The 57,314-nt window shown below is 64.8% G+C and carries 51 protein-coding genes (2 of these 51 cut by a window edge); 29 read left to right on the top strand and 22 right to left on the bottom strand.

What is annotated here, in order from left to right:
- Window positions 1-1,281 carry the 5' portion of an aldehyde dehydrogenase family protein gene (locus ACZ1JY_RS16650; RefSeq protein WP_465131382.1) on the bottom strand. The gene continues 225 nt to the left of window position 1, outside the view, so 1,281 of the gene's 1,506 nt are visible here — the first part of the coding sequence; it begins with the start codon at window positions 1,279-1,281; the stop codon falls past the left edge of the window.
- Between the two features lie 198 nt (window positions 1,282-1,479).
- On the opposite strand from ACZ1JY_RS16650, the gene ACZ1JY_RS16645 reads away from it, so the two are divergent.
- The 4 genes from ACZ1JY_RS16645 to ACZ1JY_RS16630 all read left to right on the top strand — a co-directional run bounded on the left by ACZ1JY_RS16645 (window position 1,480) and on the right by ACZ1JY_RS16630 (window position 5,274).
- Window positions 1,480-2,526, top strand: coding sequence for an alpha/beta fold hydrolase (locus tag ACZ1JY_RS16645; RefSeq protein ID WP_465131381.1), 1,047 nt, complete (start codon window positions 1,480-1,482; stop codon window positions 2,524-2,526).
- Window positions 2,527-2,600: 74 nt separating this feature from the next.
- A complete protein-coding gene (gene leuC, locus ACZ1JY_RS16640; protein WP_465131380.1) occupies window positions 2,601-4,007 on the top strand; it encodes a 3-isopropylmalate dehydratase large subunit in 1,407 nt (468 codons plus the stop codon).
- Window positions 4,007-4,636: a 3-isopropylmalate dehydratase small subunit gene (leuD, locus tag ACZ1JY_RS16635; protein WP_168904880.1), complete on the top strand. Its 630-nt coding sequence runs from the start codon at window positions 4,007-4,009 to the stop codon at window positions 4,634-4,636. The genes leuC and leuD overlap by 1 nt, the downstream gene beginning before the upstream one ends.
- A complete protein-coding gene (locus tag ACZ1JY_RS16630) occupies window positions 4,633-5,274 on the top strand; it encodes an isochorismatase family protein (RefSeq protein WP_465131379.1) in 642 nt (213 codons plus the stop codon). Before leuD ends, ACZ1JY_RS16630 begins: the two co-directional genes overlap by 4 nt.
- Here ACZ1JY_RS16630 and ACZ1JY_RS16625 read toward each other — a convergent pair.
- A complete protein-coding gene (locus ACZ1JY_RS16625) occupies window positions 5,266-6,222 on the bottom strand; it encodes a hypothetical protein (protein WP_465131378.1) in 957 nt (318 codons plus the stop codon). The genes ACZ1JY_RS16630 and ACZ1JY_RS16625 overlap by 9 nt on opposite strands.
- Before the next feature lie 420 nt (window positions 6,223-6,642).
- Between ACZ1JY_RS16625 and ACZ1JY_RS16620 the strand changes: the two genes are divergently transcribed.
- The gene (locus tag ACZ1JY_RS16620; RefSeq protein ID WP_465131377.1) at window positions 6,643-9,204 is read left to right on the top strand and encodes a TonB-dependent receptor; all 2,562 of its coding nucleotides are present in this window, start codon (window positions 6,643-6,645) and stop codon (window positions 9,202-9,204) included.
- Window positions 9,205-9,286: 82 nt separating this feature from the next.
- Here the strand turns inward: ACZ1JY_RS16620 and ACZ1JY_RS16615 are convergent, their stop codons facing one another.
- The 3 genes from ACZ1JY_RS16615 to ACZ1JY_RS16605 all read right to left on the bottom strand — a co-directional run bounded on the left by ACZ1JY_RS16615 (window position 9,287) and on the right by ACZ1JY_RS16605 (window position 12,454).
- A complete protein-coding gene (locus ACZ1JY_RS16615; RefSeq protein WP_465131376.1) occupies window positions 9,287-10,321 on the bottom strand; it encodes a Gfo/Idh/MocA family protein in 1,035 nt (344 codons plus the stop codon).
- Between the two features lie 20 nt (window positions 10,322-10,341).
- Entirely contained in the window at window positions 10,342-11,700 is a 1,359-nt protein-coding gene (locus ACZ1JY_RS16610; RefSeq protein WP_465131375.1) for an MFS transporter, read from the bottom strand.
- A 109-nt stretch (window positions 11,701-11,809) separates the two neighbouring features.
- Window positions 11,810-12,454, bottom strand: coding sequence for a cytochrome b (locus ACZ1JY_RS16605; protein ID WP_465131374.1), 645 nt, complete (start codon window positions 12,452-12,454; stop codon window positions 11,810-11,812).
- Window positions 12,455-12,602: 148 nt separating this feature from the next.
- On the opposite strand from ACZ1JY_RS16605, the gene ACZ1JY_RS16600 reads away from it, so the two are divergent.
- A complete protein-coding gene (locus ACZ1JY_RS16600; RefSeq protein ID WP_465131373.1) occupies window positions 12,603-14,162 on the top strand; it encodes an FAD-binding oxidoreductase in 1,560 nt (519 codons plus the stop codon).
- 24 nt (window positions 14,163-14,186) lie between these two features.
- Here the strand turns inward: ACZ1JY_RS16600 and ACZ1JY_RS16595 are convergent, their stop codons facing one another.
- The 6 genes from ACZ1JY_RS16595 to ACZ1JY_RS16570 all read right to left on the bottom strand — a co-directional run bounded on the left by ACZ1JY_RS16595 (window position 14,187) and on the right by ACZ1JY_RS16570 (window position 21,169).
- The gene (locus tag ACZ1JY_RS16595) at window positions 14,187-15,257 is read right to left on the bottom strand and encodes an LLM class flavin-dependent oxidoreductase (protein ID WP_465131372.1); all 1,071 of its coding nucleotides are present in this window, start codon (window positions 15,255-15,257) and stop codon (window positions 14,187-14,189) included.
- Between the two features lie 5 nt (window positions 15,258-15,262).
- Window positions 15,263-16,684, bottom strand: a complete 1,422-nt coding sequence (locus tag ACZ1JY_RS16590; protein WP_465131371.1) for an MFS transporter — start codon at window positions 16,682-16,684, stop codon at window positions 15,263-15,265.
- A 126-nt stretch (window positions 16,685-16,810) separates the two neighbouring features.
- Window positions 16,811-17,794, bottom strand: a complete 984-nt coding sequence (locus ACZ1JY_RS16585; RefSeq protein ID WP_465131370.1) for an alpha/beta fold hydrolase — start codon at window positions 17,792-17,794, stop codon at window positions 16,811-16,813.
- Window positions 17,791-19,017: an LLM class flavin-dependent oxidoreductase gene (locus tag ACZ1JY_RS16580; RefSeq protein ID WP_465131369.1), complete on the bottom strand. Its 1,227-nt coding sequence runs from the start codon at window positions 19,015-19,017 to the stop codon at window positions 17,791-17,793. The genes ACZ1JY_RS16585 and ACZ1JY_RS16580 overlap by 4 nt, the downstream gene beginning before the upstream one ends.
- Window positions 19,014-19,883 carry an LLM class oxidoreductase gene (locus tag ACZ1JY_RS16575; protein ID WP_465131368.1) on the bottom strand — a complete coding sequence of 290 codons (870 nt, stop codon included), beginning with the start codon at window positions 19,881-19,883 and terminating at the stop codon, window positions 19,014-19,016. Before ACZ1JY_RS16575 ends, ACZ1JY_RS16580 begins: the two co-directional genes overlap by 4 nt.
- Window positions 19,880-21,169: a M24 family metallopeptidase gene (locus tag ACZ1JY_RS16570; protein ID WP_465131367.1), complete on the bottom strand. Its 1,290-nt coding sequence runs from the start codon at window positions 21,167-21,169 to the stop codon at window positions 19,880-19,882. The genes ACZ1JY_RS16575 and ACZ1JY_RS16570 overlap by 4 nt, the downstream gene beginning before the upstream one ends.
- A 131-nt stretch (window positions 21,170-21,300) precedes the next feature.
- Here ACZ1JY_RS16570 and ACZ1JY_RS16565 point away from each other — a divergent pair, with 131 nt between their 5' ends.
- From ACZ1JY_RS16565 to ACZ1JY_RS16530, 8 genes are all read left to right on the top strand, one after another.
- On the top strand, window positions 21,301-22,164 hold the full coding sequence (locus ACZ1JY_RS16565; RefSeq protein ID WP_465131366.1) for an alpha/beta fold hydrolase: 864 nt from the start codon (window positions 21,301-21,303) through the stop codon (window positions 22,162-22,164).
- Window positions 22,161-23,534, top strand: coding sequence for an MFS transporter (locus ACZ1JY_RS16560; RefSeq protein ID WP_465131365.1), 1,374 nt, complete (start codon window positions 22,161-22,163; stop codon window positions 23,532-23,534). The genes ACZ1JY_RS16565 and ACZ1JY_RS16560 overlap by 4 nt, the downstream gene beginning before the upstream one ends.
- Window positions 23,535-23,604: 70 nt before the next feature.
- Window positions 23,605-24,438, top strand: coding sequence for an alpha/beta fold hydrolase (locus ACZ1JY_RS16555; protein ID WP_465131364.1), 834 nt, complete (start codon window positions 23,605-23,607; stop codon window positions 24,436-24,438).
- On the top strand, window positions 24,407-25,423 hold the full coding sequence (locus ACZ1JY_RS16550; protein ID WP_465131363.1) for a phosphotransferase enzyme family protein: 1,017 nt from the start codon (window positions 24,407-24,409) through the stop codon (window positions 25,421-25,423). The genes ACZ1JY_RS16555 and ACZ1JY_RS16550 overlap by 32 nt, the downstream gene beginning before the upstream one ends.
- Window positions 25,424-25,425: 2 nt before the next feature.
- Window positions 25,426-26,796: an MFS transporter gene (locus tag ACZ1JY_RS16545; RefSeq protein ID WP_465131362.1), complete on the top strand. Its 1,371-nt coding sequence runs from the start codon at window positions 25,426-25,428 to the stop codon at window positions 26,794-26,796.
- Between the two features lie 25 nt (window positions 26,797-26,821).
- Window positions 26,822-27,814 carry an alpha/beta fold hydrolase gene (locus tag ACZ1JY_RS16540; RefSeq protein ID WP_465131361.1) on the top strand — a complete coding sequence of 331 codons (993 nt, stop codon included), beginning with the start codon at window positions 26,822-26,824 and terminating at the stop codon, window positions 27,812-27,814.
- Complete coding sequence (locus ACZ1JY_RS16535; protein ID WP_465131360.1) at window positions 27,811-28,194, top strand: Cap15 family cyclic dinucleotide receptor domain-containing protein; 384 nt, start codon at window positions 27,811-27,813, stop codon at window positions 28,192-28,194. The genes ACZ1JY_RS16540 and ACZ1JY_RS16535 overlap by 4 nt, the downstream gene beginning before the upstream one ends.
- The gene (locus ACZ1JY_RS16530) at window positions 28,134-29,138 is read left to right on the top strand and encodes an alpha/beta fold hydrolase (RefSeq protein ID WP_465131359.1); all 1,005 of its coding nucleotides are present in this window, start codon (window positions 28,134-28,136) and stop codon (window positions 29,136-29,138) included. Before ACZ1JY_RS16535 ends, ACZ1JY_RS16530 begins: the two co-directional genes overlap by 61 nt.
- A gap of 19 nt (window positions 29,139-29,157) precedes the next feature.
- Here ACZ1JY_RS16530 and ACZ1JY_RS16525 read toward each other — a convergent pair whose 3' ends face one another.
- Window positions 29,158-30,228, bottom strand: a complete 1,071-nt coding sequence (locus ACZ1JY_RS16525) for an LLM class flavin-dependent oxidoreductase (protein WP_465131358.1) — start codon at window positions 30,226-30,228, stop codon at window positions 29,158-29,160.
- A gap of 171 nt (window positions 30,229-30,399) precedes the next feature.
- Complete coding sequence (locus tag ACZ1JY_RS16520) at window positions 30,400-31,443, bottom strand: DUF1838 family protein (RefSeq protein WP_168904858.1); 1,044 nt, start codon at window positions 31,441-31,443, stop codon at window positions 30,400-30,402.
- 315 nt (window positions 31,444-31,758) lie between these two features.
- Between ACZ1JY_RS16520 and ACZ1JY_RS16515 the strand changes: the two genes are divergently transcribed.
- The 6 genes from ACZ1JY_RS16515 to ACZ1JY_RS16490 all read left to right on the top strand — a co-directional run bounded on the left by ACZ1JY_RS16515 (window position 31,759) and on the right by ACZ1JY_RS16490 (window position 38,985).
- Window positions 31,759-33,045 (top strand): MFS transporter, encoded by a 1,287-nt coding sequence (locus ACZ1JY_RS16515; RefSeq protein ID WP_465131357.1) that lies wholly within the window; start codon window positions 31,759-31,761, stop codon window positions 33,043-33,045.
- A gap of 75 nt (window positions 33,046-33,120) precedes the next feature.
- Window positions 33,121-35,352 carry a TonB-dependent receptor gene (locus ACZ1JY_RS16510; RefSeq protein ID WP_465131356.1) on the top strand — a complete coding sequence of 744 codons (2,232 nt, stop codon included), beginning with the start codon at window positions 33,121-33,123 and terminating at the stop codon, window positions 35,350-35,352.
- 132 nt (window positions 35,353-35,484) lie between these two features.
- Window positions 35,485-36,165, top strand: a complete 681-nt coding sequence (locus ACZ1JY_RS16505) for an isochorismatase family protein (RefSeq protein ID WP_465131355.1) — start codon at window positions 35,485-35,487, stop codon at window positions 36,163-36,165.
- Entirely contained in the window at window positions 36,165-37,052 is an 888-nt protein-coding gene (locus tag ACZ1JY_RS16500) for a polysaccharide deacetylase family protein (protein ID WP_465131354.1), read from the top strand. The genes ACZ1JY_RS16505 and ACZ1JY_RS16500 overlap by 1 nt, the downstream gene beginning before the upstream one ends.
- On the top strand, window positions 37,049-37,975 hold the full coding sequence (locus ACZ1JY_RS16495; RefSeq protein ID WP_465131353.1) for a polysaccharide deacetylase family protein: 927 nt from the start codon (window positions 37,049-37,051) through the stop codon (window positions 37,973-37,975). The genes ACZ1JY_RS16500 and ACZ1JY_RS16495 overlap by 4 nt, the downstream gene beginning before the upstream one ends.
- A complete protein-coding gene (locus ACZ1JY_RS16490) occupies window positions 37,972-38,985 on the top strand; it encodes a zinc-dependent alcohol dehydrogenase family protein (protein WP_465131352.1) in 1,014 nt (337 codons plus the stop codon). The genes ACZ1JY_RS16495 and ACZ1JY_RS16490 overlap by 4 nt, the downstream gene beginning before the upstream one ends.
- Before the next feature lie 70 nt (window positions 38,986-39,055).
- Here the strand turns inward: ACZ1JY_RS16490 and ACZ1JY_RS16485 are convergent, their stop codons facing one another.
- Window positions 39,056-39,697: a GntR family transcriptional regulator gene (locus ACZ1JY_RS16485; protein ID WP_465131558.1), complete on the bottom strand. Its 642-nt coding sequence runs from the start codon at window positions 39,695-39,697 to the stop codon at window positions 39,056-39,058.
- Window positions 39,698-39,964: 267 nt separating this feature from the next.
- Window positions 39,965-41,242 (bottom strand): MFS transporter, encoded by a 1,278-nt coding sequence (locus ACZ1JY_RS16480; protein ID WP_465131351.1) that lies wholly within the window; start codon window positions 41,240-41,242, stop codon window positions 39,965-39,967.
- Window positions 41,243-41,417: 175 nt separating this feature from the next.
- On the opposite strand from ACZ1JY_RS16480, the gene ACZ1JY_RS16475 reads away from it, so the two are divergent.
- From ACZ1JY_RS16475 to ACZ1JY_RS16465, 3 genes are read left to right on the top strand one after another with little or no spacing between them, the layout of a single operon-like run.
- Window positions 41,418-43,052, top strand: a complete 1,635-nt coding sequence (locus ACZ1JY_RS16475; protein ID WP_465131350.1) for an alpha/beta fold hydrolase — start codon at window positions 41,418-41,420, stop codon at window positions 43,050-43,052.
- On the top strand, window positions 43,052-44,395 hold the full coding sequence (locus ACZ1JY_RS16470) for an MFS transporter (protein WP_465131349.1): 1,344 nt from the start codon (window positions 43,052-43,054) through the stop codon (window positions 44,393-44,395). Before ACZ1JY_RS16475 ends, ACZ1JY_RS16470 begins: the two co-directional genes overlap by 1 nt.
- 4 nt (window positions 44,396-44,399) lie before the next feature.
- Window positions 44,400-45,224: a cupin domain-containing protein gene (locus ACZ1JY_RS16465; RefSeq protein ID WP_465131348.1), complete on the top strand. Its 825-nt coding sequence runs from the start codon at window positions 44,400-44,402 to the stop codon at window positions 45,222-45,224.
- A gap of 100 nt (window positions 45,225-45,324) precedes the next feature.
- Here the strand turns inward: ACZ1JY_RS16465 and ACZ1JY_RS16460 are convergent, their stop codons facing one another.
- From ACZ1JY_RS16460 to ACZ1JY_RS16430, 7 genes are read right to left on the bottom strand one after another with little or no spacing between them, the layout of a single operon-like run.
- Window positions 45,325-46,053 (bottom strand): hypothetical protein, encoded by a 729-nt coding sequence (locus tag ACZ1JY_RS16460; protein ID WP_465131347.1) that lies wholly within the window; start codon window positions 46,051-46,053, stop codon window positions 45,325-45,327.
- Window positions 46,054-46,084: 31 nt separating this feature from the next.
- Window positions 46,085-46,747, bottom strand: coding sequence for a hypothetical protein (locus ACZ1JY_RS16455; protein ID WP_118075154.1), 663 nt, complete (start codon window positions 46,745-46,747; stop codon window positions 46,085-46,087).
- Window positions 46,748-46,751: 4 nt separating this feature from the next.
- Window positions 46,752-47,594, bottom strand: a complete 843-nt coding sequence (locus ACZ1JY_RS16450; protein ID WP_465131346.1) for an alpha/beta fold hydrolase — start codon at window positions 47,592-47,594, stop codon at window positions 46,752-46,754.
- Window positions 47,594-48,484, bottom strand: a complete 891-nt coding sequence (locus ACZ1JY_RS16445; RefSeq protein ID WP_465131345.1) for a VOC family protein — start codon at window positions 48,482-48,484, stop codon at window positions 47,594-47,596. Before ACZ1JY_RS16445 ends, ACZ1JY_RS16450 begins: the two co-directional genes overlap by 1 nt.
- 57 nt (window positions 48,485-48,541) lie before the next feature.
- Complete coding sequence (locus ACZ1JY_RS16440) at window positions 48,542-49,924, bottom strand: MmgE/PrpD family protein (RefSeq protein WP_465131344.1); 1,383 nt, start codon at window positions 49,922-49,924, stop codon at window positions 48,542-48,544.
- 1 nt (window position 49,925) lies between these two features.
- Window positions 49,926-50,747 (bottom strand): SDR family NAD(P)-dependent oxidoreductase, encoded by an 822-nt coding sequence (locus ACZ1JY_RS16435; protein WP_465131343.1) that lies wholly within the window; start codon window positions 50,745-50,747, stop codon window positions 49,926-49,928.
- Complete coding sequence (locus ACZ1JY_RS16430) at window positions 50,744-51,094, bottom strand: REDY-like protein HapK (RefSeq protein ID WP_465131342.1); 351 nt, start codon at window positions 51,092-51,094, stop codon at window positions 50,744-50,746. Before ACZ1JY_RS16430 ends, ACZ1JY_RS16435 begins: the two co-directional genes overlap by 4 nt.
- Window positions 51,095-51,153: 59 nt before the next feature.
- On the opposite strand from ACZ1JY_RS16430, the gene ACZ1JY_RS16425 reads away from it, so the two are divergent.
- From ACZ1JY_RS16425 to ACZ1JY_RS16400, 6 genes are all read left to right on the top strand, one after another.
- Complete coding sequence (locus ACZ1JY_RS16425; RefSeq protein WP_465131341.1) at window positions 51,154-52,392, top strand: class I SAM-dependent methyltransferase; 1,239 nt, start codon at window positions 51,154-51,156, stop codon at window positions 52,390-52,392.
- On the top strand, window positions 52,389-52,748 hold the full coding sequence (locus ACZ1JY_RS16420) for a hypothetical protein (protein ID WP_465131340.1): 360 nt from the start codon (window positions 52,389-52,391) through the stop codon (window positions 52,746-52,748). The genes ACZ1JY_RS16425 and ACZ1JY_RS16420 overlap by 4 nt, the downstream gene beginning before the upstream one ends.
- Window positions 52,745-54,136, top strand: coding sequence for an FAD-dependent oxidoreductase (locus ACZ1JY_RS16415; RefSeq protein WP_465131339.1), 1,392 nt, complete (start codon window positions 52,745-52,747; stop codon window positions 54,134-54,136). The genes ACZ1JY_RS16420 and ACZ1JY_RS16415 overlap by 4 nt, the downstream gene beginning before the upstream one ends.
- Before the next feature lie 129 nt (window positions 54,137-54,265).
- Complete coding sequence (locus tag ACZ1JY_RS16410) at window positions 54,266-55,894, top strand: FAD-binding oxidoreductase (protein ID WP_465131338.1); 1,629 nt, start codon at window positions 54,266-54,268, stop codon at window positions 55,892-55,894.
- A gap of 4 nt (window positions 55,895-55,898) precedes the next feature.
- On the top strand, window positions 55,899-56,915 hold the full coding sequence (locus ACZ1JY_RS16405) for a zinc-binding dehydrogenase (RefSeq protein ID WP_465131337.1): 1,017 nt from the start codon (window positions 55,899-55,901) through the stop codon (window positions 56,913-56,915).
- Window positions 56,912-57,314, top strand: the start of a protein-coding gene (locus ACZ1JY_RS16400; RefSeq protein ID WP_465131336.1) for a 3-isopropylmalate dehydratase large subunit. The gene runs 971 nt beyond the window's last position; the window shows 403 of its 1,374 coding nt (coding positions 1-403); its start codon is at window positions 56,912-56,914; the stop codon falls past the right edge of the window. Before ACZ1JY_RS16405 ends, ACZ1JY_RS16400 begins: the two co-directional genes overlap by 4 nt.

Genomic DNA, 57,314 nt, shown 5'->3' with positions numbered 1-57,314 from the left:
ATTGGCGGCGGCGATGACTTCTTCCTCGTCATCGAACGACTGGACGACAAGAACCGGTCCGAACACTTCCTCGCGCACGATTTCCATGTCGGGCTTCACGTCGACAACAACGGTCGGGGTGATGAACGTGCCGGCAACGCCAGTGCGCTCGCCGCCGGTCAGCATGGTCGCGCCTTCGCCCTTCGCCCGCTGCAGGAAGCCCTCGACGCGCTCGGCATGGCGGGCCGAGACGACCGGCCCCATCTGCGTGTCCTGCAGCAGGCCATGGCCGATCTTCAGCCCCTTGGCATATGCCGCGACGCCCTCGACAACCTGATCGTGGACCGAGCGGTGAACGTATAGCCGCGACCCGGCGATGCACACCTGCCCACCGTTGAAGAAGATCGCATTGGCCACGCCCGGCACGGTGATGGCCATGTCGGCATCGGGAAACACGATCGAAGGCGACTTGCCACCAAGCTCCAGCGTGACGCGCTTGAAGTTCGTCTTGGCCGCATCGAGCACGGCGCGTCCCGTCGCGGTCGATCCGGTGAAGGCGATCTTGTCGACATGGGGATGCGCAGCAAGCGTCGCCCCGGTCTGTCCGCCGAGGCCGGTGACGACGTTGAGCACACCGGCGGGCACGCCAGCCTCGACCATCAGTTCGCCAAGGCGGATTGCGGTGAGCGAGGTATCTTCGGCCGGCTTGAGCACGACGGTGCAGCCCGCTGCCAGGGCGGGCGCGAGTTTCATCGCGGTCAGCACCAGCGGGGAATTCCACGGCACGATCGCCGCTACCACGCCGACGGGTTCACGTACTGTCCAGGTACGCATCTGGCGACCGGCGGGCTGATAATTGATCGAGCTTTCAAGGCTGTGGCCTTCGATGGCCATGGCCTGTCCGGCGAAGAAGCGGAACTGGTTGACCGCCCCCGGTATCTCTGCCCACCGTCCCACGAACAGCGGCTTGCCCTGATCGAGTGTCTCAAGCTCTGCAAGGTCGTCGATATGAGCCTCGATCAGGTCTGCGACCTTCCACAGGATGCGGGCCCTTTCCACTGGAACCGTTGCCTTCCACACGGCCAAGGCGGCGCGAGCCGCTTCCACGGCGGCATCGACATCAGCCGGGCTGGCCGCAGCGATGCGCCCGGTCTCGGCACCGGTCGCCGGATCGAGCGTGGCAAAATCGGCGCCGCCTTCAGCCTTGCGCCACTCGCCACCAATCAGCAGTCCTTCACCACGCGCACGGCGCGCAAGAAATTCGACGTTGCCGGGGCGAAGATTCGCGAGATCGAAAGCCATGACTCTGGGATGCTCCTTTGGATGCGATCTGACTGCCTCGTGGACCCCGCATCAGCCATAGCGCCATACGCCAAAAGCCGCTTGGCGGATAAGATTGTCCGAAAACCCCGGGAGTTGAAAGGAGGAGAATAGCATGGAGCATGATGGGAATGCTTATGCCAATGGCCTAAGCGTTATCGCCGGAAGGACAGCCGAAGCATGATTTTGCAGCATTCTTTGCTTAAGTCGATAACCGGAGCGAGCCGGCGTTCGGCCTTCGCGCTCGCCATGCTGGCCGGGCTGGTCGCGCCGCAAGTGGCGGTCGCGCAGCCTTCCCCAGCCCCGACGCAACCTGCTGCTGCCAAGCCCTACCTGACCGTTGACCAGCTCCGCCGGATCTATGCCGACAAGAACAGCCGCTTCTTCACGGTGGGCGGGCTGAAGATCCACTACAAGGACGAAGGTCCGCGCAAAGGCCCCGCCTTGCTCATGGTGCATGGCTCGGAAAGTTCTTTGCGCACTTGGGACGTCATCGCCAACAAGCTGAAGACGCGCTACCGCATCATTCGCCTCGACCTGCCGGGCTATGGCCTGTCCGATGGCCCGACTGACGAATCTCTCAAGACTCTCGTGCCCACCGATGTTCCGATTGCCCTGCTCGACCATCTGCAGGTCCGCAAGGTGACGTTTGCCGGCGTTTCCAGCGGCGGCACGATGGGCATGTACATGGCCGCGCGCCGGCCAGACATGATCGAACGCCTGATCCTTTCGAATACCCCTTCGGACCCGGTGGACACGAGCCATCTCAAGCTCAGCACGGGGCTCAAGGCAGCGATGGATCGCGCCCAGCAAACGGGCTTTCGCGATCAGGACTTCTGGAGCAACTTCCTGACCTTCTTCGCAGGCGATCCCGCGCGCATTTCGGCGCAAACGCAGAGGGAATATTACGATTTCTACCGCCGCGTACCGGAAAAGAACCTGATCGGCCTGATCGCGCGCATCGGCGATGGCAAGCAGGCAACCATCGAGATGGCAAAGGTGCGCAAGCCGGTCCTGCTGCTCTGGGGAACGGCCGATCCCTTGCTGCCGGAATCCGCGTTGAACGCGATCGGCCGGTATCTCTCCAACGCCCAGATTTCCCGGGTGTCGATGCCGGATGTCGGTCACTATCCTCCGCTGGAGGTTCCCGAACGCATTGCCCAGTTGATTGCTGCCTATATCGAGGCAGCGACGCCGAACGTGCCTGCTGATACCACCGCGCCCTGATTACGCCTGTTCGCGCTTCGGTTAAATCAGCCCGCAGCAGCCAAAGCTGCGGTGCCCTCACATAGTGCATGGACATGACCAAGCCCCGCACCCTTTACGACAAGCTTTGGGACAGTCACGTCGTCGCCGAATTGCCCGGTGGCGCGTCGCTGCTCTACATCGATCGCCAGATCCTGCACGAGGTCAGCAGTCCGCAGGCCTTCGTCGCCATGCGAGAGGCCGGGCGAAAGCTCCGGCGCCCGGAGACTCACCTGGCCGTGGCTGACCACGCAGTGCCGACCCGCGCGCGACAGGGCGAGATTGCCGATCCGCTGGCACGCAGCCAGGTTGCCGAACTTGAAGCCAACGTCCATGAGTTCGGCATTCCCTATGCGCCACTCGACGGGGCTGAGCAGGGGATCGTCCACGTGATCGGGCCAGAGACGGGCTTCACCCTGCCGGGGACGACGATCGTCTGCGGTGACAGCCACACCACCACCCACGGTGCGTTCGGCGCACTGGCATTCGGCATCGGCGCGAGCGAGCAAGGCACCGTCATGGCTGCCCAGGTTCTCCCGCAAACCCGGGCGCGGACGATGAAAGTCGAACTCGTCGGACGGCTTGGCGCGGGGGTCGATGCCAAGGACGTGGCGCTGGCCCTGATCGCGAAGATCGGCGCGCACGGCGCAGTCGGCTATGCCGTGGAATATACCGGCGCTGCCGTATCGGCGATGTCGATGGCGCAGCGCATGACGCTGTGCAACATGACTATCGAAGCCGGCAGCCGTATCGGCCTCGTCGCTCCGGACGAGACGACATTTGCCTTCATCAAGGGGCGCCGTCTGGCCCCTGTTGGCCCGATGTGGGAGCTCGCGCTTGAATCGTGGCGCACGCTGCCGGCGGACGATGGCGCAATCTATGACAAGGTCGTCACTCTCGATCTTGATGACATTGCCCCGCAGGTCAGCTGGGGCACCAGCCCAAACCAGACCCTGCCGATCGGCTCGGCCGTGCCGGATCCTGCGAGTATTGCCGACCCCATAGAGCGCCGCGAAACCGAGAAGGCGCTCGCCTACATGGGCCTCGTTCCGGGACAGAGCCTCGCCGATATCGCCATCGATCACGTGTTCATCGGATCGTGCACCAACGGCAGGATCGAAGACCTGCGCGCAGCGGCGGCCATTGCTGGCGGACGCAAGGTCGCGCCGGGCGTCAAGGCCATCGTGGTCCCAGGCAGCGCCGCCACTCGGGCGCAGGCCGAGGCCGAAGGGCTTGACCGCATTTTCCTCGAGGCCGGGTTCGAATGGCGCTTTGCCGGGTGCTCGATGTGCGTGGCGATGAACGACGATCGCCTTTCTGCCGGCCAACGCTGTGCCAGCACGTCAAACCGCAACTTCGAAGGACGGCAAGGTCCGGGTGGTCGCACCCACCTGGTCAGCCCGGCCATGGCTGCTGCCGCTGCCGTGACCGGTCATCTCGTCGATGCAAGGAGCCTTGCCTGATGCCTGCCCAGCCCTTCACCACCGTATCGGGCCGCGCCGCAGCGATGCGCGAGGACAATATCGATACCGATATCATCTTCCCCGCACGTTTCCTGCTGATCACGGCGAAGGCGGGCCTCGGTGAATATGCCTTCCATGACCGCCGCTTTGCCAGCGACGGCCATAAGGTCGAAGGCTACGTTCTCAACGATCCGCGCTTTGCCGATGCCCCGGTGATCATTGCCGGCGCAAACTTCGGCTCCGGCTCAAGCCGCGAACAGGCGGTCTGGGCTCTCCTCGGGCTCGGCGTACGGGCCGTGATCTCTTCCAGCTTCGGCGAGATTTTCCAGTCCAACTGCATGCGCAACGGCATCGTGCCGATCGTCCTGCCAGAAGCTCAGGTTGCTGCGCTGATGGATCTGGCAGAATCAGGCGCCATGTTCTCGGTTGACCTTGAGCGACAGGAACTTGGCGCAGAAGGCCTTGCACCCATCTCGTTCTCGATTCCGCCCGAACGCCGTCTTGCCCTTTTGAATGGCTGGGACGAAACCGATCAGATCGTTAATCAGTACAGTGGCGAGATCGAGGCCTTCGAGGTCCGGCAGCGCCAGAGCCAGCCTTGGCTCTACACCAGGGAGTTTGCCGCGTGAGCACCGAAGAAGACCTGCTGGCCAACTACAAGAAGGCCTATGACAACCGGGTTGGTTTCGGCACAAGGCCGGCATTGCTGCTGATCGATTTCTGCCAGGCCTATTTCGAAAAGGGCAACGCCCTCTATGCCGAGGTCGATGAAGCACTGGCATCCGCACTGCGCATCCGCTCTGTCGCGCATGCGGCCGGGGTGCCGGTTATCCTGACCAATGTTGTCTACCACCCCAGCGGGTTCAACGGCGGTCGCTTCTTCGAAAAGGCCATGCCGCTGCGCAATTTCACGCAAGGCAATCCGATGGCCGCCTGGGGACCGGGCCTTGAACCGCTGGAAACGGAATTGGTCATTTCCAAGCAGTATCCGAGCGCATTCTTCGGCACCTCGCTCGCCTCGACGCTCACGGCCGCCGGCATTGACAGCGTGATCCTGACCGGCCTGACGACATCGGGCTGTGTCCGCGCGAGCTGTGTCGACGCGATGAGCCATGGCTTCAAGACCGCCGTCGTTGCCGAGGCCTGCGGCGATCGTCACGCAGGGCCGCATGAAGCGAACCTGTTCGACATGAACGCAAAGTATGCCGACGTGGTCAGCGAAGCGGAGACGATCGCGTTTCTGGAAACCCTGCGGCCTTCAGCCTAACCGAAGACCTTCGAGCCGGGCTCCCCAGGGCGTAACCGCCGCGAGGAGCTCGGCGCTGCCATAGGGCGCCCACTCGACGCGGCCAGCTTCAACGATCTCGCACCCACCGGCGACCATTGCTCTGGCAAAGCCGTCGATATCGGTAACCGGAAAGCGCAGGGCGGCCCATCCCCGCATCGGCGGGCGGCTTTGCGAGAAGTCGTGGCCACTGCAGCCAAAGCTGATGATCTCGACCGAACCTTCCATGCGGCCCTGCGCCTGGTAGATCCCGATCTGCATCGGGATCTGTTCTGCAAGGGAAAGCGGAAGGCCCATGCAATTGATCCCGCCTTCGTTGCCAGCGAAGCCTTCGGTTTCCTGCACCGGCACCCAGCCCAGATGGTCAACGAAAAGCGCGCGCGCCTGCGCGAAATCAGTGACCACCTGCGTGGAGTTGAACACCCACGAGGCATTGCCACCAACGCCCTCGTACCCTTGCAGGGGCGGACTCACGCGTTTCATCAGGGCAATGCAAAGACCATCGGCGTCATTCTCAACGACTTCGCGGACAGCCAATGCGCCAAATTGCCAGTTGGTTATCGGCGCAAATGCGCGATGTCCGGCACGGCCCAAGGCATGATGCAAAGTCTCGATATTATCCAAGGCGCGGATATTGATGTCGAATATGCCGCCCGTATCCCATGGCTGCGCGCCGTCGCGCATCAGGGCGCGCGGCTCTTCGCCAAAGGACAACAAGCGGATGGCGCCCCGCGCCTTGTCGGGATGGACGAGCAGAACCTCGCGAGCACGAGCGGCCGGACCAGCACCCCACGTAGCGCCGAGCGGGGCGGCAAGGTCGCCAGCGTACAAGGCTTTGTAGCCCAACGCCGGAGCCAGGCGCCGGCCTGCTTCGTCGGCGTCTGCGACGATGCCGACGACTTCCTGAAAACCATTATCCAGTGCGATCATGCAGGCAGGGATAACAAGCATCTCCCACGGCGGGGATCACGAGTGGCAAAAAACCACAGAGCGGACAGGCGCTTGCTTTGCCTCCGGTGTGCAGTACTGCTCCTGCAGCATCCCGCACTCGCATCTGCGAAACCGCACTTCCATCCGACAGACGGACACGCGACAGATTCGCGACGTCGCGGCAACGCAACTTTGCCATTGTTCGATGGGGTCAGGGCATAGAGCAAGCGCTCGGTCCATGATCTCGATCAATATTGGCCTGCCGGATATCGGCTTTCGGACAGGTAAATCAAAACAAGCCGTATCGCAGGATCCGGGATAGCTGAACGCCTTGCGCAATTGCTGGTGCGTCATGAAGCCATTTTCCCAGGGAACGTAGTAATCCCGCCATTCGGCTGACTAAAGTGAGGGGTTTATAAGATGAAGACGACCCGAGTTCTTAAACTGTTTCCGATCTCTACGATCGCCATCGCCTGCTCTCTCGTGCAGGCAGCCCCGGCGTTTGCGCAGGAAGCAGCGCAGGCCGAAGAGGCCGCTCCCACTGGCGACATCGTCGTGACCGCGCGCAAGCGCGAGGAAACCCTTCTCACCACCCCGATCGCGATTGCTGCGATGCCGTCGGAGGAAATCGGCCAGCGCGGCATCATTTCGCTGACCGACCTGATCGACGCAACGCCCGGTATCAACGTCACTGGCAACAACTCGGGCCGCAACGACCGTTCGTTCCAGCAGATCTCGCTGCGCGGCTTCACGCCGTCGACCACGGACTCGACCCTGACCGCAACCTTTATCGACGGCGTGCCGGTTTCGTCGGCCTCTGCGCTGAACTCGATCACCGATCCGGCCCGTGTCGAAGTGCTCAAGGGTCCGCAGAACGCCTATTTCGGCCGCAATGCCTTCGCCGGCGCGGTAAACGTGGTCAACAAGACCCCGAAGAGCGATTTTGGCGGCAGCATGAACGCCTCGGTCTTCAGCCGCGACGGTTATGATGTGCAGGGCTCGCTCGAAGGCCCGATCGCACGCGACATCCTGAGCTTCCGCATTTCGGGCCGTGCGCTCGAGCGTGGCGGCTCCTACCGCAACCGCGCCAACCCCAACGAGCGTCTCGGCGACCAGCGCACCCGCACCGTCACCGGCATGCTGCTGTTCACGCCCTCCAGCCAGCTGACCATGAAGGTCTTCGGCCTTTACAGTGAAGACCATGACGGTCCAGCCGCACAGGGCATGCTTTCGGCCTACGAAGTCCGCTCGAACAATGGCGTTGTCAACATCCCGGCGTTGAGCGGCAACACCAACGGCAAGATCATCGTCCCTGGCCTGTCCAACTGCACGCTGAACGGCGTCAACCCGTTCATCTGCGGTCAGGCTCCGGCGCTGCCTGCAGGCTTCTCGCCCGCGCAGAACACCTACATCGACGCCAAGACCTCGGCCGTGCTGGCCGATGGCCGCTTCCGCCCGGTCTCGCCGGAAGATGGCGTTCAGGGCTATGGCCTCAAGCGCAAGTACCTCCATGCCCACGCCAACATCGATTACGAACTGGGCGACACCGGCATCACGCTCTCGTCGCTCACCGGCGTCAACGACGAAAAGTGGTCGCAGATGTCCGAGCTTGACAACTATGACAGCTCGTCGCTGATCAACACGGCCGCCACGCCGACCAACGGCCTGCTTCCCTATTACAACTTCCCGTTCGCGATCGAACGCCACAACAAGGACTTCTCGCAGGAACTGCGCGCTTCCTTTGACAATGGCAGCATGATCTCGGGCATGATCGGCCTCAACTACATGGACACCAAGGTCAAGCGTGACCTGTTCAACGTCTATGGGGAAGCTGTACTGGGCCTGGCTCGCGGTGCTGGCACGGCTTCTGCCCCGCAGCGGGTGGAAACCAAGGGGATCTTCGGCAGCGTCAACATCAAGCCCACCGACGCGCTCGAGATCAGCCTTGAAGGCCGTTACCAGCGCGACAAGGTGTTCGGTTTCACCGGTGGTCTGGGCGCAACGATCTCGGCGGCCGCTGCTGCTGAAAACGGAGTTCCGGCTGGCACTTATGCGCCGCTGACGCAGTTCTTCTCGAAGAACTACGACAACTTCATGCCGCGCGTGATCGTCAACTACAAGATCACGCCCGAAATCATGGCTTACGCGTCATGGTCGAAGGCCGCGAACGTCAGTATCTCGTCCTTCAACGCCCGCCTTTTCTCGGGCACGGCCGGCGAAATCGCAGCATCTCAGTCACTTGGACTGCGTGGCATTACTGTTCCTGAAAAGCTGACGAACTACGAAATCGGCCTGAAGGGTCGGGCCTTCGACAACAAGTTGATCTTTGCTCTTTCGGCTTACTACGGTGACTGGAAGAACCAGTACAACACGCGCAGCGTCTTCTTCGTGGACAATTCGCTGAACCCGCCGCTGAGCTCAACCGTGACCGGCATCGCAAACTCAGGCCGGACCAAGGTCAAGGGTATCGAACTCGATACGACAATCCTTCCCATGGAAGGCGTGTCGCTCACGTTCTCGGGCGCTTACAACGACACCAACATCCGTTCGTTCAATGACCCGGCGATCACTCGTGTCACGGGCGTTACGGGCGATGGCTTCAAGGGTAACAAGCTGCCCCTTACCTCGCAGTACTCGTTTGCGATCACGCCCGAATTCTCGGGCGATATCCCGGGCCGCGACAATGCTACCTGGTTCATTCGCAGCGACGTGAACTACAAGTCGCGCCAGTTCCTCGATGCCGCCAACCTTACCTGGATCGGTTCGCGCACCGTGGTCAACGGCCGCGTCGGCGTGAAGCTGGACAACATCGGCATCGAAGTGTTCGCAAACAACCTGCTGAACAACAAGCAGTACACCTCGATCCAGCAGAACAACCTGCAGACGCCTGGCGGCGCGCTGGCTGCCCGTCCGTTCAGCTATCTGGTCGTCGGTCTGCCCGAACTGCGGACCTTCGGGATCAAGGGTTCGGTCTCCTTCTGAAGGTGACCCAAGTCTGAAATGGCAAAGGCCGGGCAATCGCCCGGCCTTTCGCTTTTGTGCAGTATTATCGCGGGCGGACCGGTCAGAGGGGCGGGTCGATGGAATCTGCGGCCGAATTGGCCCGCGCCGAGGCGCGCACCCGATCGATCAGCGCAATAAGCCTTGCCGCATCATAACCGGTCGGCATGCGGTGCGGCCGCCCACGCACCGCCTTGGCAAATTCTTCGGTCTGGCCTTCGAAGTAATGCGTGAGGCTTCGTCCCCCCAGCTTGCGCGGGTCACCCAGCACGCCCGTCGGCGGCATCACGATCACCTCGTCGTTCCAGCGCAGGATTTCGCCGTGCTCGATCTCGAGGATGCCGGTCTCGAAATACAGCGTCTTGCGGTCCTGCACGGTGGGCTGGTTGTAGGATATGTGGACGCTCGCCATGCGGCGGCCGGGATAGGCCATGACGATCATTGCCTCATCCTCTCCCTGCCAGCCCGATTGCAGGCGAGCGGCTTCGGCATGGACCCGCACCGGATCGTCCGCCCCCATGACAAGCTGCACGAAATCGAGCGCATGCGGCGCAAACAGCGACAGGATCAGACCGTCCTGTGCCTTGCGCTCGGCCCACCACGGCGCCTGCGGTCCATCCCACCGCACGCACATCGAAACTTCCAGAGACAGCAGGCGGCCGAGCGAGGGCATCCGGGCCTCGACCTGGCGGACGGCTTCATTATGCCGGAAGGTGTGCCCCACTGCCAGGACCAGCCCGCGCGCCTCGGCTTCGCGGGCCAACGCCAGGGCATCCTCGCCAGTCTCGGCAGCCGGCTTTTCGACCAGCACGTGCTTGCCCGCCTTCAGTGCAGCCATGGCCTGAACGGCATGCAGGTGGTTCGGCGTGGCGAGCAGCACTGCATCGACCTCGGCCAGATCGAGCATGTCCTCAAGCGTCGCGTAAGCCGGCGCGCCAAAGCGTTCGCCCACTTGCCGCGCAAGCTCCAGATCCCGGTCGGCTACGGCCACCAATCGCGCATCCTGCGGCCGCGCCGCGATGGCATCGAGGTGGGACAGCGAGATGCGGCCACAGCCGACCATCGCGATATTGAGGGGGCGCGATGCAATATCATTCATGTTGGTAGTCAGCCTCGAAGTTATGGCAGGCGCGGTTCGCGCACGAATTTCCAGATCATCCCCGCAGCGACAACCTTGGCGACGCCCGGCAGGAACGAATAGCAGAACAGGATTCCGAACATCGCGGAATCGGATTGCGGCAGCCCTGCCTTTGCAGCGCCGGAATCAAAGCCGAACCACGAAAGCAGCACGCCGACGATCAAGGTGCCGCCAAGGGCGATCCCGGCCTTCTCGATGGCAGACCAGATCGCTGAATAGGACCCAGCCCGGTTCTCGCCGAATTCATCGCGCGCCTGCGCTATGCAGTCCGAAAGCAGTGACAAGACGATCGTACCCCAGCCGGCGTTGCAGACTGCCAGCAAGGCCGAAAGCAGATAGGCGACTTCGACTGGCGCGCGCGGCACCAGCCCCCAGACGAACACGACCACGCCATGTCCCGCAGCGGCCAGGACATAGGCCGGAACCTTGCCGATGCGGCCTGCCACCATCACCCACAAAGGCGATCCGAAAATGACCGCGACGCCCATGATCGCGGCCATGATGCCAAGGTCGTGCAACGGTTCGGCCCGTGCCATCGAGTATTTGACGAAGAACGGAAAGCTGGCGTAGCCGATGCCTGCCGAAATGGTCATGACCACCGCCGAAAGGCTGAGGATGACGAAACGCCTGTCGCCAAACGCGCGGGCCAGACCGCCGAGCGCCGAACGGCCCGCTGCGCCATCGCCTGCAACTTTCGCCACCGGCACGATCCGCCCCGCCACCTTCCATGCGATCAGCATGAAGACCAGGCACGAGATGCCGACAGTGCCCATCACGATCAGGTGCGCGCGCTGGTCGGTCCCCAGCGCGCTTACCGCCATAGGCGCCACCGACGAGCTGAGCAGCAATCCGATCCCGCCGAAGCTGTGCTTCCATCCCATCAACTCGGTCCGCTCGCGCGGGTTGGATGTCATCTCCGCCAGCATGGCGAGGTACGGCACCGAAAAGCTCGAATAGACGGCCATGTAGAAGCTGAAAGTCATCATGACCCAGGCGATCTGGAATCCGACCGATGCATGCGGCACGGCAAAGATGCCAAGCATCGCGACAGGCGAAGCAAGGGCAGCTACGACAAACCAGTTACGACGGGGAAAGCGGCCGGCGATCTTGTCGGACATGGCGCCAATGCCCAGGTCGAACAGTGCTCCGAGCACCACCTTGGGAATGAAGATCGCCGTCCCGGCAAGCGCGGGCGAAATGCCCATCACGTTGGTCAGGAAGAACAACAGCAGCAGCGAAGGCGTATCGCGGAACAGCTGTCCCGCGATCTGGCCTATGCCGTATCCGGCCTTGATCGAAGTGGCGATCCTTGCAGGCGGAGCCGCCTCGGCTGTGGTCATGCGATTTCCCCGTCGGCATCCCGCTGTCCGGGGATTGCCTGTCATTTACAGCAAGGTGGCGCAACCATCGCGGGGAAGGAATCCCTGAACAAACCTATCCGCCAGCCGGTCAGCGCTTCGGGTCTTTGCCGAGCATGTGCAGGAGCACGCCATCCCTATCGATGAAATGGTGCTTCAGCGCGCCGCCGATGTGCAGCAACAGCAGCGCTCCACCGGCCCAGACCATATAGACGTGCGATTTGGCAAAGAGACTGTAGCCGATCAGCCCCGGCGCGTTCCACGGGCGTGGGGTCACGATATGCGGGATCAGTCCGCCGGGGCCGAACCCGTCGTGCGTGAAGAACCACATCTGCGGCGCGGGGTATCCAGCCCCTGCCCCGAGCGCTGACAGCGCCGCCCAGCCGGTCAAGGGCAGCAGCAACAGCAGCGCGTAAAGCAGGGCCTGAACCGATCTTGCAGCGAAGCGCCCACCGGCGCCAGTGCCCGCAGGCAGTTCCGGGGCGCGATGGCGCAAGCGCCAGAACAGCCGTAGGATTACCGCCAGAAGGAGGATCATGCCCAGCGTGTGGTGAACCTGGCTGGCGCGCAGATGCAGCCACGCCAGCGCCCCCCCGCGTGATCCCTCCAGATATGTCCACGCCATCGCAAAGCCCGCAGGAACCTCGACGAGGATCGCGAGGGCCGTACCCCAGTGCAACCAGCGGGCCGGGCGCGTCCAACCTTGGGGAGCGGTAGCGAAGTTCTGCTGCGTCATGCGAGGCAATCTGCCGCAACGCGCATCGCCTCATAGCGTCGGGGCGCCAATGGTCACTGGCCGGATAACGGGCGCTGCGCTATCGAAACCGGGCGGCCCGATGCCCACACATCAGCCTTTCGCCAGACCTTCAGGAACGAGTTCAAGCATGGCCACGATGGCAAAGGAAGATACGGTTCTTGCACGCTTGCGCAGCGCGCTTGGCGAAGCCGGGGTGCAGACTTCGGCCGAAGCACTCGATTACTTCTCGAACGACGTCTATCGCGGCGGCGCCTTGCCGCTGGCCGTGATCCGCCCGGCTTCGGTCGAGCAATTGCAGGCGGCGGTTCGCCTCTGTGCCGAGGCCAACGTCGCCATGGTCCCGCGCGGTGGCGGCGCGTCCTATACCGACGCCTATCTTTCCGAAAAGGCGGGCCATGTCCTGTTCGACACCGGTGCGCTCGATACGATCGAAATCGATGAATTCGGCGCTGTCGTTACCTGCGGCGCGGGCGTCACCTGGGCCGCGCTGAAGGCGGCGCTCGACGCCAAGGGCCTGCGCACGCCTTTCTGGGGCCCGTTCTCGGGCATCGCCGCCACTGTCGGCGGCAGCATGAGCCAGAACAGCGTCAGCCACGGCGGCACTGCCCACGGCATTTCCGCACAGTCTGCCCTGTCGATGGACGTGGTGCTGGCCAATGGCGAAGTGCTGAACACCTCATCGTCTCGCGCGATGCGCTTCTACGGCCCGGACCTGACCGGCCTGTTCACCGGCGACTGCGGCATTTTCGGCATCAAGGCGCGCATCCGCCTGCCGCTGCTGCCGATCCTGCCGCGCTTCGAATGCGTCAGCTTCGCGTTTGACAGCTTTGCCGACTACCACGCCGCCTCGCGCAAGGCGGCCATGGCCAAGCTGGAGGAGAGCCACTTCGGCCTCGACCTCGCCCTGTCGCAAGGGCAGATCGGCCGGCAGGACGGCATGGGTGCCCGCCTCAAGATCGCTGCCGACGTGCTGAAGCGCGCACCGAACAAGCTCAAGGGCGTGGCGCAACTGGTGCAGATGGCCATCGCCGGCGAAAGCGCGATGCGCGCTGGCGCCTACATGTGCCACTTCATCATCGAAGGCTTCGATCAGGAAGAAGCCGCCCACAAGGCCCGCCTGCTGCGCAAGCTGCTCGACGGACTTGGCCGCGAGATCGCCAACTCGATCCCGACTTTCGTGCAGTCGATGCCGTTCGCGCCGCTCTACAACGTGCTCGGCCCTGGCGGCGAACGCTGGGTGCCGATCCATGGCGTCTTCCCGCACGATCAGGTCGTCCCGTTCGACACGGCGTTCAAGGCCCTGATCGCATCGCGCCAGGCCGAAATGGACCGCCACGGCGTCTGGCTCGGCACGATGTTCTCGCCGGTCGGCTCTGCCGGGTTCCTCTATGAAATCGCCGCCTACTGGCCCGATGCGCGCACCTCGTACCACGTGACCACGCTGGGCGAGGAATACCTCGCAGGCCAGCCGAGCTTTGCGGCAAACCCCGAGGCACGCACGTTCGTCGACAAGCTGAAGGGCGAAATGATCGACCTCATGCAAAGCCACGAGGCCGCTCATTTCCAGCTGGGTCGCGCCTACCCTTATCAGCCGCGGCTGTCGGAACAGCAGAAGGCCCTGCTGGGAGCGATCAAGGCGCAGCTCGATCCCAAGGGTCTGATGAATCCGGGCGCTCTCGGCTTCTGAGGAGCGCGCCCTGCGGCCCGGCGGCTAGGCTGGGCCGTTTCCTAGGCGGCGCAGTTCCGGGCCGATCTCTGTGCCGATGCGATGCGTATCGGCCAGCCAGTCGAAGCCGGTGACGAGGAAATTGTCGATCCCCGCCGCGCGATAGCGCAGCAGCGCCTGCACCAGCGTGTCGGGCGATCCGACCAGGCACATCACCTGAAGGCGGCCCTGCGTCGCCCTGGTAAGGCCCGTCCACAGGCACGGGTCGGCAGCGGCATCATCGGCTTGCGCGGCATTCGCGGCAACGGTCTCGGCGGCCTTGCCCAGATCGCGCCCCAGCGCACCGTGCTTTGCCTGCCGCGCGATGACGCCTTGCAGCAGGGCGTCGGCCCGCGCCCACGCCGCCTCGTCGCTATCGGCCACGACCAACCGCATCGACATCGAGAAGCGGGGGTTGCGTCCGTGCTTGCCAGCCTCGGCTCTTACCGTCGCGACCTGTGCCGCAATCTGCTCCACGCTACCGGGCCCGAAGGCATAGACGTCGGCCAATTCAGCCCCGAACTGCAGAGCCAGCTCGGACGTCCCCGCCCAGAACACCGGTACGCTGCCTGCCACCGGACGCACTTCCGACCCTGCGTTCTCGAACCGATACCAGTCGCCCTGATGATCGCACGGACTTTCCCCGGCCCAGACCCGGCGCATGATCCGGACGTATTCGTTGCTGCGCCGGTAACGCTCGTCCTTGGTCAGGTAATCGCCATCGCAGCGCGTTTCGATGTCCGAGAACGCCGTGATGACATGTACCCCCGCCCGGCCGCCCGAGAACTGGTCGAGCGTGGCAAACGCCCGCGCGGCCATGGTCGGCGCAATGAAGCCAGGCCGATGCGCCACCATCAGCTTCAGGCGCGTCGTTGCCGCCGCAACCCAGGTCGCGGTGACCAGGCTGTCGGCCGACTTGGCGTTCTGCCCCACCAGCACGCGGTCATACCCGGCAGCCTCATAAGCGCGGGCGATTTCGGCGACGAAGGCCGGATCGTATGGTCCCGGCGTCTCGCTTGTCTCGCTGGTGCGATAGGGCGAGATCAGGCCCACCAGTTCGATTGGATGTCGTTCCAACAGCATTACTCCGAAAGGGCCTGCTGCTTTTCCGCCGCCTCGACGGTCGCCGCGTCGAGCCGGTAGAACAGCATGGTCACGATGGCAGCGATCATCGCCGCCGCAGGAATGACCGACACGCACAGCAGCACCGCAAGTTTCGCATCGGCACCTTGCTCGGCCGCCTGCCCGCTGGCCGAAGGCACGTAACCCATCGCGGAAAGGAACGCGCCCATCACGGCCAGCGCAGCAGCCGAGGAAAGCTTGTCGAACAGCGTGGTGAAGCCGGCGAATGCGCCTTCGCGCCGCTCCCCGCTGGTCACGTAGTCATAGCGCACCGCATCGGACAGCAGCGAATAGGCGCAAAGGATCATGCCGGCCCCCGCCAGCCCGCTCAACGCACCGCGTGCCGAGATGAGCAGCATCGCCTCACCGGGGCCCGCAAGCAGCCAGCTCGCCTGCACAATGGCATAGAGCGCCAGCGCACCAATGTAGCAGGCCTTCTTGCCGACCCGGTTCGAAAGCCACACCCACCCGGTCATGCTCACCAGCATCGCAACCGTTGCCAGCATGAAATAGGTACCAAGGACATTGTCCTTCTGCTCCAGACCGATCCGCGTGAAAAAGGCCAGCGCCGCAGAGCCGATTGCCGTACCGAACAACAGGAAGACGTGGGCAATCGCCAGGATGCGGAACGGCACGTTCTTCCACGCCAGCAGGACCTGCCGCCATAGCGCCACCAACGGGTTCACGCGCACCACACCGGTGCGTTCCGGCGGTGCCGTGCGCGGCGCCTTGGCCAGAAGCCGCACCGCCAAGGCAGTCGCGAAAAAGACCACGGCACTCACGATCAGCGCGATCAAGAGGTGGCCGCTGCGCGTAGGGCCAGTCTGGCTCAGAATCCAGGTCGGCAAGGTTGAGCCGAGCATGGTGCCGACAGCATTGCCATAGGTCCGCCAGCCCATCAGCCGGGTGCGTTCACGCGGATCGGCCGAACTTTCGACCAGCATGGCAAAACCCGGGATGGTCAGCAGCGTGTACCCCGTGGCGTGGATGACCAGGGCAATCGTCACGAACAGTTGCGCCAGCAGGATCGAACCGAACGACGGCGCACCGAACAGCAGGGCCAGCCCCAGCGGCATGGCGATGCCACCTGCAAAAAGGAACGGCAGGCGCCTCCCCCAGGGTGTCTTCGCGCGGTCGCTCCACGCACCCACTGCCGGATCGGCAAAGCCGTCGTAGATCTTCACGAAGGCGAAGATGGCACCTGCCGCGCCGGCCGAGATGGCAAGGCTGTCGGTCATGAAGCGCAAGCCGAGAACAGTGACGAGGTTCTGGCCCGCCGCATGCGCCAGCGGGATCAGCGCCGATCCCAGGCGGATCGCCCAGCGCGAGGCGTTGCCTGTTTGGCTTGCGGCTTGACTGATACCGACGGCTGGTCCCGACACGGCGTTCTCCCGGCTGCGAGGCCCCACGCCCCTTGCATTCTTGAAGCGAAGGTGCCGCAGCAAACGCTTGGCGCTGCACCGTTATCTTCACTGTCCGCCCTTCGGAGAGACGCGCGTCCCGAAGGTTCAGCCCGCAGGTGCAGGCAGTTGGCGATCAAGCCAGTTGCGCAAGTCGCGGGTGAACTTCTCGGGCTTCTCCCACATCGGAAAGTGGCCAAGATCGGAGTAATTGATCACGTCCACCTTGGTGTTGGTAAAACGCTTCACCGAAGCATCCGCGCTTTGCGAGATCACGTCATCGAACGAGCACCACTGCAGCAGCACCGGCACCCGCACCGCTTCTGCCACCGCGCCGACATCGCTGGACTGGAAAGCCTTGACGTTGGCCTGGATGTACTGCGCCTGCCGTTCAAGCGCGCCGGGCAGGTTGTTCATCTCGGTGATCTGATCGACCATGCGATCGGTCGGCGTGAACTCGGGCGGTGTCGTATCCTCCAGCATCAGCCGCCAGAATTCACGATGGCGCCAGTTGGGAAGGACGGCCTTGTGCGCCTCCAGCATCCATTTCAGGCGCCAGTCGACCTTGCGGGTCTGGCTTGGCCGTTCCAGCGGCAGCATCGAAAACGCCATCGCCGTGACATGGCCCGGATAGGCGCGGTTGAATTCGAGCCCGACATTCGCACCGTTGGACGTGGCGACCATCGCAAACTTGTCATGCCCCAGCGCCTTCATAAGCCCGTCCATGAGCTGCGCCGAACGCGGCGTCGAATAGACGCCGCTCGGGTCAGGGCCGGTCAGCCCATAAGGGGACCAGTCAAACCGGACGACGCGGTACTTGTCGGCCAGCAGCGGCACGACGTCATCCCACTCGTGCAGGTTCACGATCGAACCGTGCAGCAGCACGACGACCGGACCGTTCGCCGGACCTTCCTCGCGCACGTGCATGCGCACGCCATCCACGGTCACAAAGCGCGATGGCGCATCGGCCCAACGCTTCTCCAACTCGGCGCGGTCAGTCTCCCCTGCCCCGGCGCGCAGCGCAACTACGCTGCCACCAAGGCCAAGCGCGAGCGCGCCGATAATGCCGAGCGCGAGCCGACCGCGCTTCATGCCGCTTCGCGCATGCGGGCCGAAAGGCCCAGCGTCTCGCGCAGGGTGCTGCCCGGATACTCCCTGCGCAGCCGTCCGCGCTGCTGCAGCACCGGCACGACCTGTTCGACAAAGTCCTCAAGCCCGCCAGGCATATAGCTCGGCTGCAGAGTAAAGCCGTCGCAGGCCCCGCTGTCGCGCCACTCGATCATCATGTCAGCCATCTGCTCACCCGTGCCGATGAACACGTTGTGGCCACGCGGATGGCGCATGAAGTTGGCCGCGAAATCACCCAGCTTCGTTCCCTTTTCCGCAGCCGGTTGGACCGATTTGGCCACGTCGGCCTTCGGCAGCAGCGTATTGGCAAGGATCGCATCGACCGGGATCGCCGCGTCGGGATCGAACGGCGTCAGATCACAGCACAGCGATTCCGAGAGATATTCGATGGCCAGCGGCTTATCGCCCATGTCCAGGATGGCTGCGTGGTTGGCGCGGGCCTCTTCCTCGGTGCCACCCAGCACGCAGGACAGCCCCGGCATCACGCGTACGCCATCGGGATTGCGTCCGACGGCGGCGATGCGGTTGCGCATGTCGTTGCGGAAATCGATGCCTGCATCGATATTGGCGGCGGGGCAGAAGATCGCCTCGGCCGTGCGCGCGGCAAAGTCGCGGCCTTCGGGAGATTGCCCGGCCTGCACCAGCACCGGCCGTCCCTGCGGCAGCGCCGGCCCTGCCTTGTCCATCGCCGCCCACAATTCGCAGGCCTTGGCCACGACATCGACGGCATGGCGATAGCGCTGATCCTTGGGCGGTAGCTCCGCTTCGCCAAAATTCGGCGCTGTTTCAGGGTGGGCGGTCGTCACGATGTTCCAGCCCGCGCGCCCGCCGCTGATGCGGTCCATCGCGGCAAAGCGTTCGGCCAGCATCTCTGGCGTGTTGTAGGTGGTAGAGACGGTGGCAACGAGCCCGACGTGCTCCGTTACCGCGGCCATGGCCATCAGCAGGCTGACGGGATCGAGCGTCGGCATCGCCAGCCGCGCCGGGGTCCGCCCGCCCGCACCGCGCGATTGCAACTGATCCCCAAACACGATGGCATCGAAGCGCGCGTCATCGACCATCTTCGCGACGCGCGCGTAATAGTCCATCGAGAACACGCCTTCCGGCGTGGCGCGGGGGTGGCGCCAGCCGGTCGGGAAGAAGCCGATGCCTTGCAGGAAGGCCCAGAGGTGGATCTGCTTGCTCATGCGACATACTCCGGCACGTGCGTAGGCTTGGATTGGGTGGAGGCGCTGGACGGAATCTTCAAGCCAAGCCGCTCGCGCAGCGTTCCGCTGGCTGCCGGGCTGGCACCGGGACGATTGCCCAGCAGACCGCCAATGGCCGAGATTGCGGCCGGCAGGGCCGCCGCCTGTTCCAGCAGGATGAAATGCACCCCGTCGATCTCGCCCGCCTCGAACGCCGCCGTCATCGCCGCCATATCAAGATCGGACCCAGCGCCCACTTTCAACAAGCGGCGGCTGCCACCTGCAGCTGTTCCCGGCGCATCGACCAGCACGATGTCGGCGTCCGCGATGCCGACGTTCTCGGCTTCATCCAGCACCAGCACCGGCTGCCCCTGCAACGGCCGCATGGCGTTGACCGGCCCGGCGGTGTCGAAGAACGGACCGCGATAGTCTGGCCGGATGACCTGATCGGGATTCAGGTAAAGCCCGCTGTCCTTGTCGATCACCAGCGTATCGGCGCCCCAGCCATCCCATAGCGCGCGCGCGGCGCGCACCATGTCGGCGGCCATGCCCGGCTCTCCGCCTTCCGAAACCACGGACCACCCGCTCAGGCCACCGGCAAGATAGTCGACGGCAGACAGGGCACGGGCAACATGGAAGGGGTGTGCATTGGTCGCAGGGACGGTGGCAACGATGCCGGTCCGCGAAGTGAGCGGCGCGGCCCATGCCGCGATCACCTGCGCATCGAACGGATGATTGATCGCCCGGCCCAGCACGAGCAGGTCCAGTCCCGCCTGTTCCGCCGCAGCGATGACTGGGCGCGCCAGTTCAGGCACGGCAAGATCGGCATCCATCACGGATGCCGAAACAATGAAGCTTCGGGTCATACCACTATCACCGGTTCATGAAGGGGGTGGATGGGCTCGGCGCCCGTCTCGGTTATGAGGACAAGGTCCTCGCAATGGGCCGATCCGCCGATGCCCGTATCGAGCGTCGGGCAATCGACCGAAATGATCATGCCAGGTTCGAGCACGAAATCCGGCTTGCGCCAGAACCCGCCGTGCACTTCGCCCGGCTCGTCGGTATGGGCAAGGCCGACACTGTGCGGGCCGAAGCCGATCAACGCCTCGTAACCCGCCTTGCGCACCGCTTCGCTGCCCAGCGCGACGATCTCGGAAAAGCGCAAACCGGGGCGCAATTGCTCGCGCACCGCCCCCCACGCAAAGGCGCTGGCCTCTGCCGCCCGCCGCGCGGCGCGTGTCGGTTCCCCGACGAAGACGGTGCGGGCAAAATCCCCATGATAGCCAAGGAACGAGCTGACGCCGTCGAGCATCAGGGTCTGCCCGTCGGCCACCTTCACGCGCGACAGGTCGGACGAAACCCGATCCACGTTCAGGAACACCGAAGTGTTCCCCCGCGCCGCGCATTCCTGGCGATAGAGGCCTTGCAGTTCGTGATGCGTGGCACCAGCCCGGATGGCATGACCCACAGCGTTCAGGGCATCCACGTTGGCGCGGGCAGCCCTTGCCATCAGCGCCTGTTCAAGCGGAGATTTGATCAGGCGAATCTCGCGCAGGATGTTGTCGGCCGGGACCATGGCGCCGGGATGCTGGTGCCGCGTTGCCACTTCGGCGACCACCGGATTGTCGAACCCGATCCGGCCTTGCCACAAACCAAGGTCGCGCATGGCTGCAACGATCGCACCACCGGCATCGCGCGCCATGCGCTCTGCCCCAGCCAATCCCGCAGAGGCCTGCGCCCGGTGATGTTCCGCAGCCGTCAGCGGCATTGAGGAGCCGGTCGGCAGCACCGGACCGTCAGGAACCGGCCCGACGGCCTCGTCCCCACTGTCGCCCAGATCGTTGTAGAGCCACACGCCCACATCGGCCCGATCCCGGCCATCGGCCCAGCTGTAGTGATGCAGGAAGCGGCTCGTCACCAGCGCCGGCATTTCGGGCCTTGCCCGTGCAATCAGCGCGAAAGTTCCCGGCGGCTGCCCCGGACGGGTCCGCGCAATCTGGGGCCAATGGCCAAGCAGATGATAGACATTGAGCGGATCGCCCAGCACCAGCCCTTCAAGCCCGTGCCGCTCCATGACCGCGACCGCGCGCGCCATGTTCATCGGCCCGCCGCGCTCCAGCGCGGCCAGCAGATCGTCATCGGAAGGGAGCATTCGCCAGTCCATGCCCCTCAACATGATCCTGCTTCGGGGTTCCCGAATACCAGTGTGACCACCTCTCCGCCTGACGGTCATTGCCCAAGGGGGATTAGGGCAGGCGTAACAGCGATATACGCTCCGCCACCATGACCCAGACCCCCTCCCACGCCATCGAGCGTGCTTTCGTGACGCTCGCGGAAGGCCAGCTTCATTTGCGAAGGCTCCCCGCTGCCGATGCCAGCGCAACGCCGATGCTGCTGCTGCACGCTTCGCCCGCCTCGTCGTGGTTCATGCAAGACTTCATGCTGGCCCTGCGCGCGGCAGGGTGCATGGGGGAAATCATCGCGCCGGACACCCTGGGCAATGGCGATTCGGTCGCGCCTGCTGAAGCAGATCCGGAGATCGGCTACTTTGCCGGATCGATGGACAGGCTGTGCGTCGCACTGGGCCTTTCCCGTGTCGACGTCTATGGCACGCACACCGGCGCGCGCATTGCCTGCGAATTGGCCGCTGCCCACCCGGAGCGCGTGCGCGCCGTGATCCTCGACGGCATTACCGAATACGACGACGAACTGCGCGAAGCCGTGATTGCCAACTATGCGCCCTCGGTCGAACCGGACGAATATGGCCGCCACCTGATCTGGGCCTTCAATTTCTGCCGCGATCAGGCGCTGTTCTTCCCGCACTTCATGAAAGTGCCGGACCGCCGCCTGACCGTGCCGATGCCGCCGCCGCAAGTCCTCCATCGCATCACGCTCGATGTGCTGAAGGCGCTCGACACCTACCACAAGCCCTACATCGCAGCCTTCCGCTATCGCAGCTTCGAGCGCATGGAGCAGGTCAAGGCCCCCACGCTGCTGCTCAAGCCCGAGACCGAACTGGCCCTGCTCAACGCCTCGGTCGCCACCGCGCTCGACCGGCTTGCCAACGGCCACTCCGCCGCGACCCCGGGCGACGCTGCAACCAAGGCCGCCGTCATTGCCGCCTTCCTTGCGGAGAACGCGGCATGAGCGCAACCGCAAAGGACGCCCGCCTCTCGATCGGCGTATGCCTTGGCTTCAGCGTCGGCACGGTTGGCGTGTCGATCATGCTCAATACGGTGACGAGCTTCTATCCCGCCTTCATGTCGACAGTCCTCGGCCAGTCGCCAGAGATTGCGGGCTACCTGCTGATGATCTCCAAACTGGCTGACGCGGTGATCGACGTCGTGGTCGGCTCGATGTCCGACAACGCCCGCACCCGCTGGGGCCGGCGCAAGCCGTTCCTGCTGGCAGGCGCCCTGCTTTCGGCCGTGTCGTTCCTGATGCTGTTCGCCCCGCCGGTCCTGGGCCAGGGCGCACTGATGGCGTGGATGATCGCGGCCTTGCTGATCTATTCCACCGCCTATTCGCTGTTCAACGTGCCCTACATGGCGCTGCCTTCGGAACTGACCGACGGGTTTCACGAACGCACGCGGCTGATCTCCTTCCGCACCGTGTTCGTCTCGATCGGGCAGGTGCTGGCACTCGCCGGGACGGCTGCCCTGGTGCAAAGCGGCGGCGCAGGACGCGGCGGCTACGCCACGATGGGCCTCGTCATGGCCCTGATCATCGGCGGCGCGATGACCGCGACGGCGCTGTCCATCCCTGTCCGTCATGCCCCCGAGGGCATGCAGCGCGCCACCTCTCACATGCCGACCCTGGCCCAACTGCGCGCGATCGGACGCAATCGTCCGTTCATGATGCTGCTTGGCGCCAAGGTCTTCCAGTTCCTGTCCTTCGCCTCGGTCGCCTCGACCATGCTGCTGTTCATGCTGAACGTGGTGGGCATCGGCTATGACGGGCAGATCGTGCTGGCGATGACGCAGAACCTCGTCACGGCGCTCGCCATGCCGCTGTGGGTGTGGACCGGCAAGCGCATCGGCAAGCGCCGCACCTACCTGATCGGCGTGGTCCTGTTCTGCGCTGCTGCGCTCAGCTGGCTGCTGGCCGACTCGTCCATCGGCACTATCGGTATCGTCTCGCGCGGCTTTGTCAGCGGCCTTGGTTCGGGCGCGCTCATCCTGATGTCGATCTCGATGCTCGGCGATACCCAGGCCTATGACCGCCTGCTGACCGGAGAGGCGCGCGAAGGCCTGCTGTCGAGCGCCATTGCCGTGGTCGAAAAGGTCAGCTTCGCGCTGGGCGTTGCCGTGCTGGGCGTGTTTCTGCGCTGGCTGAACTATGTGCCGACCACCGGCGGCGCCATCATCCAACAGCCGCCAAGCGCGATCCTTGCCCTGAAACTGGGCTTTGCCGTGATCCCTGCGGCGATGTTCGCGATCAACGGCCTGTTCCTGTGGTTCTACGATCTTGACGAAGACAAGATGGAAGCCACTCGCGCCGCCGTATTGCCTGCCTGACGTATCACCGAAGGGCGGACAATCGGGCAATTTCAAGCGGAACCCCCAAGAGCCGGAACATAGTACAGCCATGCCGACATATCCTTCCATCACGCGCGCCTACACGCGCTGCCGTCACGGGCAGATGCACTACCGCGTGGCAGGCCCGGCCGATGCTGCAAAAGTGCCGGTGCTTCTGCTCCACCAGAACCCGTCGTCGGGATACGAATACGAAGCCCTGATCGACGCTTTGGCGTCCGATCGCCGCGTCTTCGCCTTCGACACGCCGGGTTACGGCATGTCCGATGCACCGCCCTCGCCTCCCGGCATGGCAGGGTACGCCGCCGCCTTTTCCGATGCACTCGATGCGCTGGAGGCAGATGGCCTGCTTGCTGGCCCGATCGATCTTTACGGCTTTCACACCGGCACGCTCCTGTGCAGCGAACTGGCCATCGCACGGCCCGACCGCGTACGCCGCCTGGCCCTCACGGGCATCCCCATGTTTCCGGCCGACGTGTCGGCAAAGAAACTGGACGAGGCGCTGCACTACCCCGCGCCCGAAGAAAGCGGCGAATCCACGCTGACCCTGCTGCGCAATCTCTGGAACTACGTCGTGACCTCACGCGATCCGGCGGTGCCGCTGCAAAAGGCCGTGTTCAATTTCGCCGACAAGGCGCGCGTGCTCGATCGCTTCACCTGGGCCTATCAGGGCGTGTGGAGCTGGGACTATTCACGGCTCGGCCTTGTTGCCCAACCGGCACTTCTGCTCCAACCTGCTGAAGACCTTCTCGAAATGTCCAAGGCAGCCGCCGCGCTGATGCCGCACTGTTCCATTGTCGAAATGCTCGATCTCGATCGCGACATCTTTGACGTAGCTCCTGAACGGATTGCCAATGACCTCCGCAGTTTCTTCGATCACGCCTGACCTGCCCATCGCGCAGGTCTCGCACTCGGTCCTTCACCCCGCCTTCATCGCGCGCGAGGTTGCCCGCCGCTATCCGATGAAGGGTGAGATCACCTGCTTCCTGCTCTATCGCGGCATGAACGACGTCTATCTGGTCGAGGACGAGACCACCAAGTACGCCCTGCGCGTCTGGCGCAAGACCTATCGCGATGTCGATGACGTTGCCTACGAACTCGATTTCCTCGCCTACCTACAGGACAACGCCTTCCCGGCCTCCGTTGCCGTGCCGCAGCACGATGGCCGCCTGTACTTCAAGGTCTCCTCGCCCGAGGGCGAGCGGGCGCTGGCCATGTATGATTGGGCGCCAGGCGTGAAGTTCGGTGAACGCCTTTCGAACGAAACCGCGTTTCGCATTGGTGCGGCCATGGCCGAAATGCACCTCCACGGCTTCAAGTGGGCTGGCGAGGCGCACAGGTTCTCGACCAAGACGGCCAAGGACTACAACATCTGCATGCCGGCGCTCGTCGCCTTCGTGAACGACCGGCCCGAAGACCTGCGCGACTATCCGCAGATCGCCGCCGCGCTCGACCGGCGGCTCGACGAACTGGCCGCCAGCGGTGAGGTTCCGCTCGGCGTATGCCACCGCGATTTCCACCCCAGCAATGTCCACGTGGCCGAGGATGGCGCGATCACCTTCCTCGATTTCGACGCGGCGGGTGAGGATTTCCTCATGCAGGACGTCCAGAACTTCGTGTGGGGCAACCTGTTCTACGGCTTCGATCCCGCCAGCGGCGAGGCCTTCGAAGCAGGCTACGAAAGCGTCCGCCCCTTCACCCAGGCCGAAAAGGACAACCGCGAGCTGTTCCTGATGGCCAAGGCCTTCCGCCTTGTCGCCGGCATGGCGGAAAGCTCGACCGCGGTGGGCCGTGGCACGCTGCGCTTCCGCAACCTCGATTGGCTGGGCGACTACATCAAGACGCGCGCCCGCGCCTGCGGCCTGATCTGATCGTGGCAACAGTAGCCGACGGCATGGCGCGCCCCGCGCCTCTGGCGCAGCGGGCATGGCTGACCGTCGGCATCCTGTTCCTGGCCGGTATCCTGTCGATCATCGACAGGTCGGCGATCAACCTGCTGGTCGATCCGCTCAAGGCCGATCTTGGCATCACCGATGAACAGATCGGCCTGCTGCAGGGCCTCGCCTTCGGCCTGTTCTATGCCTGCATGGGCATTCCCATGGGCATGGCGGCAGACCGCTTTTCCCGCCGCAACCTCATTGCCTTCGGCATCACGGTGTGGAGCCTGGCAACGATCGGCAGCGGCCTTGCCCAATCCTTCGGTGAGCTGTTTGCCGCACGCCTGCTGGTCGGTTTTGGCGAAGCGGCGCTCAGCCCTGCCGCCATTTCCCTGATCGCAGACCTGTTCCTGCCCGAACGACGCGGACGTCCGATTGCCGTGTTCATGACCGGCCAGGGCCTTGCCAACGGCATTGCCATCTCGGTCACCGGCGTGATCCTTACCGCTGCGGCAGCCGGTGCCTTCGCAGGCCTGCCGGTGATCGGCGGGCTTGCCGCGTGGCGTCTGGCGTTCCTTCTGTTCGGATCGGCAGGCCTGATCGTGGCGGCCCTGCTGCTGATACTGGCGCGCGAACCGGCACGCGGCACGGTGCAAACCGGCCCCCGCCGCGCGCCGGGCGCAGAGGAGATACGCTACTTCTGGCGCAATCGCACCGTCCTCCTGCCGCTCTACTTCGGCTTCGCGATCTGCTTCACCGTGGCCTATGGCGCCTCGGCCTGGGCACCGACGATGCTGATGCGCGGCTATGGCGTCTCGCCCGCATTCCTCGCCGCGTGGCTGGGGCCAATGGCCATCGCCTTTTCGGCCATCGGCCCGCTGATCGGCGGCACGATGCTCGACAGGTCGATGAAGGGCGGCAGGCCGATGGCCCGCTTTGCCATTCTCACCTTCACGCCGCTCTTTGCGATTCCTTCCGTGCTGGCGGTCATGGCGGGCGAGGTTCATGTGGCCGCGTTCCTCGTCGCCTCGTCTGCGGCCGTGTTCTCGGTCGTCGGCACGGTCATGCTCGCCACGCTGCAATCGGTGGTGCCGCCACACATGCGCGGCAGCGCCGTATCCTTGACGCTGGTGATGAACACCCTGCTTGGCGCGGCCCTTGGCCCGCTGCTGGTCGCCAGCCTGACCCAGCGCGTGCTGGGTGACGATGCCCAGGTCGGCTGGGCCATCGCCATGGTCTGCCTGCCCTGCCTTGCCGTGGCGAGCCTGCTCTACGCCCTTGCCCGAAGCCGCATGCGCGCCGCCCTCGCCTCGGGCGAGACCGAATGCGCCCGCCTTCTCGCCGCCGAGGCACAAGCGCGCGCCTGACCACCTCAAACGGGAGTTCCTCAACATGAAGATCTTGCGAATGTTCGGCTTCATGGTGGCTGTGGGGCTGGGCCTTCTTGCCCTGATCCTGCTGACCATGCGTGCGGGCTGGTGGAACCCCTCGTATGAAAGCGTCCTGAAGGCACAGGCCAGCGCACCGTCCACCTTCGAGACTTACGGCACGGCCCGCATCCACATTCGCGATGAAGGCCCGCGCGATGGTCCGGTCATCGTCATGCTTCACTCCTCGATGACCAACCTGCGCGAATGGGACGTCTGGACCGACGCGCTGAAGGACCGTTACCGCGTGATCCGCTTCGATTGGCCGCCCTATGGCCTGTCGACCGACAGCGCGCCCTCCACCGGTATGCCCGGCGTCGTGAAACTGCTCGAGGCCATCGTCGAGGCCAAGAAGGTTGAGCGTTTCGCCATCGTCGGCACCTCCAGCGGCGCGACTGTCGCCACGCTCTATGCCTCGGCCCATCCGGAGAAGGTCACGGCGCTCGCACTTTCCACCCTGCCACTCAAGGCGCCGCCGCCCAGCGACTTCAGCCGCGTGATGATGGCGATGGTATGGACGCACGAAAACCTCGTGCCCAACTACTACCCCCGCTTTTATTACCGCCGCGCGCTGGCCGAACTCTATGGCCGCCCGGAACGCCTGACCGACGAGACGGTCGAATGGTACTACCTGACCAACAACATTCCCGGCGGCTTCGAAAAGGTGCGCCAATACTATGAGGCCAACCTCAAGGCGGTCTGGTCCAAGGGCGCAGGCGACGACGCGGCGCGGGTCAAGGTGCCGGTCCTGCTGCAATGGGGCGATGCCGATCCGGTTCTCCCGGCCTATCTCGCCGACGATGCGGTCAAGCAGTTCTCCGGCACCAAGGTCGATCTGATCCGCTACCCCGATCTCGGCCACTACCCCATGCTCGAACTCCCGCAGGAAACCGCGAGGGACCTGCGCGCATGGTTCGACAAGACGCTTGCCCCGGCCGCAACAGAGCCCGCGAAGTGACCGCGCCCGATCTCGCCGGAGCCTGGGCCCTGCACGGCATCACGATGGGACCGGACGGCGGCGTCCTCTATGAATGGGACGCCGACCTTGCCATCCAGCAGTCCGCCGATGGCATTGCGGTGGCGATCGAGACGAGCGGCTTCAAATCCTCGCGCTCGGTCAGCTTTGCCGAAAAGCTCACGCCGCTGCCCGAAGGCGGCTGGCACCTGCGCTATGGCTATGAAGCCGATGGCGCGCACGAGGGCACCGCGCCCGGCCAGTTCTTCGGCCTGTCGCAGCTGACCTTCGCCCCCGACCTCCAGACCGCTGAGGGCTCATCATGCAATTACAACGGCCGCTACGTCGTCATGCAACTTTCCGCCAGACGGCTCGCCTGCTGACAGCAGCGCTGGCACTGGGCTGGGCAACCCTTGCCCAGTGCCAGACCGCCGAACCGGCGCCAGAGGTGCCATCCGACACCGTCCTGCGCCATCGCTACGCCTTGCCCGGCTCGCACTTCGCGAAGATTGCGGGCGAGGACATCCACTACGTCGACGAGGGCCAGGGCCCCGCAATCCTGCTGCTGCACGGCTCCTTCGCCAATGTGCGCCAGCTGGATGGCTGGGCCAAGGTCCTGTCGCGCAAGTACCGCGTGATCCGCTTCGACCAGTCCCCCGGCGGCCTGTCCGGCGGCAACCCGCGCGGTGACTATTCGACCACGCAGCGCATCGCCGTGATCGACGGGCTGATGGACAAGCTCGGCGTGCAGAAATTCGTGCTGCTCGGCACGTCCAGCTCCGGCGTTCTGGCCACCGCCTACGCCGCAGCGCGCGAGAGCCGGCTCAACGGGCTCATTCTCGCCAATATCGCCGTTGCCGATTTTGCTCTCGATTTCAGCACCATGCCCAAGGCGCTGCTGGATGCGGTGGCAGAAGACCGCACGCACCCCACCTTCCACCGGCCGGAGTTCTGGCGCCAGATCCTGCTCGCCAACATCACCGACGACAGCCAGGTTACCCCCGAACTGGTCGAACAATGGACCGTGCTCAACAACCGCGCCTTGCGCGATGCCGAATCCATGCGCGCCATCCGCGAGACGAAGTTCTCCTTCGCCAGCTCGGGCGAGGATCTCAAGCACATCGCCACGCCCACGCTGTTCGTCTGGGGCCGCGACGAGCATGAAACGCCGATGGAAACGCACGGCATTCCGGGCTTTGCGATGTCGGTCGCCAAGGACAAGACGCTGGAGCTGATCCCCGGCTGCAGCCACATGATGCCGCTCGACTGCCCGGTGCAGAGCGCCGCGCGCATGCTGCCTTTCCTTGATCGGGTGACGGGGCGGTAACACCGCCCCGCCCGCAGCGTCAGGCCACAGCGTCCCGCGCCGCGACCCCTGCCCGCACCAGCGGGATCAGGTCGCGGCCAATGCCGATCACGTCCTCCACCGGGTCGAAGCCGCGCAGGATGAACTTGTTCACCCCGGCATCGTAATAATCCATCAGGGCATCAGCCACCTGCGCGGGCGTGCCCACCAGCGCGCCCGAATTGCTCTGCCCGCCGCGCAACTGGTTGATGCCGTTCCAGAAGCACTTTTCCAGACGGTCACCCCGCGCCGCAAGCTCGGCCGTGCGCTTGAAGCCATCGGCCTTCACTGCCGCAGTGTTCTTGTCGAGCTTGCCGAGATTTGCGGCGACGGTCTCACGGATAGCGTCGGCCCGCGCCCACGCGGCCTCCTCGGTCTCGCCCAGCACCACGCGGATGGAGCACAGGAAATCGGGCTTGCGGCCGAAGGGTGCCGCCGCTTCACGTACCTTGCCGACCACTTCGGTCATGCCGGCGACCGTGTCGGAAAGCGTGGCGAAAGTATCGCAGTACTGGCCTGCCACCTCGAGCGCAGCGGGGCTCATGCCGCCGAAATAGACCGGCACGTCGCGGTTGGTCGGCTTGATCGCAGCAAAGCCGCCAGTGAACTTGAACCACTTGCCTTCGTGCGTGATCGGCGCCTCGCTGGTCCACATCGCGCGCAGGATCTCGATGTATTCCTTGGCCCGGTCATAGCGTTCGACCTTGGTCAGGTAGTCGCCATCGGCCTGCGTTTCCTCGTCGCTCGCCGCCGTGATGATGTGCACGCCAAGACGGCCCGGCATCAGCCGGTCCAGCGTCGCCAGCATGCGCGCGGCCATCGTCGGCGGAATGAAGCCGGGGCGGTGCGCCAGCATGACGCCAAGCCGCGTCGTATTGGCGGCAATCGTCGCGGCAATGGTGAAGTTGTCCGGCATCACCGCCGCATTGGCGACGAGCACCTTGTCATAGCCCCACGCGTCATGCAGCCGCGCCATCTTGACGATGCCTTCGGGATCGAACGTCTCGAACGGCAGCGGCGCGATCTCGCTCGATATGTTGTGGTTTATCAGGCCATTGATCTCGACAGGCATCGCATGCTCCCAGTTTCCGGAATGGTGCGAAGTCTATGCCCGGTCAGCACGAGACGAAGCCGCCCCACGGCCTTGACCGCCTGTCGGAGCCAAGCCGATGCCCACGCGCCGCACACGAAGAAGCCCGCCGGAAACCTGTTCCAGCGGGCCATTCCATTGTGCGAGCAGCGCTTACTCGCCGCCGCGCTGCAGCGCCTTGGCCACTGCCGGCGGCTTGGGCGGCGACCAACCGGCAGGAACCGGGGCCGGCGTCTGTTCGCGGGCATAGTTTTCAAGGCTCGACAGCGAAGGACCATAATCCTCGGTCGGCGCATGAAGCCACTTCTCGTCCATCGCGCGAGCAGCGGCGACCAGGTCTGCCGGCAGGCCCTTCTCGCCTTCGGGGATGGTCTGGAAGTGGGTGAAGTAGTTCACGTGGCCTTCGGCCTGCCCCATCAGCATCCATGGCAGCCACGGCGTCGTGCGCGTCCATGCGCCAATGTGCGGGATATGCGTCAGCCTCGGGTTCTCCACGTCCTTGCGCAGAACGGTGAAGATGAAGTGTTCCGACACGCGGTTCATCGGACCCGACGATTCGCGAACCCACTTTTCGGGATTCAGCGCGTTCGGGTACTGCATGTCGATGTCGGTGCGCAGGATCATCGTACCCTCGGGGCCGAATTCCCAATCCTGCAGGAACGGCTGCCGCGGTGGCTTGTCCTTGTTCATGCCGCCGTAGGACGGCGGTTCCGGCATCCACTGGCTGATGGTGAAGTTGAACGGATCATTGGCGATCGGCACGACCTTCACGGTCTCGTCGGTGTAGGGATTGTGCCAGGTCTTGAGGATCTCTCCCGACTGCAGATCGCGGTAGAACACGACCTCGCGCAGCATGCGGCGATAGGAGCCGTCTTCCAGACGCTTGGTCCGGGTGAAGCTGAAACCTTCGACCCCGAACAGCGCGCGGATCGGCTCGTTCGGGCGCACGCCATAAGCCTTGCCCTTGAGCCAGCCGCACTTCTCCTTCGTCGGATCGATGTCGGCATCGATGCGGACGTAAGTGTCGCGGTTCCACTCGGGGTCCTTGAAATCGATCTTGGTCTTGAAGGCAGGCGTGAGCTTGCTCGGCCCCTGCGAGCCCTTGGCAGCAGCGGCAACAGCGGGCGACATGGCCATGCCAGCTGCAAGGCCGGCAAGGCCAAGGCTGCCGCGGCGGGTGATCTTCACATCATCCATCTAGTCTTCATCCAATACGGGTGTTGAAGGTTCTCTGTCGTCCAGACACGCCCCACGCTGCATCTGTCCGCAGGCAGCTTGACCTGTTCCGCGAGTCTTTCGCACGGCAGTGCAGAGCGCTGTTCGCTGTGCGGATAGCACGATGCCACCCCTGCACCATTGCCATATCGCCGAAACATCCCGGTTCTATCATCTGGGAGCAGCTGTTGCCATCTCGCGCTATCCGAAGGGCGGATGGCATGGCAGGCCAACTGTCAAACCCGGCTGCAACCTGTTCCTCTCCAGCTTTCATGGGCGGGAGGTTGATTGCAGGATATGGACAGCACACGATCCGGACACAGCCTGGGCGAAGGCAAGGGTGAGTTCCGGCGCGGCTGGCCGATCCTGCTGGCATCGCTCCTGGGCATCGGCTGCGGCCTTGCCGCCATGCCATTCTACACGGCTGGCGTCTTTGCCCCGCACCTTGCGCGCGAGTTTGGCTGGTCGCTGGGCGAAATCATGGCCGGTCTCACCATCACCACCGTGACCGTGATCGTCGCCGCGCCCGTGGCGGGCATCCTGTGCGACCGCTATGGCACGCGGCCGGTTGCCGTTGCCTCGCTCGCCTTTTTCGGCCTCGCTTACCTGTCGCTGGCAACGCTCGGCAATTCGCTGATCCGGTTCTACGCCACATGGATGATCGCCGCAGCGCTCGGCGCGGGCACCTTGCCGATCACCTTCACGCGGACCGTCAACCAGTGGTTCGACCACCATCGCGGGCTGGCGCTGGGCCTCGCCATGACCGGCACCGGCCTGTTCGGCGTGGTGTGCAAGCCGCTCCTGGCGTGGGTCATCGGGCTTTACGGCTGGCGTGGGGGCTATGTGGCGCTCGGGATGCTGCCCCTGCTTGTTGCCATCCCGATGGTCCTTCTGCTTTTCCGCGAACAGGCCGGCAAGCCGGCAAATGCCGTGGCGGCTGTCGCCCGGGTCGATCAATCTGCCGAACTGCCCGGCTTCACGCGCGGAGAGGCGCTGCGACACTGGCGCTTCTGGCTCATTGCCGTGATCCTTGTGCCGATTTCCTTCGCCCTGGCAGGGGCAGTCCCCAACCTCGAGCCGATCCTGCTCGATCGCGGCATCGATGCGGCCACAATCCTGACGCTTACTCCGCTTGTCGGCCTCTCCTCCATCGGAGGACGGCTGATCGGCGGCTGGCTGCTCGATCGATTCTGGGCGCCGGGCGTGGCGTTCGTCCTGCTGGGAATGCCGGCGGTTTCATGCCTGATCCTGGCAAACGGCCAGCTCGATCCCGGCATGGCGCGCTTTGCCATCATTCTGATCGGCTTCGCCCTCGGCATAGAATACGATGTCGTCGCCTACCTCACTTCGCGCTTCTTCGGCCTGCGCGCCTACGCCGCGATCTACAGCATGTTCTATGTCTGCTTCTCCACCGGCGCAGGGTTTGCTCCGCTGGTGTTCGGCATGATTCGCGATCGCACGCAGGACTTCGCACCGGCCTTGATGGCGTCGGCGATTATTCTTCCACTTTGCGCGGCAGGCTTCCTGTTTCTCGGGCGATATCCGCAACTTACGCCCAGCAACAAAGGCGAGTCTGCTATTTGACATATGAATATATCAATATAACAATATGGGCTGGTTTGACGCGCTCCACGCGTCGCCGATCGTGAGGGATCCGACATGACCAGCCACCGTTTCCTGCTTACCTCAATGCTTGCGCCGATTGCCCTTGCAGCCGGCACCGCCCACGCCCAGAGCGCGCCCGCGTCCACGCCCCAGGCAGACGCCGAAGCCATCCCTGAATCGAAGGGCCTGGAAGAAATCGTCGTCACCTCGCAGCGTCGTGCCGAAAAGCTGCAGTCGGTTCCCGTCACCGTGTCGGCCTTCAACGAAAAGATGCTCGAGCGTCTGGCAGTGTCGGACACCATCAGCACCTCGAAGTTCGTGCCCGGCCTCATCTCCAACCACAACGCGGGCCTTGCCTCGGCAAATACCTACTTCCTGCGCGGCCTTGGCAACACGCAGTCGGCGCCGACCTTTGATGCGCCGGTCACCACTTACGTGGACGATGTCTACATCGCCCGCCAGAACGCCAACAACTACGCCTTCTTCGATACCGAGCGTGTCGAAATCCTGCGCGGGCCCCAGGGCACCCTGTTCGGTCGCAACACCACCGGTGGCGCGATCAACGTGATCATGCGCAAGCCTTCCGACACCGCGGGCATGAAGTTCGAGGCAACGGCCGGTTCGTTCGAGCGCTATACCGTCCGAGCAATTGCCGACCTCCCGGTTGCCGAAGGCGTGCTTACCAAGGTGTCCGGCTTCGTCGTGCGCGATCGCGGTTATCTCAAGAACATCACCACCGGCGACTGGTTGAACGGTGAGGAAAGCTATGGCGTGCGCGGCGACGTGCGCCTGTTGCCCACCGAAGCGCTGACCATCGATCTCTCGGTCGAATTCACCAGCAATTCCAGCACGTACACCGGCCTGCGCTACGTTCCGGGCGCCAGCCCTTATGTGAAGACTGCTGTTAACCGGCCTGTGTTCTATGAAAGCGCGGCTGGCCTGGCGACGGGCAACTGCGGTGACGACAACGTCACCCGCCTGCTCACCACCGAGCGCGGCAACTGCAACCTTTCGCAGACCTTCGCGATGGGCGGGAACATCAACTACGATTTCGGCGACGGCTCGCTGACCTACATCGGCGGCTACCGTCACCTCGATCAGGGCTATATCAACGAATACAATGCCTCGCAGCCCAACCGCTATGCCGGATACATCATTGCCGACAACGCCATTCACGAGCAGCACAGCCACGAGCTGAAGCTGAACTATTCGTTCGGCGATCTCATCGATCTGGTCACCGGCGTGTTCTACCTGAAGGAAACGTCCAACGACCGTCAGACCAGCTTCACCGGCGGCACCACCGCGTTCCGGCCGATTCAGGACGCCATCTACAAGCACCAGGTGGAAACCGCTGCCTACTACGCGCAGGCTGATTTCCATGCCACCGACAAGCTGACCGTCACCCTTGGCGGACGCTACACGTGGGAGGAAAAGAAGCTCGCCTACACCAAGTCGACCCAGTTCCCGGCGCTCTCCTATGACAACGCGGCCGTTCTCGCGGCAGGCAATCCCCTGCAGCAGTCGGTCAAGCGCTTCACGCCGCGCATTGCCGTTGACTACAAGCTGAACCCGGACGTCATGCTGTTTGCTTCGGCCACCAACGGCTTCAAGTCCGGCGGCTGGAACGGCACGGCATCCCTGCCGCAGAACGCAGTCACCTTCCGGCCCGAGAAGACCTGGTCGTACGAAGCGGGCCTGAAGTCGGAACTGTTCGACCGCAAGCTGCGCTTCAACCTGACCGGCTACTACGCCAAGACAACCGATCTTCAGGTTACCGCCGGCGTCGCCAACTCGCTTGGCGTGATCGCCAGCCTGCCGTTCAACGCCGGCACGCTCGAAGTCTACGGCCTCGAACTGGAAACCACCGCCCAGTTCGGCAACCTCAACCTCTTCGCCAACCCTTCGTACATGCACGGGTCATACACCTACATCTCGCCACTGGCGACGACGCTGAGCACGAGGCTGACGCCGGTGCGCGTGCCGACCTTCCAGTTCAACGGCGGCGCCTCGTATGACATTCCGGCAAGCTCCCTGGGCGGTTACTTCACCCCCAGCGTGACCTGGCGCCACAACTCGCCGTACTGGGTGGCCGTGCTCAACACCACGACTGCTCCGACTGAAAACTTTGTCGATGCCGCGATCAGCTTTGCGGCCGATGACGGAAGCTACCGGATTTCGTTCGAGGTCTCGAACCTGACCGACCAGCGCACCGTGACGGCGAACTTCCTGTCGCTGTTCCCGGGCGATCCGCGCCGCTTCACCGGGCGGATCAAGTTCAAGATCTGACCGGCATGCGAATACTTGCGGCGGCAGGGCCCGTTGTCCTGCCGCCGCATGGCACCAATGCACCACAAGCCCGCAGGCGAAGCTTCGCCTGCGGGCTTTGGCGGCCAAACAAGAAGGTATGGTGGGCAAGGAATGAGCATCATCGGCACGAAGATGGTCTGCGATGGCAAGACCGCACGGCAGATCTTCGAAGAGGTCATGGCCAACCCGGCTCGAACCAAGTTCGGCTTCGGCGAAAAGCTCGCCATCGTGAATGTCGATTTCCAGAACGCCTACACTAGGATTGACCGCTACAAGACCGCCTACGAAACCGATCCGCGCCAGATCGAACACACCAACACGATCTCGCGCCTTGCCCGCGCCAAGGGCATGCCGGTGATCTGGACGCACGTTGCCTATGCCGAGGATGCCAGCGACGCAGGCGTCTGGGGCACGCGCACCAATACGCCCGACAGCCTGCAGAACATCAAGTACGACTCCGATCGCCACGCCTTTGACGAGCGTTGCGAGATCGACCCTGCCGACATGATCTACACCAAGCGCATGCCGTCCGCCTTCTTCGAAACGCCGCTGCAGAGCCTGCTGGTGTGGCACAAGGTCGATACCGTGGTCGTCACCGGCGGCTCCACCTCGGGCTGCGTCCGCGCCACGGCGGTCGACAGCCTCAGCCGCGGCTATCGCACGATCGTGCCGATCGAGACTTGCGCCGACAAGCACGAATCCTACCACTTCGCCAACCTCACCGACCTGCAGCTGAAGTATGCCGATGTCGAACCGGTGCAGACCGTGATCGACTGGCTGGAGGCGCGCTGATGCAGGAAGGCGCTGCCGACCCCGGCCTCTATGATTTCTCGCCCTATCGCGGGCGGAAGCCATTTGCCTGGCCGGGCGACAAGAAGGTTGCCGTCTGGGTCTCGCCCAACCTCGAATACTACGAGATCGATCCGCCCGCGAACCCGCACCGGAAGTCGTGGGCCAAGCCTCACCCTGACGTGGTCGGCTATGCCCACCGCGATCATGCCAACCGCGTCGGTCACTGGCGCATGGCCGAAGTGATGAGCAAGCACGGCTTCCCCGGCTCGGTCAGCCTTTCGGTCGCGCTGTGCCAGCACCATCCCGATGTCGTCGCCGATGCCAACGCGCGCGGCTGGGAATTCTTCAGCCACGGCATCTACAACACCCGCTATTCCTACGGCATGGACGAGGCACAGGAACGCGCGATCATAGAGGATTCGATCCGCACCGTGCGCGAGGCCACCGGCCAGACGATCCGCGGCTGGCTTGCCCCCGCCCTCACCCACACGCCCCGCACGCTCGACCTGATCGCCGAGTACGGGCTGGATTACACCTGCGACCTCTATCACGACGATCAGCCGCAGCGTGTGAAGACCGCCAGCGGTGACTTGATCTCGATGCCCTACAGCCTCGAGGTCAACGACCACTACGGCTTCTTCATCTACAACATGAGCCCGCGCGAATACGCCCGCACGCTGATCCGCCAGTTCGAACGGCTGGCCGACGAGCCTTCGGGCACCGTCATGTGCATCCCGCTCCATTCCTACCTGATCGGCCAGCCGCACCGCATCGGCGCCTTCGAGGACGTGCTGCGCCACATCGCCGCCGATGGCCGCGCCTGGATCACCCGCTCGGGCGATATCGCCGATGCCTGGCGCGCCGTGCAAACGGGAGAAGCCGCATGAGCCTCGATCCCGCCTACCTCGAATACCCGCGCCGCCGCGCCGGCTACGATCACGATCTCTATCCCTATTCGGCCATGCCGACGCGCCAGCCGCTGCAGTGGCCTGATGGCAAGGGCGTGGCAACGTGGATCGTCGTCAGCCTCGAATGGTTCCCGATCACGCCCTCGGACACGCCATTCCGCGCGCCGGGACACATGCAGACGGCCTACCCGGACTACCGCCACTACACCGCCCGCGAATACGGCACGCGCATCGGCTTTTATCGCCTGCTCGATGCCTTTGCGAAAGCGGGCGTGCAGGTCTCGGTCGCTGCCAACGGCGCGATTGCGCAGCGCTACCCTTCGGTAATCCGCGACATCATCGCCGCTGGCCACGAAGTGATCGCCCACTCGACCGACATGAACGGCACGATTGCCTCGACCCTTCCCGTCGAAGCCGAACGCGCCCTGATCCGTGACAGCATCGCCGCCTTGGCTGACGTTGCCGGGGTGGCCCCGCGCGGCTGGCATTCCATCGCCCGCTCGCAGAGCTTTGCCACCACCGACCTGCTGGTCGAGGCCGGAATCGAATACTGCGTTGATTGGGCGAATGACGAAGTGCCGTGGGCCTTCGCCAATGGCCTCGTCAACCTACCGCTCAACCACGAACTGTCCGACCGGCAGATCATCAACGTGCAGCAGCAGTCGGTGGACAGCTACGCCGAACAGATCCTCGACGCGCATGACTGGCTTGCCGGTGAAGCTGCAGTCAGTGGCCCCGGCGGCGGCGGACGCCTGCTGCCGCTGCACCTCACGCCCTACATCATCGGCCTGCCCTATCGCATGGACGCCTTCGAGCGCCTGCTGGCCGATCTCAAAGCCCGCCCCGCCACATGGTTTGCACGGGGCGCAGACATTCTCGATTCCTGGAGGAACCAGTCTTGAAAGCCTATCAACTCGGAGGCCAGACCGGCCTTGAATCGCTGACCCTTGCCGAGCGCGACATGCCCGTCGCCGGCCCCGGCGAAGCCGTGCTCAAGGTCAAGTACGTCTGCCTCAACAACCGCGATCTGCAGATCCTCGAAGGCCGTTATGGCCCGAAAAAGGCCGAAGACCGCATTCCCTTCTCCGAAGGCGTCGGCGAAGTCGTCTCGCTCGGCGAAGGCGCTGCCGGCATCGCCGTGGGTGACCGCGCGATCCTTGCCCACTTCGTCTCGTGGATCGATGGCCCGTTCGAAATGCGCTATTTCGGCGCAGATCTTGGCACCAATCTCGATGGCTGGATGGCCGAATATGTGAAGGTCCCCGCCGCCGCGCTGGTCAAGGTGCCTGACAGCCTGAGCGACGAAGCCGCCGCTCCCCTCGCCGCAGCCTCGCTCACCGCTTGGCATGCCGTCGTCGAAGTCGGCCAGGTTCGCGCTGGCGATCTCGTCGTCGCGCTCGGCACCGGTGGCGTCGCCATGGCCGCGCTGCAGATTGCCAAGGCCAACGGCGCGTTCGTCGCGATCACCTCGTCCAGCGACGAGAAGCTGGAGCAGGCGCGCAAGCTCGGCGCGGACTACACCGTAAACTACGCCACTCACCCCGATTGGGCCGCCGAACTGCAGCGCCAGACCGGCGGGCGCGGCGCGGACATCGTCGTGGAAACCGGCGGCCAGAACACCTTGCCCCAGTCGATCAACGCCTGCGCGGTCAACGCTCGCATCGTCATCATCGGCGTGGGGTCTGCCGATGGCCCGCTGCCCAACTACGGCGGCATCATCGGCAAGAACATCACGCTCAAGGGCATTGCCGAAGGCAGCCGCGCCATGCTCGCCCGCATGGTCCGCGCGATGGAAGCCACCGGCTTTGCGCCCGTGGTCGACCGCGTGTTCAGCTTCGATGAAGCGGTTGCCGCCTGCCAGTACCTCAAGTCCGGCGCACACCTTGGCAAGGTGCTGATCAAGGTCCGCTGATCGGTAAAAGGGGCCGCCTCAGCGCGGCCCCGAATTTCACCCCGCAGCAGGCCTCACGCCGCAGTAGGCCTCACGCCGCCGTAGGATTGTGCAAGTCCATCCGGATGTGGAACCGGTCCGAGCGGTAATGCGCGTAAGTGCGCAGGAACGGCACGTTGTTGCGATCATAGACCGTGCGGGTAATCCGCAGGATCGCCGACATCGGCTCGACGTGGAGCGTTTCCACCAGCGACGGATCGGCCAGCATCGCGCCGATGGTCTGCTCGGCACGCTCGGCATGGAATCCCGCCTCGTCCAGCAGCTTGAGCAGCGGCGCGCGCGGCAGGGTCTTTTCCGAAATCACATCGGCCAGTTCGCCCCGCACGTAGCTGACGATATAGCCGATGGGGATACCTTCGAGGCAGCGCACGCGCACGGCGCGGATCACTTCGGCGCCTTCCTCGATCTTCAGCGCATTGGCGATGATGTCAGTGGCGGCGCGGCGCTCGACCGAGACGACGTTGACCGTCGTTCCCTCGCCCAGCGCCATCAGGCTGTCGACCGCCTGATCGATGTTGGCTTCAAGCGGCTTGGCCGGTGACTTGAAGATTACCCGCGTGCCCAGCCGCCGCCGCCGCTCGACATAGTGCTGGTCGGCCAGATCGTTCAGCACGCGCCGCGCGGTGATGCGCGATACGTCGTAATGGGCTGACAATTCCTGCTCGGTGGGCAGGACGCTGCCAAAGGGCCGCTGACCGGAAAGGATCTCGTCGCGCAGGCTCAGGTAGATCTGGCAGGCTCAGGTAGATCTGGTGGTAGAGCGGCACTGCGCCTTGGCGATCGAGCACTATCCCTCCCCCGCTGGCGGCACGCGTCGCGAAGGCGACTGTCCGTTGGTCGGATAAACCGCTCTTCGGAGGTCGCCCCCGCTTAGTCAAGTCGCTGGCAATGTCCGCCTCGCCCAGAACATAGCCGATCCCTGCGGACTCGATCAGCTTGCTCACGCTGCCTCCCGCGCCCAATCGGGGTATCGGCCCAGCGCCAGCAGAGCGAGGCTGCCCACGATCAGGCAGCCGACGCCCGAAAGCAGCGCCATGTCGTACCGCCCGGTCGCATCGAACACGCGGCCATAGACGATCGGCCCCATCCCCCCGCCGAACGCGATGACCGTGAAGAACGTGCCGTAGATCAGGCCATAGGCGCGCCGTCCGAAATAGCGGGCGATGAGATAGGCCAGCAGGTCGAACTCGAAGCCTGCACCCAGCCCCAGCGTAATCACGGCTATCGCCGCATGGCCGGAATCCAGTTCGGGCCGTGACAGCATGAAGCTGCCGATCATCGGCATGACCAGGATCGCCAGCGCGCAGGCCGGTGCCCAGAACCGATCGAGCAGGAAGCCGCCAACGATGCGCCCGGCAATCACCGAAAGGCCGAAGCCCGCGGTGATGGTGCCGATCTGCGACAGGGTAAACTTCTGCGTCCTCAGGATATTTTCAAGGTTCGGCGTCGGTGCCGTCAGCGCAAAGGCGATCAGCAGGAACGCGAAGGTCATGATCCAGAACCGCCGGTCGCGCAGCGCCTCTCGCAAGGTCAGCCCCGCTTCGACGACGGGTTCGGCGGCGAGCCCCGTGTCCTTGCGGGCGGCGTCCAGCCGCTCCCGGAAGAACATGGCCACTATCGGCAGACCGATCACGATCGGCAGCGCGCCGATCACGAAAAACGCCGTGCGCCAGCCGTAATTGCCGATCAACCACGCCGAGAACGGCTTGATCAGGAAGCCGGTGATGCCCGTGCCGGTGCTGGCAATGCCGATGGCAAGGCCGCGCTGCTTTTCGAACCAGCCGTTGACGGTGTGCATCCAGGTGGCGGTGAGCGTCCCCGCCCCCAGCGTCGACATCAGCACCCACTGGCCATAATAGACCCAGATGTTCCCGCCGCTCAGCCCCAGGCTCATGTAGGTCAGCCCGAACAGCAGCAGCGAGATCAGCGCCACCGGCTTTGCCCCGTAGCGATCGACCGCAAATCCCGCGACTGGCCCCGTGCCCATGACCACCACCGATTGCACGGTGATCGAGCCCATCAGCGCCGCAAAGCTCCAGCCGAATTCGCGCTGCAGTTCGGGCGCGAACATGCCGATGGTGTAGAACGGCAAGGGGCTGAGGCCCATCGCCAGGCCGACCATCGATGCGGCGACGACAACCCAGCCCGCCGAACTGTCCCTTGGCGGCAGCGGCGCCGTGGCTTGGGCAATCATCTGGCGGTCAGTTGCGGCGGCCATCGCGGTTCCTGTGTGGCGGTTGTTCAGAAGGCTGGACAAGAATCGGATGATGGCACATCAATAGTCATATTCATATATCAATTAGGTGGGATCGGTGAGCACTTTGGCTGCAGGCGAAAACGTGACCATCCGGCGGGGCTATGTCAGCGTTGCTGTTTCCCCGGGGAAACATCTGATGGTCCACTATCGGGCCGCCGGGGCTGGTCCCGCAGTGGTCCTGCTGCATGATTCCCCACGCTCGTCGCGGCTGCATGCGCCCTTGATGAAGATCCTCGCCAGCCGGTTTTCCGTCTTCGCGCTGGATACGCCGGGCTATGGCAACTCCGATCCGCTGCCTTTCGCCAACCCAACCATACCCAACTTTGCCGAAGCTCTCGGGGCGACGCTCGACGCCATGGGCCTTGCGCAAGCGCCGATCTACGCCACCCACACCAGCGCCAAGATCGCGCTGGCGCTGGCGGTTCGGGGCGGCAGGATGCCGCAACTGGTGCTTGATGGGTTGTCGATCCCCGATCGCCCCGCCGATGACGCCTTCATCACCGCCTACATGCGCCCCTTCGCGCCCGAGGCCACCGGCGCCTGGCTGGCGGCGGAATGGAGCCGCACGCGCGACATGCTGCGCTGGTTTCCGTGGTTCGCGGTCGATGCCGGACACCGCATCCCGATGGAGCCGCCTTCGCCCGAATGGCTGGAAGACTATGGCATAGACCTGTTCAGCGCCGGGCCGCACTATGCCGACGCCTATACCGCGGCAATGCGCTGGAGCCCGCTGGAGGACTTGCTTGCGGTGCAGGTGCCGACGCTGGTGGGCGCGCGCAGCGATGACGTGCTCTACCCCCATCTCGACAAGGTGCCGACAGACCGCAATCCCGCGCTCTCGATCCAGCGCCTTGGCGCAGACCGGACGGCTTGGGCCGAATGGATCGCCTCGACGCTGGAGGGATGCGCCAAGGCCGAGCGGCAGCCGGGTGCCGGTGCGGCTGAGGGTTCGCGGGGATACCTCGATCTGGACCACCGCCAGTTGCACTGGACCCGGCATTCCGGCCCCGGACAGCAAAAGCCGCTGGTGATACTCTCGGCACCTTCGACGCTCGAGGCGCACCACTGGGCCCGCGTCATGGCGCCTTCACGGACCGTGCTGGTCCCGGACCTGCCCGGCTTCGGTGACTCCGATCCCCTGCCCGATAACGCAGCCGATGCCGATGCCATCGCCGATGCCCTCGCCGCGCTCATCGCTGACGGTGCGAGCGCTGGTTGCGACGTGATGGCGCTCGGCCTTGCCTCGCCCATCGCGGCACGCCTTTCAGTGCGGCGCCCTGATCTGGTGGCGTCCCTCGTCATCTGGGGGGCGCCCGCGCTTTCGTCGCAAGACCCGGCGCTCGCTCCCGCTATCGCATTCGACCCGCTGGCCGGATCGCACCTCCACCAGTTCTGGCACATGCTGCGCGATGGCGCCGTGCAATGGCCATGGCACGATGCCCGACCCTCCGCCGCACGCGACGCGGCAATTCCGGATGCCGACGATCTCCACCGTGCGCTTACCGGTTTGCTCAAGCAGCGGACAAACTACGGACAGGCGATTGCCGCTGCCATGGCGGCCAACCAGCCTGACGATTGGCAGCGCGTGAAGGTGCCGGTGGTTGTGGCCGTAGGAAATGATCCAGCGATGGCAACCTCTGCTTCCCTGATCGCGCTGCTGGCCCAAGCGACGGCCTTCATGGTCCCGCAAGACCCTGTCCGGGTTCCCGAAGCGCTCAACCGCGCTCTCGAAGAGGCGGGCAGAAACGCGAAGCTAAAGGCGAAGACTTGATGTCCGATGCGACCACGGCCCCGTTTCCCGCACCTGCCCCGTGGCCGAAGCGGTCCTACGCCTGGTATGTTCTTTCGCTGCTGACGCTGGCCTATGCGCTGGCTATCCTTGACCGGGTTTCGATCGCCCTGCTGATCGAGCCTCTCAAGGCCGCGCTGGCGATCAACGATACGCAATTCGGCCTGCTGCAGGGCATGGCGTTCAGCGTGGTCTATTCGGTGCTGGGCCTGCCACTGGGCATGCTGTCGGACCGGCGGCGGCGCGTGACGCTGCTGTTCGGCGGGTTGATGCTGTGGAGCGCGGCCACGATCGGCTGCTCGCTCGCCAGCAACTTCCACGAACTGTTCATCGCGCGAATGCTGGTGGGCGTGGGCGAAGCGGCGCTGGTCCCGGTCGCCACCTCGCTGATCGCCGACTATTTCGAGCCCGACATTCGCCCCAAGGCCTATGGCGTGTTCGTCACCGGCAGCTCGCTCGGCACGGCAGCGGCAATGGCGCTGGGCGGGTTGTTCCTCGATTGGGCCGACGGGCTGATCGGCGGATTTCCGGGCCTGTTCGGGGCGATGCAGCCGTGGCAGGTGGTGTTCGTGCTGTGCGGCACGCCGGGCCTGCTGCTGGCGCTCGTCCTCCTGCTGACGGCGCGTGAACCGGCGCGCCAGGGCGGCACGACGGCAATCCCCTCGCTAAGCCTCAAGCCGCTGTTCCGCCTGTTCATCGACCGGCCCGGCGCGTTCGGCCTGTTCATGCTCGGATCGGTGCTGAACCTCGTCTGCGTCTATGCCATCGTCGGCTGGTTCCCTGCCCTGTTCATCCGCGCCCACGGCTGGACCGCGGCAGAGACGGGCAAGATTCTCGGGGCTGTCGGGCTGCCGCTCTCGATCTTCGCGGCCGTCAACAGTGGCTGGGTCATCGCCTGGCTCAAGCGGCGCGGCCATGCTGATGCGCCGATCCTGTGCGCGATGGGCTGTTCGGCTTCGCTGGTGGTGTTCGGGACGCTGGCCTGCGTCGCCCCCACCGGCAATCTTGCCCTGCTCGGCTACGCACTCAACGCGCTGTTCCTCAACTGGAACACTTCTGCAGTCTACAGCGGCTTTGCGCAGATCACGCCCAACGCCTTGCGCGCGCAGATGATGGCGCTGCAGACGATCGCTTCGGGGCTGGTCGCGCTGACGGCGGGCAACTTCATCGTCGGTTTCCTGTCCGACACGGTGTTCACCTCGCCCGCCGGGATCTCGTGGTCATTGGGCAGCGTGTTCTTCGGCTGCGGGCTGGCGGCGTTCCTGATCCTCCTGGCCAGCCGCCGCAGCTTCCGCGCCGCGGCCGCCGCCCACGAAGCGGGCTAAGACGATGGCTCGGCCCCACATCGAATTCATCCACGCCCAGAACGTCGGGTGGTCGAGGCGGGCTGACGGTGCCGAGGAAAAGGTTCTCAATGCCGACCCGCTGAGCGACGAGGCGACGCTGATCGTGCGCTATCCGGCGGGCTTTTCCGCCGGGGCCAATCCCGACGAGGCCGGGGCGGAAGAGTTCTTCGTGCTCGACGGCGCAATCACCATCGACGGGGTGGAGCGCGGCTATCACGCTTATGGTTTCCTGCCGCAAGGCGCGAGGCTGGGCGCGCGTTCGACGTGTGACGGCGCGGTGCTGCTGGTGTTCCGCCATGCTTCAGGCGATCCGGACGGCATGGTGGGCAGCGCCGAGACGATTGCGCTCGATACCCCGGCGATGCCGTGGGACGTATCGACCTATGACCCGAAGCTTGCCCACCTGCGGCTGGCGCGCAAGGTCGTGCGCCTTGGCCCCAACGACAGCGGGCGGACGTTCCTGCTGACCGGCATGGCCCACGGCGTGCCCGCCCAAGCCACGATGCTCCCGGCGGAAACGCACGACCACGCCGAGGAGATGTTCATGCTGCAAGGCGCGATGTGGGCGCCGGAAGGGCAGATGGGCACCGGCGCCTATTTCTATCGCCCGCCCGGCATCCTGCATGGCCCGCATGTTTCCGAAACGGGCTTCGTGCAGATCATGCGCTCACCCGGCGCCAATGCCATCGTCACCAAGTGGAGCGATGAGCTGCGCCCGCTCCCCATCGGCGCGGCCTATGCGCCGGTCCTGCCGGAAGGGACGCCCGCCGCATGGGCGCGTCCGCTGAAGCCGCAGGACGCCTGGTAACAGCCGCAAATAAAAGGCGGCACCCGCATCGCGAGATGCAGGTGCCGCAAGGCCGGGACCGGCCGGGTGACCGGTTCCGACAGGGAGGTTAGATCACTTTCTAGCGCTTCAGTTCGACCAGTTCGTACCAGGTCTGCATGTAGCCACCGACGCCGCCCTGGACGAAGATCGAGTCATCGTCGGCCGTCACCCACATGCGATAGGCGGGGTGCGCCTCACCGCCGATGGAGATCATGCTGGCGTCCTCGTCCGAGAATTCGAAGACGTGGCAGTCGAAGGTGCCGGCAGCGACCGTCACCGTCTCGTCGCCGACATAGGCAAGGTTGATGGCCGTGCGCGAAATCAGCGGCGGGGTGGCGCCGCGATGGTCGGGCGAAGGCAGGAAGCAGGGGAACTTGCGCTTGTGCGGGCCCTTGCTGCGATCCATCTTGCGGGTGATGTAGGCGTCAGCCACGATCGGGTGTGTGCCGAAGCCGTCGAACGGCGCATCGATCTTCACAGTCTGCGAAATGCGGCCGATGGACGGGCCATAGCTTTCGCACTCGACCGTGTCCTTGTTGATGATGAACAGGCCTGCGCCCATGAACTCGTCGCCGATCACCAGGCGGACGAAGCAGTCCATCGGGCGGTCGTTCTCATCAAGGCTGTAGACGATATCGCGGTGAACGGTCGGCGCCGGCTCGTCGATCTCGCAGCGGGCGCGCAGGGTGCGCTTGCCATCGCTGTGATGCGTCCAGGTGAACTCCTCGCGCCCGCGCTCTTCGCCTTCGCGGCCCGGTTTGCGCGATGTGTACTGGATCTTGCCGGAAATGGTCCGATGCTTTTGCAATGGAAGTCTCCCTTTGAATTGAGTGGCCCGGTCAGACCGGCGTGGCGATGCCGAGGAAGCAGGCGATCAGCACCACGACCCACAGCACCATGACGGTTGGCTGGGTGATGGCGATGACGCCCTTGATGGTGCGATCCCCCTCGGGCGTCGGGCCGTTCTCGCGCAGGGCAATGATCGCCGGGAACAGCGGCACCAGCTGGCGGCGGACCAGCAGGCCGATGGAAATGCACGTGGCGAGCGCCAGCAGCTTGAGCGAGATGAACAGCGGCAATGTGATCGCCCCGGCCAGCCCGGCGACGCCGCTGCCGATCAGGCCCGCCAGCACGACATAGCGCACCGCGATGTCGACGCGCTTGTATCCCGCACCCGCAGGCCCATGCTTGAGGTGGACGGTCCACGCCAGGGCCAGCCAGGCAAGGCCGAGCACCCACACAAGGATGGCGGCAGAGCCAGGCACGTCGATCCAGCCCTTGGCCACGGCGAGGCCGAACCCGGTCGGGAAGGCAAGGATCAGCGTGGTGCGCGGCGCCATGTCGATATTGTTGAGGATCTTCAGCGCCATCATGCGTTCGGGCACGGAACGGGCCGGATCGATCATGAAGCGCGAGCCGTAGAACGCGCCAAGATCGCCGCCGAGCCAGTAGATCGGGATCAGCAGGTGCAGCAGCGTCAGCAGGGAAAGGCCGGTATCCATGGGTTCAGGCCCTCTTGCCGAAGAAGCTGTCCATCGCGGCCTTGCGCGATGATCGGAAATCCGCCGCATCGAGGCGTGGCAGCTCTGCGAAGCTGCCGTCCTTCAGCAGCTTTTCCAGTGCGACGCTGGAATCATAGAGCGGGTCGTTGACGGCTGCCGTCACCAGCGTCGGGCATTGCAGCAGCGGCATCCGCTTGTCCGCAGGCCACTTGAACGCGGCGCGGTAATTGAGGTGGTAGGTGGTGGCCGCCTTCATCACTTCGGTGATCCAGGCGTGGAGATCAGTCGCGCTGCCAAGGCCGCCATCGCGCCGCCCGGCGCGGGTGCGGTTGTACCACGGGAAGAACATGTACTGATCGCGGCAGAACTGGAAAAGGCGCATCAGGTAGGCGCCTTCGAGATCCGGTTCGAAGGGGAAGGCGTAGCGCGCGAGCACGTCTGCCAGCTCTTCGCCCTGCATCAGGCTCACGCCGTCGAGGACGAGCGCGGAGACGCGATCGGGCGCGAGGATGGCGAGTTCGGTGCCGATGGCCGCGCCGGTGTGCGAACCATAGACGCGCACTTTCTCAAGCCCGATGGCATCGATAAACGCCAGTGCCGCAGCGGCGAGTTCGGGGATAGTCGGCTCCCGGTCCGACAGCGCATCGCTGTCACCATTGCCGGGCGTATCGGGGGCAAAGACGCGCGCTTCTCCGGCAAAGTCCTCGATAGTGCGGACCTGCTGGCGCGAGCTGCCGGGCGAGGCGTGGAGGATCAGCAGCGGCTCGCCACTGTCGCCCGCGTAACGGTAGTGCAACTGGCCATGCGGAACGTCGACGAACCCGCGCTTGATCGGCGTTGCAGCCATCAGATCTCTCCGCCTTCGACGATCTCGAGCAGCGCGCCTTCCGGGGTTACCAGCACGCCGGTGCGGCGGCCGCCATAGACGGCGCCATCGCGCGCGACCGGGGCGCTGGCCCAATGGCCTTCGAGGCGGTCGAAATCGGGATAGAGCATGGTGGTGATCGCCACGCCCGGCGGCAGCGCGCCTTCGTGGCGCGGGCGTTCGGTGGCGGCTTCGGGGTACTGGTCAAGCTCGAGGAAGACCTGGCCCGCGCCGCGCGCGGTGGTCAGTTCGGTCCTGGCGGTTTCGGGCAGGCCGAACGCCTTTTCGATCATCGAATAGCGGATCGCCACCGGATCGATCATCGGCAGGCCGAGCACGTCCTTCACCCACTGCGCGGTCTTGCGCAGATCGGGGCAGGCGAGCACCATGATGAAGGGCCGGTCGACCAGCGATTGCGGCTGCGGCAGGCCGGTGCCTTCGCCGGGCTGCAGGATTTCCGTGAGGTAGACGGTTTCAAGGTCTGCACCGCGCACCTGCATCGGCTTGACCGTGGCGAAGCCATCGAGCGGCTTGGGCGGGCCGATGACCTCGAACGGGCTTTGCAGCATCCTTTCGTTCACCGCCTCGACATCGGTGACGCACAGTTCGATGGCGGCCCAGCCATACGTGCGGATCGGCAGGTAATCCGGCACCGGATCGCCTTCGACGAAGCGCAGGAACACTTGCGTGCCCGAAGCCGGTTGCAGCACGGCATAGCGCTTGCCTGCACTGGCCGGCGCTGCCCACGCTGCGGCAAGATCGGCAGGCACTTCGCCTTGTTCGACCGAGCGGTATTCCATCCACTGTTCATAGCGGGCGATGGCATCATCGAGATTGCCGACAACGTGCGTGGCGCACTTCAATAAGGTCATGGTGATTCCCCGCTGCGTGCGATTTAATTGATATAGATATAATACATTTGCAAGCGCTTATGACAGCACGCCGCTGCGGATGATCGCAGACAGGGCATCGCTCTCACGCTCAAGCCCGGCTACGACTTGCGCCAGCGCGTCGTGCGCATCGCCAAGACTTGCAAATTCAAGGCATCCCAGCGCCTTGGCCGAATGCTGCTGCTCGGTCAGCGGCCATTCCGGGGAGCCGAGCTGCGCGGCAACGGCGTGGGTCAGCTCCTGCCCGTCAATGGTGCGGGCGACAGCGCGCGCAGGCACGAAGGCAGCAAGATCCGGGTTGCCATCGTTGATCACGGTGATGCGCCTTGCCAGTGCCAGCACTTCAGCGTCATCCAGCGCCTCGCGGCTGAAATCAGCCAAAGTCACCGTGCCGCGCAGGAGCGTGACGGCCATGAGATACTGCATGCACAGCCGCGCATAACCGGGTTCCATGCCTTCATGCGCCGGGCGACCGACGAGGCGATGGATCAGCGGCGGTGCGTGATATTCGAGGGCTTCGAGATTGGCGGCGGACAGTCCCTGCCGCTCACGCAACTGCTGCATCGCAACGATGCCGCCGTGACCGGCACGTCCGGTCGGGAACGGCTTCCAGCTGACTTCGGTGATGCGGTGGCCTTTGCCCAAACGCTCAAGCGCTGGTGCCAGTGCCTCGCGCACTTCCAGCAGCGCAAAGTAGCCGAAGGGGCCGTCGATGGGCCGGGTGACGCCGGGCATCCCGCCGCGGGCAAGGTCGATGGCGACAAGACTGCCGCGCGCGGCATTGGCAACCTGCACCGGCAAGGCGGGCTTGCCTTCGAGATGCGCCTGCATCGTCCCCGAAACCAGCGCCAGCGCGTGCCCGAAAGCATCGAGCGCCTGTTCGCGCGGCATCTGGCGCAGTGAGGCAATCGCTGCAACGCAACCGAAGATGCCTGCGGTGGCGGGGCGGAAAAACTTCAGCGCATCGGGCGCGGCAAGGCCGAGCGTTACGGCAACGTCCACACCTGCGACGATGGCGGTCAGGAAGCGTTCGCCGTCGACCGCTTCACCGCGCGCCAGCTCTGCCAGCAGCGCGGCGAGGACCGTGGCCATCGGGTGCAGCACCGCTGGTTCGTGGACGCAGTCGTACTCTTGTCCGTGGATCTGGAAGGCATTGACGAAGGCCGCCGAAGGCGCTGGCAGGCGCAGGCCCAGTCGGCCCAGCACGCCTGCCACCTCGCCCGCGCCCCAGCCCTGCACCATCGCCAGCACGGCATCGGCATGCGCGGCATTGCGCCCCGCCACACCGACAGCGAGCGAATCGTGCAGGAAAGTCCTGGCGCGGCTGCGCGTCGCTTCTGGCAGGTCCTCCCACCGCAGCGACAGCGCGTGATCGATCAGGACATGCGCCGGATTTGCGGCCGCCCGGTCAGTTTCTGGCATATCAGTGCGGTTCCTCGCCGCCGGACACGTTCATGCTTTCACCCGTGATGTACGACGCCTCTGCCGAGCACAGGAAAGCGACGGCATTGGCGGTGTCCTCGGGCAGGCCGGGACGGCCCAGCGGAATGCGCGCGGCCATGTTCTTGAGGTACTGTTCGACGCTGATGCCCTGCACGGCGGCGAAGTGTTCGTTCTGCCACTTGCCGAGGCCGGTGGTCACATGGTTCGGGCAGACGTTGTTGACGGTGATTCCATGCGCGCCCAGCTCGATCGAGGCCGAGCGCACCAGCCCGACCAGACCGTGCTTGGATGCCGTATAGGCCTGCGCGTGCATGAAGCCGGACTTCGCCGCCTGGCTGGCGATGTTGACGATGCGCCCGCCCTTCCCTTGCGCAATCATGATCTCTGCTGCGGCCTGCAGGCCGAACCATGCGCCGGTCAGGTTCACATCGATCACCGCGCGCCAGTCGTCCGCAGAGACTTCGCCCAGCGGCTTCATGATGTAGCCGATGCCGGCGTTGTTCACCCAGATATCGAGCGAGCCATGCGCGGCCACGGCATGGGCGGCGAGCGCGCGCACCTGATCGGGATCGCGCACATCGCACGAGAATGTCGAGGCGGCACCCGGCATCGATTCGGCCACTTCGCGCATTTCGGCCTCGGCGCCGATCATCGCATCGGGTGTGGCCGAATCGCGCGAACCGCCGATGTCGGCGATGACCACGGTGGCGCCTTCCTCGGACAGGCGGCGGGCGATGGCTTCACCGAGGCCCTGCTTGCGGCCCGATCCGGTGATGACCGCAACCTTGCCTGCGAACTTCACGCCGTCACCTCTTCGGTGGTGAGGAAAGTGACTTCGACCATGTTGTTGAACGCGGCGGCAACCTCGCCCATCGCGGCGGTCGAGACGTCCTTTTCGAACTGGGCCATGTCAGCAATATCAAGCACTTCGATATAGCCGAACGGCGGCTTGGCATCGCTGCCCATCACGCCGGTGGTGCGGAACACGCGGAAGCTGGCGATCGAAGGCAGGGCGTTGACCGTGGGCAGATCGGTGCTGCGCGCCCAGGCCAGGTAGTCCTCTTCGGAAACGCCCGGCTTCAGGTTGAAAACGGCAAAAATGTGCATGGTCGGTCCTCGCTTTGTCGCCTGCCGGTCAGTTGCCTTCATGAACCTTGCAACGGCGCTTACGTCAATATAGCATATGAATATAACAAATGAGGAAGGCCGTGAGTTCTTCAGAAAAACCCTCCGCTCCCGTCCCGAACGACCCTAGCGCCGGTTACGACGGGCCTCCCGATTATCGCGTCATTGGCCGCCACGCGGTTTTCCCGCAGACCAGCCATGACGAGATCGAGCGGATCAACTTCCTCGCGCAGATGAACCGCCACCTTGCCGCGCGCGTGGTGCCGGGGGTGAAGGCCGCATTCGATGCCCGCGTCGTGCCCGCGTTCGAGGCGCAGCATGGCCGCCCCATGGCAGACCGGCACGAGGCACGCCGCGCGCTGCTCGAAGACCCGGCCTTCCAGACATGGTCGGCCCTGCGCCGCATGACGATGGAACAGCGCCAGCAGGCCGGGCGCTGGACCGCGCTGCGCCAGCGTGAGCGGCTGAACGCGGTCACGGCAGAGCTGACCGAAGGCGATCCGCGGCTGTCGCTCGATCCTGCGCTGCCGATCCCGCGCTATGTCTCGGCGGTGGACCACCACTGCATGCCCGGCAGCTACCACACCGAATATTTCCCCGATGATGCGGTGAACGGCGCGAACTACGATCACGCCGGGTTCGTCACCACCGGGGGCTTGCTCGGCAAGTATTCCGATGGCGGCGGCCATGCCGTGGTCAAGTGGGTCAGGCGCAACCTGCCGGACTTCCGCCCAAGCAAGATCCTCGAGATCGGCGGCACGGTAGGCCATTCCTCGCTGCCGCTGGCGCAGGCCTTTCCGGAAGCGGAGATGACCGTGGTCGATCTTGGCGCGCCGGTGCTGCGCTATGGCCTGGCCCGCGCCAAGTCCCTGGGCGTCGACAACATCAGCTTCGTCCAGGCCAGCGGCGAGGACCTGTCGATCTATCCGGACGCCAGCTTCGACTGGATCCAGACGACGATGTTCCTGCACGAGCTTTCGACCAAGGCCCTGCGCGCGATCTTTGCCGAAACGCGCCGCCTGCTGAAGCCCGGCGGCATCGTGCTGCATGTGGAGCAGCCGCAGTACGCGCCGGAAATGCCGCTGTTCGAACAGGCGATGCGCGATTGGGACGCGTTCTACAACAACGAGCCGTTCTGGAGCCGGATGCACGAGATGGACCTCGACGCCGAGATGGTCGCCGCCGGGTTCGAGCGTGACAAGCTGATCCACGGCGGGGTGACCGGCGTGGTCGATCGCGAACTCTTCCCCGATGCGGAAGAGGATGACACCGAAGACTATGGCCGCAAGGCCGCATGGCATGTGATCGGAGCCGTGGCATGAGCTTTGCCGAAGCCCTCGCCGGAGCAGGGGCCAAGCCTGCGGGTAAGCGCCCCTACTTCCTTGATCCGCAGGTCGAGCGCGTCCTCGCCATTACCATGGCCATGGCGCAGGAACTGGCCGTGGCCCGCCAGCGCAGCGATACGCTGGAGCGCCTGCTGCTGGAAAAGGGCGTGCTGACGCCGGGCGAGATTGACGCCTTCGTGCCCGATCGCGCCGCGTCGGCCGAACGCCAGATGTGGAACCAGGAGTTCATCGCCCGCATCCTGCGCATCGTGCAGCAGGAAAACGAGGCGGTGATGTCGCCTGCCGAGGTCGCTTCGGGCGATGTCGGCGAAGAACTGGCGCGCGAGGCATGATTCCGGACTTCGAATACGTCATCCCGGTGCTGGTCATCGGCGGCGGCGCCTGCGGCTGTATCGCCGCGCTTGCCGCCCATGATGCGGGTGCGCAGGTGCTGCTGGTGGAACAGGACGAGCGCCCGATGGGCAGCACCGGCATGAGCCAGGGCCTGATCTGCGCCGCCGGAACGAAAGCGCAGGCCGCTCTTGGCATCGAGGACAGCGCGGACACCTATTTCGCCGACATCATGGCCAAGACCCAGGGCCTGACCGATCCCGTGCTGGCGCGCGCCATTGCCGACCACGCCGGGCCGACGGTGGACTGGATGGTCGAGACGCTCGACCTGCCATGGGAGCTCGATACCGGCTTCCGCCCCGCCTATGGCAATTCCACCTTCCGCGTCCATGGCTGGCGCGGGCATGGCGGGCAGGACATGGTCGACCTGCTCCACCGCAGGCTGGACGACGCCGGGGTGGACGTTCTGCTCGGCGCGAAGCTGGTTGCGGTGCACGCCGATGAAGACGGCCGCATCCACGGCGTCACGCTTGAACGACCGGACGGCGCGCAGGAACTGGTCGGTTGCGAGACACTGATCCTTGCCTGCGGGGGCTTTGCCGCGAACCACGCGATGGTGGCGCAGCACATGCCGGACGTCGCCCATGCGCGGAACAATGGCCATGAAGGCAGCCAGGGCACGGGTGTCGCAGTGGGCCAGCAGCTGGGCGCGGCGTTCGGCGACATGGGCGCCTATCAGGGATACGCCATGCTGACCGACCCGCAGGGCATTTCGGTGCCGCCGGGCGTGCCCATTGCCGGTGGCATTCTCGTCAACGTGGAAGGGCAGCGCTTCACCAACGAGGTGGAGGACATTGCCGGGATGGTCCATCCGGTGCTCGCCCAGCCGGGCGACCATGTCTGGGTGATCTTCGACGAACGCATCGAAGAGACCGTGGCCTATGTACCGGAAATGCAGCAGCTCAATGCGCTGAATGCCTCACGCAAGGCCGATAGTCCTGAAGAGCTGGCAGGCTTGATCGGCGTTCCCGCCGATGCCTTGCGCGCCACGCTCGAAGAGGCCCGCGCGGCCCAGTCCGGCGGGCAGGCCGATGCGCTGGGTCGCGTCTGGGGCGACGACCTGCCCCCGACCGGCCCCTATCGCGCGCTCAAGGTGGTGGGGGCAATCTACCACACGCAGGGCGGGCTACAGATCGACGGGCAGGCCCGCGTGCTGCGCGCCGACGGTTCTACCCTGCCCAACCTGTTCGCAGGCGGCGGCGCGGCGCGGTCGGTCTCCGGCCCGGCGCACTGGGGGTATCTCCCGGCGATGGGGCTTGCCACGGCGGTGACGTTCGGCCGCCTTGCCGGCCTTGGGGCTGCCATGGCCGGGCAATTGACCGATGCGTGAACATTATGCCCGACAGTCGGATAGCCAATGCGCCGTCTGGCATCGGGCAGGCCCCATTTGACATATTTCAATAACAATTGATCGCGGCACTGGCAGACCGTGCCTCAGACCAACAGCGGAAGACCAACGATGTCAGACAGCATGACCCTCAGCCGCATTGCCACCGCTCCCGCAGACCTGCGCGCACGCCTTGAAGGGATCGTCGGCGCCGACCACGTCACTTCGGACGAGGCGACGCTGCGCCTGTTCAGCGAGGACATCTGGGCGCGCGCAGATCACGTCGTGATGCTCTCGGTCGCGCCTGCCAACACGGAGGAGCTGGCCGCGGTGGTTTCCGCTGCCAACGATGCGGGCGTGGACATCGCGCCGCGCGGCGCGGGCATGAGCTATACCAGCAGCTATACCCCTGCCACCGACAGCACGATCACGCTCGACATGCGCCGCATGGACCGGGTGCTGCGCGTCAGCCCGGAAGACATGACCGTCACGGTCGAGGCTGGCTGCACCTGGCTTGCGCTCAACGAAGCGCTCAAGCCGCACGGGCTGCGCACGCCGTTCTGGGGTCCGATGTCGGGCATCTATTCGACCATCGGCGGCGGTCTTTCGCAGCTCAACGCGATGTTCGGCGCGGGCCACTATGGCACGTCGAGCGAGAGCGTGGTGGCGATCACCATGGTGCTGGCCGATGGCCGCACGCTGCGCACCGGTGCGCGCGGCCCCGATGGCGATACGCCGCACTATCGCCACTACGGGCCTGACCTTGCCGGACTGTTCATGGGCGATTCCGGCACGCTGGGCATCAAGGCCGAGATCACGCTGCGCCTGATCCGCAACCCGGCGTTCGAGGACTCGGTCTCGTTCTCGTTCAAGACCGGCGAGATCATGCTGGAAGCACTGGCCGAGATGACCCGCGCAGGGATAGCGTCCGAAACCTGCGGCTTCGATCCCGGCCTCACCAAGGTGCGCATGAAGCGCATGTCGATGGCCAGCGACGTGAAGACGCTGGGCAAGGTCATCGCCAAGGAAAAGTCCTTCGGCAAGGGCCTGCTGGCTGCGGCCAAGATCGCCATCGGCGGACGCAACTTCATTCCCGAGGAAGAATACCCGCTGCACATCACGGCGGAGGGCCGCTGCAAGGAAGCAGTCGCTGCCGATATCGCCACCGCGCGCGAGATCGCGGCCCGCTTCGAAGGCGTGGAGATCGAGAACTCGATCGCCAAGGTCATCCGCGCCATGCCCTTCCCCGCGCCGAACTCGATCCTCGGGCCAGAGGGCGAAAGCTGGGCACCGGTCCATGGCCAGGCATCGCTGTCCACCGCCGCGCCGATGTTTGCCGAAATTCGCGCCTACTTCGATTCGATGAAGGACACCTTCGACAAGCACGGCATCCACAACGGCTTCCTGTTCTCCTCGCTGTCCACCACCGCGCTGGTGATCGAGCCGGTGTTCTTCTGGCCCGAAGGCTACCGCCCGATCCATGAATCAATGGTCGAACCGGCGCACCTCAAGAACCTCAAGCAGCTTGGTCCCAATGCCGAGGCGACCGCCATCGTCGCCGAGGCACGCGAGCATGTGAAGGGGATCTGCAAGAAGTATGGCGCTGCCCACTTCCAGATCGGCCGCGCCTACACCGCCTATCGCGAAAGCCGCGACGAGGCGTTCAAGGACGTGCTCGATGCGGTGAAGACCGTGGTCGATCCGCGCGGCGTGTTCAATCCGGGCTGCCTCGGTTTCCCGATCCGGGAAGGCCGGAACTGAGCCGATGGCTGAGCAGACCTATCGCGCGATCCGGCTCGAACGGATCGCGCCGTCCTTCCGCGAAGGCGCGGACATCGTCGAGCTTCCGGTTGCGGCGCCTTCGCGCGGAGAGATCCGGGTGCGCAACCTGCACTGCGGCGTCAACGCGATCTTCGACACCCAGATTGCCCGCAACGCGGTCGACTACGTCAAGATCGCCCTGCCGACCTTCACCGGCGTCGAAGCCATCGGCGTGGTCGAGGCGGTGGGTGAAGGCGTGACGGCCTATGCCGTGGGCGATGCTGCCGTGACCGTGCGCTTCACCGGCGGCTATCGCGAACAGAACACCGGCCCGGTCACCAGCTTTGCGCCGGCCCCGGCAGCGACGCGCGAGCATCTGGCGCTGGCCTCCACCGGCGTTTCGGCAATGGTCGCGCTTGAGCAGATCGGCGAAGTGAAGACTGGCGAGACGGTGGCGATTTCGGCGGCGGCGGGCGGCCTTGGCCACTTGCTGGTGCAGCTTGCCGTGCTGAAAGGCTGCCGCGTGATCGGCGTGGCGGGCGGGCCGGAAAAGTGCGCGTTCGTGTCATCGCTCGGGGCCGAGCGCGTGATCGACTACCGTTCGGAAGACGTCGGCGCCGTGCTGGCGGCGGAATACCCGCGCGGGATCGACGTTGCCGTCGATACCGTCAGCGGCACGATCTTCGATGCCTTCCTTGCCAACCTTGCCAACCATGGCCGTCTCGTCGTCGGCGGCGCAGCGGCAGACCTTGAAGGCAAGCCCGAGATCGTCACCGCCCCGCGCATTGCCCACGCCATCTACTACAAGGGCGCATCGGTGCGCGGCTTCATGAACGGGTTGCTCACGCCCTACTGGGACGATGCCCGCAAGCGGTTGTTCGACCTTTACGCGCGCGGCTTGCTGCGCGTGACCTTCGACAGCCAGCGCAACCTTGGCGTCGAGGGCATCTACGACGGTATCGAGCGGCTGCTTTCAGGCAAGTCGATGGGCAAAGTCGTGGTCGATCTGGCTGACCGATGACCGCTGGCCCCAAGACCCTGTTCGAGAAGATCTGGGATGCGCACCATGTGGCGCAGACCGCCGGGGCTGCGCACCTGATCGCGATTGACCGCGTGTTCCTGCACGAGCGCACCGGCGCTTCGGCGCTCAAGTCCATGGCGGCGAGCGGTCGCCCGGTGCGCGATCCGGCGCGGGTGTTCGCGGTGATGGACCATATCGTCGATACCCGCATCGGCCGGGGTGACGATACGCTTATGCCGGGCGGCAGTGCCTTCATCACCGAGACGCGCGCCGCGGCGCAGGCTGCGGGCATTACCCTGTTTGACGTGAACGACCCGGATCAGGGCATAACCCACGTCATCTCGCCGGAACTTGGCATCGTCCTTCCGGGTGCGACGCTGGTTGCGCCCGATAGCCATA

Source organism: Novosphingobium sp. BL-A-41-Hi4B-X5A, from assembly GCF_055521705.1.
The sequence above is the reverse complement of the archived record's forward strand: the minus strand, read 5'-3'. Positions and strand labels throughout refer to the sequence as shown.

Bases quoted from the DNA above. Each gene is read 5' to 3' on its own strand.
- ACZ1JY_RS16645 (WP_465131381.1), top strand. From the start codon at position 1,480: ATGATTTTGCAGCATTCTTTGCTTAAGTCGATAACCGGAGCGAGCCGG.
- leuC (WP_465131380.1), top strand. From the start codon at position 2,601: ATGACCAAGCCCCGCACCCTTTACGACAAGCTTTGGGACAGTCACGTC.
- leuD (WP_168904880.1), top strand. From the start codon at position 4,007: ATGCCTGCCCAGCCCTTCACCACCGTATCGGGCCGCGCCGCAGCGATG.
- ACZ1JY_RS16625 (WP_465131378.1), bottom strand. From the start codon at position 6,222: ATGATCGCACTGGATAATGGTTTTCAGGAAGTCGTCGGCATCGTCGCA.
- ACZ1JY_RS16620 (WP_465131377.1), top strand. From the start codon at position 6,643: ATGAAGACGACCCGAGTTCTTAAACTGTTTCCGATCTCTACGATCGCC.
- ACZ1JY_RS16615 (WP_465131376.1), bottom strand. From the start codon at position 10,321: ATGAATGATATTGCATCGCGCCCCCTCAATATCGCGATGGTCGGCTGT.
- ACZ1JY_RS16610 (WP_465131375.1), bottom strand. From the start codon at position 11,700: ATGACCACAGCCGAGGCGGCTCCGCCTGCAAGGATCGCCACTTCGATC.
- ACZ1JY_RS16605 (WP_465131374.1), bottom strand. From the start codon at position 12,454: ATGACGCAGCAGAACTTCGCTACCGCTCCCCAAGGTTGGACGCGCCCG.
- ACZ1JY_RS16600 (WP_465131373.1), top strand. From the start codon at position 12,603: ATGGCCACGATGGCAAAGGAAGATACGGTTCTTGCACGCTTGCGCAGC.
- ACZ1JY_RS16585 (WP_465131370.1), bottom strand. From the start codon at position 17,794: ATGAAGCGCGGTCGGCTCGCGCTCGGCATTATCGGCGCGCTCGCGCTT.
- ACZ1JY_RS16580 (WP_465131369.1), bottom strand. From the start codon at position 19,017: ATGAGCAAGCAGATCCACCTCTGGGCCTTCCTGCAAGGCATCGGCTTC.
- ACZ1JY_RS16575 (WP_465131368.1), bottom strand. From the start codon at position 19,883: ATGACCCGAAGCTTCATTGTTTCGGCATCCGTGATGGATGCCGATCTT.
- ACZ1JY_RS16570 (WP_465131367.1), bottom strand. From the start codon at position 21,169: ATGCTCCCTTCCGATGACGATCTGCTGGCCGCGCTGGAGCGCGGCGGG.
- ACZ1JY_RS16565 (WP_465131366.1), top strand. From the start codon at position 21,301: ATGACCCAGACCCCCTCCCACGCCATCGAGCGTGCTTTCGTGACGCTC.
- ACZ1JY_RS16560 (WP_465131365.1), top strand. From the start codon at position 22,161: ATGAGCGCAACCGCAAAGGACGCCCGCCTCTCGATCGGCGTATGCCTT.
- ACZ1JY_RS16555 (WP_465131364.1), top strand. From the start codon at position 23,605: ATGCCGACATATCCTTCCATCACGCGCGCCTACACGCGCTGCCGTCAC.
- ACZ1JY_RS16550 (WP_465131363.1), top strand. From the start codon at position 24,407: ATGACCTCCGCAGTTTCTTCGATCACGCCTGACCTGCCCATCGCGCAG.
- ACZ1JY_RS16540 (WP_465131361.1), top strand. From the start codon at position 26,822: ATGAAGATCTTGCGAATGTTCGGCTTCATGGTGGCTGTGGGGCTGGGC.
- ACZ1JY_RS16530 (WP_465131359.1), top strand. From the start codon at position 28,134: ATGCAATTACAACGGCCGCTACGTCGTCATGCAACTTTCCGCCAGACG.
- ACZ1JY_RS16525 (WP_465131358.1), bottom strand. From the start codon at position 30,228: ATGCCTGTCGAGATCAATGGCCTGATAAACCACAACATATCGAGCGAG.
- ACZ1JY_RS16520 (WP_168904858.1), bottom strand. From the start codon at position 31,443: ATGGATGATGTGAAGATCACCCGCCGCGGCAGCCTTGGCCTTGCCGGC.
- ACZ1JY_RS16515 (WP_465131357.1), top strand. From the start codon at position 31,759: ATGGACAGCACACGATCCGGACACAGCCTGGGCGAAGGCAAGGGTGAG.
- ACZ1JY_RS16510 (WP_465131356.1), top strand. From the start codon at position 33,121: ATGACCAGCCACCGTTTCCTGCTTACCTCAATGCTTGCGCCGATTGCC.
- ACZ1JY_RS16505 (WP_465131355.1), top strand. From the start codon at position 35,485: ATGAGCATCATCGGCACGAAGATGGTCTGCGATGGCAAGACCGCACGG.
- ACZ1JY_RS16500 (WP_465131354.1), top strand. From the start codon at position 36,165: ATGCAGGAAGGCGCTGCCGACCCCGGCCTCTATGATTTCTCGCCCTAT.
- ACZ1JY_RS16495 (WP_465131353.1), top strand. From the start codon at position 37,049: ATGAGCCTCGATCCCGCCTACCTCGAATACCCGCGCCGCCGCGCCGGC.
- ACZ1JY_RS16480 (WP_465131351.1), bottom strand. From the start codon at position 41,242: ATGGCCGCCGCAACTGACCGCCAGATGATTGCCCAAGCCACGGCGCCG.
- ACZ1JY_RS16475 (WP_465131350.1), top strand. From the start codon at position 41,418: ATGGTCCACTATCGGGCCGCCGGGGCTGGTCCCGCAGTGGTCCTGCTG.
- ACZ1JY_RS16470 (WP_465131349.1), top strand. From the start codon at position 43,052: ATGTCCGATGCGACCACGGCCCCGTTTCCCGCACCTGCCCCGTGGCCG.
- ACZ1JY_RS16465 (WP_465131348.1), top strand. From the start codon at position 44,400: ATGGCTCGGCCCCACATCGAATTCATCCACGCCCAGAACGTCGGGTGG.
- ACZ1JY_RS16455 (WP_118075154.1), bottom strand. From the start codon at position 46,747: ATGGATACCGGCCTTTCCCTGCTGACGCTGCTGCACCTGCTGATCCCG.
- ACZ1JY_RS16450 (WP_465131346.1), bottom strand. From the start codon at position 47,594: ATGGCTGCAACGCCGATCAAGCGCGGGTTCGTCGACGTTCCGCATGGC.
- ACZ1JY_RS16445 (WP_465131345.1), bottom strand. From the start codon at position 48,484: ATGACCTTATTGAAGTGCGCCACGCACGTTGTCGGCAATCTCGATGAT.
- ACZ1JY_RS16440 (WP_465131344.1), bottom strand. From the start codon at position 49,924: ATGCCAGAAACTGACCGGGCGGCCGCAAATCCGGCGCATGTCCTGATC.
- ACZ1JY_RS16430 (WP_465131342.1), bottom strand. From the start codon at position 51,094: ATGAAGGCAACTGACCGGCAGGCGACAAAGCGAGGACCGACCATGCAC.
- ACZ1JY_RS16420 (WP_465131340.1), top strand. From the start codon at position 52,389: ATGAGCTTTGCCGAAGCCCTCGCCGGAGCAGGGGCCAAGCCTGCGGGT.
- ACZ1JY_RS16415 (WP_465131339.1), top strand. From the start codon at position 52,745: ATGATTCCGGACTTCGAATACGTCATCCCGGTGCTGGTCATCGGCGGC.
- ACZ1JY_RS16410 (WP_465131338.1), top strand. From the start codon at position 54,266: ATGTCAGACAGCATGACCCTCAGCCGCATTGCCACCGCTCCCGCAGAC.
- ACZ1JY_RS16405 (WP_465131337.1), top strand. From the start codon at position 55,899: ATGGCTGAGCAGACCTATCGCGCGATCCGGCTCGAACGGATCGCGCCG.